Consider the following 56,365-nt stretch of genomic DNA (forward strand, 5'->3'; position numbering starts at 1 on the left):
GCGTTGAGCTAACCGGTACTAATGAACCGTGAGGCTTAACCTTACAACGCCGAAGGTGTTTTGGCGGAATTGAGAGAATTTTCAGCTCTGATACAGATTAATCGATGCGTCCGTGTGACGTGTTGATAAAACAGAATTTGCCTGGCGGCGATAGCGCGGTGGTCCCACCTGACCCCATGCCGAACTCAGAAGTGAAACGCCGTAGCGCCGATGGTAGTGTGGGGTCTCCCCATGTGAGAGTAGGGAACTGCCAGGCATCAAATAAAGCAGAAAGCTCAGTCGAAAGACTGAGCTTTTTGTTTTGTGTTAAAAAAGAACCCCGGGCCGAAAGGTGCGGGGTTTTTTTGCTGTGTGAGTATATCTCCCCGGTGGCGCTGCGCTTACCGGGGCTACAAACCGGGGCTGACAGGTAGCCCGGACAAGGTGCGCAGCACCGCCTCCGGGGAGGCCCCTGTCTGCCGATGCCATTCATTAAAGTCTGTGTTAAGAAGCAATCCCTACCGATAAACTGCTAATGCCTCTCTAACCAACTTGCAATAAATGTCGCGATCTGTGGAACATCATTTAAATCCAACTGCGGAAGTGATGTCGCGATCGGCACATCGCTGGCCACGGCGATGGTATGCTCATCAATCACCAACTCTTCTACACAATGGCCGCTGTTTTGCCGAAAAAGTAAGATCTTCGGCACGGGTTCATGTTTGAACCCCTCCACTAAAACCAGGTCCAGTTTGCTGGCATCCATTCGACTGACAAGCCACGTGAGGTCTAATTCCGGCGTCTCTGGCGTCTCCGTCATCAACGCCCAGCGCTGTTCACTGGCGACAATGGTCTGCGCAGCGCCCGCCTTACGTAATTCATAGCTATCTTTGCCGGGTTTATCGACGTCCATATCATGATGGGTATGTTTTATCAGCCCGGGACGCAGACCTCTGACGCACAGCTCAGGGATAAGACGCTTTAATAATGTTGTTTTTCCGGTACCGCTCCATGCGGCGATCGCCAGTAATGGGATCATGATGGCTCCTGCATCTGCTGCAAATCATCAAGCGTATTTACATTGATGAACGCTGATTTCACCTCGCTGAAGCTGACCGGATGTCCGCCGACCTGACGCATAAAGACCATTACCCGGCGTTCTCCACTGGTAAGGTAGGCCTCGAGGTCCGGGATGATTTGTCGATGCACGAGCGCAACGGCGGGATGATCCCGTTCGCCGTCATGGGCCCAAACGACCGGCGCAGCATCTTTCTGCTGTACAAAGCGCTCCACCAAAAAGGACGGAATGAACGGCGTGTCGCAGGGGCAAAAAACAAACCATGGACTTGTAACCTGCTGCATCACAGCAAGCATTCCGGCCAGTGGTCCCTGATAATCCTCCTGTATATCTCTAAAGACCGGATATCCGCTGGCACGCCACTGTTCAAGATGACGGTTGGCGCTAATGACTAACGCATCAACCTGCGGGGCTAATGCCTCTGCGACGTGACGCCAGAGAGGACGTCCATTGAGCAGCTGTAATCCTTTATCAATGCCGCCCATTCGCGTGGCTCTGCCGCCAGCCAGCACGACGCCGGTTATCGCCTCGCTTTGCATATGAATATCGCCTCTTTCATTGTGGGATTGACCCTGTTAACTTGTCCCTATCAAGAGTAAGGAGCATGACCATGAAATGTAAACGTCTGAATGAAGTAATTGAACTCCTCCAGCCTGCCTGGCAGAAAGAGCCTGAACTGAATCTGATGCAATTTTTGCAGAAACTGGCGAAAGAGGCCGGCTATGATGGCGAACTGAGCGATCTTTCCGACGATATTCTGATCTATCACCTGAAGATGCGTGACTCTTCTAAAGATGCCATCATCCCTGGTATTCAGAAGGATTATGAAGAGGACTTTAAAACCGCACTGCTGCGCGCCCGCGGGGTAATAAAAGAGTAAAAGGTTGTAAGCGCTGCCGCGTAAAGTGCAATGAGATGATATCCTGAACTATTCGTACGATTATCGGATGTCAGGATGCACGGTAAGGCTTTTACTTTTCAGACGCTTCGCCCGGATACCATTATCGATGGGTTATTCGATCTGGGTATGCGGGTGGACTCCGGTCTCACTCCGCTAAACAGCTATGAGAACCGCGTTTATCAGTTCCAGGACGAAGAGCGCCATCGCTATGTGGTAAAGTTCTATCGTCCTGAGCGCTGGTCCGCAGAACAGATCCTTGAAGAACACCTGTTTGCGCTTCAGCTTGTAGAAGATGAAGTGCCCGTTGCTGCGCCGCTCTTATTTAACGACAGTACGCTTCATCAGCATCAGGGATTCTACTTTGCCGTTTTCCCAAGCCTTGGTGGTCGTCAGTTCGAAGCGGATAACCTTGATCAAATGGAATGGGTTGGCCGCTATCTGGGGCGCCTGCACCAGACTGGCCGCAAACAGCGCTTTACTGCCCGCCCGGAAATTGGCGTGCAGGAGTACCTGCTGGAACCGCGCCAGGTGTTTGAACAGGCGACGCTTATCCCCTCTGGCCTGAAGGCCGATTTCCTGAAGGCGACCGATAAACTCATTGCTGCCGTCATGGAGCAATGGCACGGCCGCGGGAACACGTTACGCCTGCACGGTGACTGCCATGCGGGTAATATCCTCTGGCGCGACGGGCCACTGTTTGTCGACTTAGACGATGCGCGAACCGGCCCGGCGATTCAGGATCTGTGGATGCTGCTTAACGGCGATAAGTCTGAACAGCGTATGCAGCTAGAGACCATCGTCGAGGCCTATGAGGAATTCAGCCCCTTTAACAGCGATGAAATCGCGCTAATTGAACCTTTACGCGCTATGCGGCTGGTTTATTATCTGGCGTGGTTGCTCAGACGCTGGGACGATCCCGCTTTCCCGGTCAATTTCCCCTGGTTAACCGGGGAGGATTACTGGCGGGGGCAGACGTCGACTTTTCTTGAGCAGGTGAAGGTTCTACAGGAACCCCCGCTTCAGTTAACGCCAATGTATTAATGTGATATATCCAGGAGAGAGTAAATCATGAAAAAAGTTTGGCTGGCGCTGGCTGGTATGATTCTGGCTTTTAGTGCATCCGCTGCCCAGATCACCGATGGCAAGCAGTACATCACCCTTGATAAGCCGATTGCTGGCGAGCCGCAGGTGCTCGAGTTCTTTTCATTCTACTGCCCGCACTGCTACCAGTTTGAAGAAGTGCTGCATGTTTCTGACAATGTGCGTCAGAAACTGCCGGAAGGCACCAAAATGACCAAATACCACGTTGAGTTCCTGGGCCCTCTGGGCAAGGATCTGACGCAGGCATGGGCGGTGGCCATCGCGCTGGGCGTTGAAGATAAAATTACTGCGCCGATGTTCGAAGCCGTGCAGAAAACCCAGACCGTGCAGAGCGTGGCTGACATTCGTAAGGTGTTCGTCGATGCTGGCGTGAAAGGGGAAGACTACGATGCCGCATGGAATAGCTTCGTGGTGAAATCTCTGGTCGCTCAGCAAGAGAAAGCTGCAGCCGATCTGCAGCTGCAGGGGGTACCGGCTATGTATGTTAATGGTAAATACCAGCTGAACCCGCAGGGGATGGACACCAGCAATATGGATGTCTTCGTCGCTCAGTATGCGGATACCGTGAAGCAACTGGTAGAGAAGAAATAAAAAAAAACGCCGGTCACTGACCGGCGTTACTTTAGCTGTTCTGGCAGTGACTACCTTTCTTTGCCCTGCATGATGTCAGTCAACTGACGGTCTTTCTCTTCCCATAGCCCATTCAGCCAGCGCTGGAAGCCGCGCTTAAAGTTCTTATCGTTAACGTAATCGCCGTGCAGCTCTTCACCAATAGGGACCAGATTGATTCGTACTACAATGCGCGTCAGGCGGCCGCTCAGCATGTCGTAAAATGGCCTTGTATTGTTCTCCGGGTAGCACAGCGTGACATTCAGTAGTTTATCGAACTGCGAACCGAGTACGTTGAGCGCCATGGCGATGCCTGCCGCTTTAGGCGGTAGCAGGTTATCGTAAGGCGAGCGCGTCTCGCGTTTTTTGGCTTCGGTAAAACGCGAGCCTTCCACGAAATTGACGATAGTCGTCGGATGCGCACGGAATTTTTCACACGAACGGCGGGTGGTTTCGACATCTTTACCGCGTCGTTCTGGATGTCTAATAAGGTAACTGCGCGAATAGCGGCGCATAAAGGGCATATCCAGCGCCCAGCAGGCGAGGCCGATGAAGGGTACCCATGCCAGCTGCTGTTTAAGGAAGTACTTATTCATCGGAATATGCTTGCGGAACAGCACGCACAACACCACGATGTCTGCCCAGCTATGGTGGTTACTGATCAGCAGATACCAGTTCTTTTTATTTAAGCCTTCCAGACCCTCGACGTCCCATTTAAGCCAGGGATTGAGATACAACAGCAGCGCCAGCCCTTCGCACCAGCAATACATCATAAAATTGCAAAAAACAGATATAGATCGCCATACCGCTGGAATGGGAACCAGCAGTTTAATCAGCCCGGCGACGATGATCGGTACAGAGCAGATAATGGTGACTAAGATGGTTAAGGCGATACTCAGCGGAAGTGTTATCGCAGCGAGTAATCTCGACATAGTTAGTTTATTCAGAAAGTTAGGCTGACAAAGAGCGCCTTTAAGCTGCGCAAGGGGCTGATTTTACCAGAAAACGCGGTAAATAACGGATCTTACGAGAACAGAAAAAAACAAGGATCTTCTATCCACATGGAACATTGGGTCATCAAATTGATGCCATGTTCACCGATATGTTTTTAATTGGCTGATATATAAAGAGTAATAGTATTTATTCGTTTTTTTTCAGGGGCGGATAAGCTGATGTTGTAAAACTATGCACAAAGTTATCCACAAACAAAGTTGTCCGGCGATCGCGACGATCGTCGAATCTTTTCCACGAAATGTGGGAAAAATTCAGGATTTCATGCCCGTCTGTGGCATCCTTTATCCATAATCTGATAAACAGGCACGGAAATTATGGTTCAGATCCCAGAAAACCCTCTCATCCTCGTTGACGGCTCATCCTATCTTTATCGGGCGTATCATGCGTTTCCGCCGCTGACTAACAGCGCAGGGGAGCCGACCGGGGCCATGTACGGCGTACTGAATATGCTGCGCAGTTTGATCCTGCAGTATCAGCCGTCTCATGCCGTCGTGGTCTTTGATGCGAAAGGGAAAACCTTCCGTGATGAATTGTTCGAACACTACAAGTCCCACCGCCCGCCGATGCCGGACGATCTGCGTGCGCAGATCGAGCCTTTGCATAAGATGGTGAAAGCGATGGGGCTGCCGCTGATGGCGGTTCCGGGCGTCGAAGCCGACGATGTGATAGGCACCCTGGCACGGGAAGCAGAAAGGGCGGGCCGTCCGGTGCTGATCAGCACCGGTGATAAAGACATGGCTCAGCTGGTGACGCCGGGGATCACCCTGATCAATACCATGACTAACACTATCCTCGGACCGGATGAGGTCGTCACCAAGTATGGCGTCCCGCCGGAGCTGATTATCGATTTCCTGGCACTGATGGGCGATTCCTCGGATAACATTCCCGGCGTGCCGGGCGTGGGTGAGAAGACCGCCCAGGCGCTGCTGCAAGGCCTTGGCGGCCTTGATACGCTGTATGCGGAACCGGAGAAAATTGCTGAACTGAGCTTCCGCGGCGCGAAAACGATGGCGGCGAAGCTGGAGCAGAACAAGGACGTGGCTTATCTCTCTTATCAGCTGGCGACCATTAAAACCGACGTCGAGCTGGAGCTCACGTGCGAAGAGCTGGAGGTGCAACCGCCGGCGGCTGACGACCTGCTGGCGCTGTTCAGGCAGTACGAATTTAAGCGCTGGACAACCGACGTTGAGGCCGGGAAATGGCTGCAGGCCAAGGGCGGCAAACCGGCCGCGAAACCTGCAGAGCCTGCGGCAGCGGCACAAGCAGAAGCAGAGGATGAACCGGCCTCCGCCCTTTCAGCAGAGCACTATGTCACTATCCTTGATGAGGCCACGCTGGTCACCTGGATCGATAAGCTGAAGCAGGCGCCGCTCTTTGCCTTTGATACGGAAACCGACAGCCTGGATAACATCTCCGCCAATATGGTCGGTCTTTCATTTGCGGTTGAGCCGGGCGTGGCCGCCTATGTTCCCGTGGCGCATGATTATCTTGATGCACCGGATCAGATCCCCCGCGAGCGCGTACTGGCGTTGCTTAAACCGCTGCTGGAGGATGAGAAGCTGCTCAAGGTCGGGCAAAATCTCAAATACGATCGCGGTATTTTGGCCAACTACGACATTGAGCTACGCGGGATTGCGTTCGATACCATGCTGGAATCCTACATTCTCGACAGCGTGGCGGGCCGTCACGATATGGACAGTCTTTCCGACCGCTGGCTGAAGCATAAAACCATTACCTTTGAAGAGATCGCCGGTAAAGGTAAGAACCAGCTCACCTTTAACCAGATTGCACTGGAGGAGGCTGGCCGCTACGCGGCGGAAGATGCCGACGTCACGCTCCAGCTGCATCTGAAGATGTGGCCGAAGCTGCAGCAGCATGAAGGTCCGCTGAATATCTTTAAGCATATCGAAATGCCGCTGGTGCCGGTGCTGTCTCGGGTTGAGCGCAATGGCGTGAAAATCGACCCTGCCGTGCTGCATGCGCACTCACAGGAGATCGCCCAGCGTCTGGTTGAGCTGGAGCAGCGCGCGCATGAGATTGCCGGGGAAGCGTTTAATCTCTCCTCCACTAAACAGCTGCAAACGATCCTGTTTGAGAAACAGGGTATCAAGCCGCTGAAGAAGACGCCGGGCGGCGCGCCGTCCACGTCTGAAGAGGTCCTGGAAGAGCTGGCGCTGGATTATCCGTTGCCGAAAGTGATTCTGGAATATCGCGGGCTGGCGAAACTGAAATCGACCTATACCGATAAACTGCCGCTGATGATTAACCCCAAAACGGGGCGCGTGCATACCTCCTATCATCAGGCGGTCACTGCTACCGGTCGTTTATCGTCTACCGATCCAAACCTGCAAAATATCCCAGTGCGTAACGAAGAAGGACGGCGTATTCGCCAGGCGTTTATCGCGCCGGAAGATTACGTCATTGTCTCAGCGGACTACTCGCAAATCGAACTGCGTATTATGGCGCACCTGTCGCGGGATAAAGGCCTGCTGACCGCTTTCGCAGAAGGGAAGGATATTCACCGGGCGACGGCGGCTGAAGTGTTTGGCTTACCACTGGACAGCGTCAGCAGCGAACAACGCCGCAGTGCGAAAGCCATCAACTTCGGTCTCATCTATGGCATGAGCGCCTTCGGCCTGGCCCGCCAGCTGAACATCCCGCGTAAAGAAGCACAGAAGTATATGGATCTTTATTTCGAGCGTTATCCGGGCGTCCTGGAGTATATGGAGCGCACCCGCGCTCAGGCGAAAGAGCAAGGGTACGTTGAAACGCTGGATGGCCGTCGACTCTATCTGCCGGATATTAAATCCAGCAATGGTGCCCGTCGCGCCGGCGCGGAACGTGCGGCGATCAACGCCCCGATGCAGGGGACGGCGGCGGACATTATCAAGCGGGCGATGATTGCTGTTGATGAATGGCTGCGGAAGGAGCAACCTCGCGTGCGGATGATCATGCAGGTTCACGATGAACTGGTCTTTGAAGTGCATAAAGATGAGCTCGATGCCGTGTCGAAAAAGATCCATGAACTGATGGAGAACAGCACTACGCTGGCGGTACCGCTGCTGGTGGAAGTCGGTAGTGGTGAAAACTGGGATCAAGCGCACTGAGTATACAAAGCGCAAAGCGATTTTCTGTAAGTAAGCAACATAACTTATAGCGTTTTGTGAGGATCATTTGAATTTGCTATGTAAATAGTGAAAAAAAACTACAAAAAATGCTTTATCCGTGAGCGAAAGAAGAGTAGAGTTAATCGCGTAGGGTACAGAGGTAAGATGTTCTATCTTTCAGACCTTTTACTTCACGTAATCGGATTTGGCTGAATATTTTAGCCGCCCCGGTCATTTATGACCGGGGCGTTTTTTATTGCGCGAAAGAAAAGTTTGATACAGTTAAAACCGCGTAATATGAACGTCCGGATAGGGCGCTACGCGCCGTTATCCGGAAAAAGCGGGGGTTACTCGGCGTCTTCGACGGCTTCTTGCGGCGGGATTTCGTTAAACCAGCTATCCAGCTTCTGTCGCAGCTTATCCACGCCAGATTTTTTCAGCGAAGAGAAAGGTTCAACCTGGACATCGCCATTGAAGGCCAGTACCGCTTCTCGCACCATATTCACTTGCGCTTTACGCGCGCCGCTGGCGAGCTTATCGGCTTTGGTCAGCAGGACCAGAACCTGAATATCACTTTCTACCGCCCATTCGATCATTTGTTGATCGAGATCTTTAAGGGGGTGGCGAATATCCATCAGCACCACCAGGCCTTTCAGGCACAGACGTTTTTCCAGGTACTCTCCCAGCGCACGCTGCCACTTGATCTTCATCTCTTCGGGTACTTGCGCATAACCATAGCCGGGCAGGTCAACCAGGCGTTTGCCATCGGCGACTTCGAACAGGTTAATCAGCTGCGTACGTCCAGGAGTCTTGGAGGTTCGCGCCAGGCTCTTCTGGTTGGTCAGCGTATTCAGCGCGCTGGATTTTCCCGCGTTGGAGCGGCCGGCGAACGCCACTTCAATACCGGTATCGGCAGGAAGATGGCGGATATCTGGCGCGCTAGTGACAAAGTGCGTCAGTTGATAATTCCAGTTGGTCAAGACGGTCGTCTCCGTTAAAACAGGCTATGGCAGGGATTATACCTGAACAGCAGAAAAAGGCTGTTTTTACCGCACACCGTTCCTGTAAGTAAAAACCATATGGTTTGTGAGACATTGACTATTCTTCGTATAGGACATACCTGAGAATAATAAGACGATAAAGATGTAATGCATTGAAAATAAAATGGTTATAAAAATAGAGAAATCTGAAAATGTTTTTTTAACGGCCTGGCTGGTTGTCGATTTTTGTCAACAGGGTAAAGTAATACATAACGGCGGGGATGCTGAAAGGATTAAGACTCAGGACGAGGGGTCAGGAAGCGCCAGGAGGCGAAGACCATAGGATAGTCAGGATGACGCGCGTCTTGGAGACGTTTCAAAGGGAAAAGGAAGAAACAGGGACCGTTGGACGCTAAGGGAAAGACAGGGTAAGTCGTTAGCGAACAGGGAAAGAAGAAGCCCGTTAAGGGTGGTCAGTGAGGAAAAAGGCGACAGAGTAATCTGTCGCCTTTTTTCTTTGCTTGCTTTCTGCTAGATTCCGCCTCAATTCTATACTGAATAATACTGTCTGAAGATTACACACCATGAAAAAACCGACATCCGCCACCCGTGGCAAATCCGGCCGCAAGTCGCGTGAAGAAATAAATCAGGAAGCTCGCGATCGCAAACGGCAGAAGAAACATCGTGGCCACGCGGCGGGAAGTCGCGCGAACGGCGGCGATGCGGCTTCAGCGGGCAAAAAACAGAGCCAGACGCAAGACCCACGCGTCGGTAGTAAAAAACCGATCCCGCTGGGCGTGAGCGAAAGCAGCACCCCAGCCCCCAAGCAGCATAAACCAAAGAGCGAGAAACCTATGCTTTCACCACAGGCTGAGCTGGAGTTGCTGGAGAATGATGAGCGCCTGGATGCGCTGCTGGAACGTCTGGAAGAGGGCGGCACCCTGAATGCTGAAGAGCAGAGCTGGGTGGACGCCAAACTGGATCGCATTGATGAGCTGATGCAGCAGCTCGGCCTCTCTTACGATGACGAAGATGAAGAAGAGGAAGAGCGTCAGGAAGATATGATGCGTCTGCTGAAGGGTGGAAACTAACATTTGCATCCCATCGGATTCCCGGTACTGCTTATAACCCTTCTGGTTATATGTTATCTGCTGTGGTTATTCGTTAAACTACGACGGTTGTCGCGGCGTCAGAAATGGCTGCGCAACCGGCTCATGACCCGCGGTGCGGTGAGGCCGGGACGGCGTACCCGTCGGCGGCACCATCGGAAGGAGTGAGCATGTCTGAGCAGATAATCGACTGGGATCTGGCCCTGATCCAGAAATATAACTATTCCGGGCCGCGCTATACCTCGTATCCCACCGCGCTGGAGTTTTCACCGCAATTCGGCGCGGCGGAATTCGAAGCCGCTGTGGCCCGTTATCCACAGCGGCCCCTGTCGCTGTACGTGCATATCCCTTTTTGCCATAAGCTGTGTTATTTCTGCGGCTGCAATAAGATAGTCACCCGCCAGCAGCATAAGGCCGATCAATATCTCGATGTCCTTGAACAGGAGATCATCCGCCGCGCGCCGCTGTTTGCCAGTCGCCAGGTTAAACAACTGCACTGGGGTGGCGGCACACCAACCTATCTCAATAAGGCGCAAATCAGTCGCCTGATGAATCTGTTGCGCAGCCACTTCCATTTCAGCGCGGAAGCCGAAATCTCCATTGAGGTCGATCCACGTGAGATCGAGCTGGATGTCCTCGATCATTTACGCACCGAGGGTTTCAACCGCCTGAGTATGGGCGTGCAGGACTTCAATAAAGAGGTTCAGCGTCTGGTTAACCGTGAGCAGGACGAAGCGTTCATCTTTGATTTGCTCAACCATGCGCGGGAGATTGGTTTTACCTCGACCAATATCGACCTCATCTACGGCCTGCCGAAGCAAACGCCGGAGAGCTTTGCCTTTACCCTGCAAAAGGTCGCTGAGCTCAATCCTGACCGCCTGAGCGTGTTTAACTATGCGCATCTGCCCACGCTCTTTGCCGCACAGCGGAAAATTAAAGATGCCGATCTGCCCTCCGCTGAACAGAAGCTGGAGATCCTGCAGGAGACCATCGGTTCACTGACGGCGGCAGGCTATCAGTTTATCGGCATGGACCACTTTGCTCGCCCAGACGATGAATTAGCGGTCGCGCAACGTCACGGCATACTGCACCGCAATTTCCAGGGCTACACCACCCAGGGGGATACCGATCTGCTGGGAATGGGCGTTTCGGCGATCAGCATGATTGGCGACAGCTACGCTCAGAACCAAAAAGAGCTGAAGCAATACTACCAGCAGGTGGCAGAGCAAGGGGACGCCCTGTGGCGCGGGATCGCGTTAACCCGTGATGACTGTTTACGTCGTGACGTGATTAAGGCGTTGATCTGTAATTTCCGTCTGGATATTGAGGCAGTAGAGGCGCAGTGGGATGTGGATTTTCAGTCTTATTTTGCGGAAGACCTGAAGCTACTGGCGCCGTTGGCGCATGACGGGCTGGTGGCTGTGGATGATAAGGCCATTCAGGTGACGGCGAAAGGCCGCCTGCTGATCCGCAACATCTGTATGTGCTTTGACGCGTATCTACGGCAAAAGGCTCGGATGCAGCAGTTCTCACGGGTCATTTAATGTTTTTCCCCTCTCCGACGGGAGAGGGGGAACAATTAGCTGAACAGCCCGACCAGCGCAGCGCACAGAACGGCTGCGACTGCCGTCTGTGGCGTGTGACTCGCAGCGGCGCCGCTCGATATCATACTCACCAGTGATTCAAACATGATGCTCTCCCGTAATGCCGGGCACGATCATACTCAACTCATCGGAACAGTAAAGTACAAAATAGCAGCACTTTGCGCTGAACGGCTAATTTTCATCATGCCGTTAATCACTACTCCATTCCCAGCTCTTTTAGCTTACGCGTCAGGGTATTACGACCCCATCCCAGCAGGCGTGCGGCTTCCTGCTTGTGACCTTGCGTGTGGCGCAGGGCGGTTGTCAGCAGCGTGCGTTCCATTTCGGGTTGCGCTTCTGAGAGCAGATTTTGATGACCGGAGCGCAGCGCCCGATCGGCCCACTGACCCAGCAGCGTCGCCCAGCTATCGGGCTGCATCTGCGTCGGGCTGTCCGGAACCGTGGTCTCAAACAGTTCGCTCGGCAGATCCTGCGTCAGCACTTCCTGGCCGGCGGCCATCACGGTGAGCCAGCGACAGGTATTTTCCAGCTGACGGACGTTGCCAGGCCACGCCAGGCGAGTCAGCGCTGTCTCCGTTTCCGGATGCAGCTGTTTGGCTTCAACGCCGAGCTCGCGGGCGGCTATCTGCAGAAAATGGCGAGCCAGACGTGGAATATCTTCCCGGCGCTCGCGCAGCGGCGGTAAATGCACCCGGATCACGTTCAGGCGGTGGAATAAATCTTCACGGAATTTCCCCTCCTGCACGCGCTGTTCCAGGTTCTGGTGGGTGGCGGCGATGATCCGCACATCAACCTTCACCGGCGCGTAGCCGCCCACGCGATAAAACTGGCCATCCGCCAGCACACGCAGCAGACGAGTCTGCACATCAAGCGGCATATCGCCAATTTCATCCAGGAATAGCGTGCCGCCGTCAGCCTGTTCGAAGCGTCCCTGGCGGACGGTATTGGCGCCGGTAAAGGCCCCTTTTTCATGGCCGAACAGCTCGGACTCAATCAGGTCCTTGGGGATTGCTGCCATATTGAGCGCGATAAACGGCGCTTTTGAACGTGGACTATGACGATGCAGGGCGTGAGCGACGAGCTCTTTACCGGTCCCGGATTCGCCATTGATCAGCACGCTGATGGATGAGCGCGACAAGCGGCCAATAATGCGAAAGACATCCTGCATAGCCGGCGCTTCGCCGATGATATCGGCGGTTGGGCTGCTTATCGGCGCATTTCGCGGCTGCTGCTGCTCCTGGTAGTGGCTTATCGCCCGGTCGACCAGGGCGACGGCTTCATCAATATCAAAAGGTTTGGGCAGATAATCAAACGCGCCTTGCTGATAAGCGCTGACCGCAGCGTCCAGATCGGAATGCGCGGTCATTATGATGACCGGAAGCATTGGATGACGTTGCTTAATCTGTTTGAGCAGCGCCAGACCATCCATTCCCGGCATACGGATATCTGACAGCAGTACATCCGGGGTTTTGGTGGTGAGGGCATCTAGCACCTCATTGCCGCTTTCGAACGTTGTGCAGCTCAAGCCGGCTCCGGTGAGCGCGCGTTCAAGCACCCAGCGGATGGAGCTATCGTCATCAACGATCCAGGCTATCCCTCGTTGCATAAACACCTCTACTTCCGAATAGGCAGGTATACCGAAAATTCGGTATGACCCGGCCAGCTGGTGAATTCAATTTTGCCGGAGTGCTGATCGATAAGGCTGCGGGCAATAGATAAGCCCAGGCCGGTACCGCCTTCGCGACCGCTGACCATCGGATAAAACAGCGTATCCTGGAGATGGGGCGGAATACCCGGGCCATTATCTTCAACGTCAATACGTGCGGCGAGGCGATAACGCACCCCGTGCAGCGTCAGCTGGAAAGCGGTGCGGGTGCGGAGAACAATTTCACCCCCTTCCGGCCCCAGCGCCTGCAGCGCATTACGGACGATGTTCAGCAACACCTGTTCAATTTGATCCGGGTCGTGGGGCAGCTCTGGTAGGCTGGGGTCGTAATCACGGATTAACTTCACGTTGTCCGGTAACTCCATGGAGACCAGTTTCACTACCCGCTCGGCGACTTTATGGATACTTTCAGTAACGTGCATGCCCGGATGCTGTGGCCCAAGCAGGCGATCGACCAGATTTCTCAGCCGGTCAGCCTGCTCGATGATCACTTTGGTATATTCCGTGAGCGCCGGGTCGGGCAGGGCTTTGCTGAGCAGCTGTGCCGCGCCGCGCAGGCCACCTAACGGGTTTTTTATCTCATGTGCCAGGCCGCGGACCAGATCGCGGGCGGCGACCTGCTGTGCGTGCTGCAGTTGCTCCTGGCTCAGGCGGCGCTGGTTATCCATCGGCGCCATTTCCAGCAAAATAAAGCCTTCCGGTAGCCGCTGGGCGGTCAGAGACAGGATGTGTGAGCGGCCATCGATAACCAGCGTGACTTCGTTATCGGTAAAACCCTGGCCCGCCTGCAGACTCTCCTGCATCAGCCCAATATTCAATGAGAAATAGCTCAACAGCTCAGGTAACGGGGTGCCAAACAGCTTGCGTGAACTCTGCGCCAGCAGCTGCTGCGCCGCAGGGTTGGCAAAGTGCACCGCCAGGTCATCATCGACCAGTAAGATACTGTTGATTAGAGAGTTAAGGATCTGCCCAGCATCGGGCAGTGTGCCTGTTGCCATTCGACAGTCTCCTGAAAATGAGTGCACCAATTTAGTGCAGTATAGCTTTTTATCGGTAAAAAGCTCGCGAGATCAGCGTGTTGGTGGAGAAAAAAGCCCATCCTGAGATGGGCTGAAAGTTTCCACGGCAACAAAATATCCCGGGCATCCCGCGCCACAACACGACATACCCTGGATTTACAGCAAAATTAGACGCTGTAGTACAGTTCGAACTCAACCGGATGCGGAGTCATGCGTACGCGGTCGTTCTCTTCCAGACGCAGGGCGATGTAAGCATCGATAGCGTCATTGGTGAACACGCCGCCAGCCGTCAGGAACTCGCGGTCAGCATCCAGGGCCTGCAGGGCTTCTTCCAGAGAACCAGCAACCTGCGGGATCTCTTTCGCTTCTTCCGGCGGCAGGTCGTACAGGTTTTTGTCCATTGCTTCGCCCGGATGGATTTTGTTCTTGATACCATCAAGGCCAGCCATCAGCAGCGCTGCAAAGCACAGGTACGGGTTGGCAGCCGGGTCCGGGAAGCGCACTTCGATACGACGCGCTTTCGGAGAGGTCACCACCGGGATACGGATGGAGGCAGAGCGGTTACGCGCAGAGTAAGCCAGCATAACCGGCGCTTCGTAACCCGGGACCAGACGCTTGTAGGAGTTGGTGGTCGGGTTCGCCAGGGCGTTAATCGCTTTAGCGTGTTTGATTACGCCGCCGATGTAGAACAGCGCCTGCTCAGACAGACCTGCGTATTTGTCGCCGGAGAACAGGTTAGTCCCGTTTTTCGCCAGAGACATATGGCAGTGCATGCCGGAGCCGTTGTCGCCGAACATTGGTTTCGGCATGAAGGTCGCGGTTTTACCGAAGCGGTGAGCGACGTTGTGAACAACGTATTTGTAAATCTGAATTTCATCCGCTTTTTTGGTCATGGTGTTGAAGCGAGTTGCCACTTCGTTCTGACCTGCGGTTGCCACTTCGTGGTGGTGAGCTTCAACAACCAGACCCATCTCTTCCATGATCATACACATGGTGGAGCGGATATCCTGTGAAGAGTCTACTGGCGGAACCGGGAAGTAACCCCCTTTCACGCCTGGACGGTGACCTTTGTTACCGCCTTCGTATTTGGTGGAGGAGTTCCACGCACCTTCGATGTCATCGATCGCGACATGGGAGCCAGAGATAGAGGCGCCGAAGCGGACGTCGTCGAACAGGAAGAATTCTGGTTCTGGCCCGAACAGGACGGTATCAGCGATGCCGGTGGCGCGCAGGTACTCTTCAGCGCGTTTCGCGATGGAGCGCGGGTCGCGGTCATAGCCCTGCAGGGTGCCTGGTTCGAGGATATCGCAGCGGATGATCAGCGTCGGTTCTTCGAAGAACGGGTCAATGACCGCGGTGGAGGCGTCTGGCATCAGGACCATGTCAGATTCGTTGATACCTTTCCAGCCACCAATCGAGGAGCCATCAAACATTTTGCCTTCTTCGAAGAATTCGGCATTTACCTGATGAGACGGAATCGTGACGTGCTGTTCTTTACCTTTGGTATCGGTGAAGCGCAGATCGACAAACTTCACTTCGTGCTCGTTCAGCATCGTCAAAACGTGTTCAGCGGACATACTTAAACTCTCCCGGATTGGTCATTGTCGTCGTGGTAACGAAAACTTCATACTGCTTAAAAGTGGCGTTGTTGCCTTAAAAAATATAAAGCGAAATCTGTGCCAACTTTTAAATGCCCTATAAAACGCTGTATCATGCGCACCATAGTGCAAAAGGACTGCACCATGATGGAGATAATGCACCAAAATAGTGCCTCAGTGTGAACATTGAGCACCATTTTGGTGCAATTTTTGTTACGGTGCCCTTTTATCGCTCCGTGAAAGCGGTCACAAAGAAACTCTGCAATACTTGTTTGCGGAGGATGTTTGTGATCCTGTTCAGTCCTTCGCTTAATACGTGTACAATAACGCGCTATTTCTAATGCCTGAGGCAAAGTTGTGATCGAAAATCTGCGTAATATCGCCATCATCGCGCACGTTGACCATGGTAAAACTACCCTGGTTGACAAGCTGCTACAGCAATCCGGTACGTTCGACGCACGTACTGAAGCACAAGAACGTGTGATGGACTCCAACGATTTGGAGAAAGAGCGTGGGATTACCATCCTCGCTAAAAACACCGCAATCAAATGGAATGATTACCGTATCAACATCGTTGATACCCCAGGGCACGCCGACTTCGGAGGTGAGGTTGAGCGTGTTATGTCCATGGTTGACTCTGTGCTGCTGGTGGTCGATGCCTTTGATGGCCCGATGCCGCAAACGCGCTTCGTGACCAAAAAAGCTTTTGCCCACGGCCTGAAGCCGATCGTGGTCATCAACAAAGTTGACCGTCCGGGTGCCCGTCCGGACTGGGTTGTCGATCAGGTGTTCGACCTGTTCGTTAACCTTGATGCGACTGACGAACAGCTGGACTTCCCGATCGTTTACGCGTCCGCGCTGAACGGTATCGCGGGTCTGGACCACGAAGACATGGCTGACGACATGACCCCGCTGTATCAGGCGATTGTTGATCGCGTGCCGGCGCCGGACGTTGACCTTGACGGTCCGCTGCAGATGCAGATTTCCCAGCTGGACTACAACAACTATGTTGGCGTCATCGGTATCGGCCGCATCAAACGCGGTAAAGTGAAGCCGAACCAGCAGGTCACTATCATCGATAGCGAAGGCAAAACCCGTAACGGTAAAGTCGGTAAAGTTCTGACTCACCTGGGTCTGGAGCGTATCGAGAGCGACGTAGCCGAAGCTGGCGACATCATCGCGATCACCGGTCTGGGCGAGCTGAACATCTCCGACACCATCTGCGATCCGCAGAATGTTGAAGCGCTGCCGGCACTGTCCGTTGATGAACCGACCGTAACCATGTTCTTCAACGTCAACACCTCGCCGTTCTGCGGTAAAGAAGGTAAGTTCGTTACCTCTCGCCAGATCCTGGACCGTCTGAACAAAGAGCTGGTGCACAACGTGGCGCTGCGCGTTGAAGAAACCGAAGACGCTGATGCGTTCCGCGTTTCCGGCCGTGGTGAACTGCACCTGTCCGTTCTGATTGAAAACATGCGCCGTGAAGGTTTCGAGATGGCGGTTTCCCGTCCGAAAGTTATCTTCCGCGAAATAGACGGCCGTAAACAAGAGCCGTTCGAAAACGTGACGCTGGACGTCGAAGAGCAGCACCAGGGTTCTGTCATGCAGGCGCTGGGCGAGCGTAAAGGCGACCTGAAAAACATGAATCCAGACGGTAAAGGCCGCGTACGTCTCGACTACGTGATCCCAAGCCGTGGTCTGATCGGCTTCCGTTCAGAGTTCATGACCATGACTTCTGGTACCGGTCTGCTGTACTCCACCTTCAGCCACTACGACGACGTTCGTCCGGGCGAAGTGGGCCAGCGTAACAACGGCGTACTGATCTCTAACGGTCAGGGTAAAGCGGTTGCGTTCGCCCTGTTCGGTCTGCAGGATCGCGGTAAGCTGTTCCTCGGCCACGGCGCTGAAGTTTACGAAGGCCAGATCATCGGTATTCACAGTCGTTCTAACGACCTGACGGTAAACTGCCTGACCGGTAAAAAACTGACCAACATGCGTGCGTCCGGTACTGACGAAGCAACGGTTCTGGTTCCGCCGATTAAGATGACCCTGGAGCAGGCTCTGGAGTTCATCGATGACGACGAACTGGTAGAAGTGACCCCTACGTCTATCCGTATCCGTAAACGTCACCTGACTGAGAACGACCGTAAACGCGCAATGCGCGGTGCAAAAGAAGAGTAATTTTTCTTCTTGTTGTTCGCTAAACCCCGCCTCTTCGGCGGGGTTTTTTTATGGGTGGTCTCTGCCTGTCGTCGCGCTATTTCCGGGTTGCCGAGAGAGATCGGTCACATTTATACCTAAAGTTTGTGTGAGGAATTGCTTTCTTTTTTTGCGGAAGAGTAAGATGAACTATCTGGTTTAAACCAAATGGATTAAACAATGACTGAAAATCTCTCCACTGTTGAAAATGCGAAAGAGAAACTGGATCTGTGGCTTAAGCAAGGGCTGACGGCTGCGGGGGGAAAACTGCCTTCTGAAAGAGAGCTTGGTGAGCTGCTGGGCATCAAACGCATGACGCTGCGTCAGGCGCTGCTCAGCCTGGAAGCGGAATCGAGGATTTTTCGTAAAGACCGTAAAGGATGGTTTGTCGCCCAGCCGCGTTTTAACTATAGCCCTGAGCTCTCAGCGAGCTTTCAGCGAGCCGCCATTGAGCAGGGCAGAGAACCCTCATGGGGCTTTAATGAAAAACAGCGAACCCGAGACTATCCCGACGTTGCTAAACCCCTGATGGATGTTATTCCGTCTGATGATTTATATCTGGTAACCGGCTGGGGAGCGCTGGAAGGGCATAAAGTTTTCTACCACGAGACCTTTATCAACCCTAACGTCGCGCCAGATTTTATTGACCGGTTGAAGAACCAGTCTTTTTCCTCCGTCTGGGAGCGTGAATATCATAAGCCAGTGGTGATTAAAAAACTGGCTTTTAGACCCGTCAGAATGTCGGGCGATGTGAGCAAATTCATCGGCGGCTCTGCAGGTCTGCCGGCTATTCTGATAGAAAAACACCGTGCCGATAGTGCAGGTAATATTGTGCAGATAGATCTCGAATACTGGCGATTTGAGGCTGTGGATCTCTTTATTAACTTGTAGGTATTTTATGGTCACTAAAGATAACGCCGGGAAGATCCTTTCCCGTATTGATAACATACCACTCTACCTTCATGCCTATGCCTATCATTTGAATATGCGGCTTGAACGTATTTTACCTAATGATTTGCTGGCCATCGCAGATAGCCTGCATTTAAAAGGGGTAAAAATACATGTTCTTGATGGCGAGCGCTACTCGCTGAGCAATATGAATGATATCCAGTTAGCCGAGTTTGGAGATAAAGCAAAATCGTTGCAACTGGATATTCATATCGAGACCAGCGCCTCCGATAAACAAACAATCGATCAGGCCGTCACTATCGCTTTAAAAACAGGCGCATCATCCGTTCGCTTTTATCCTCGTTATGAAGGACATTTGCACGACGTTATTGAAAAAATTTCCACCGACATTCAATACATTAAACAAGCATATAGCCATACTGGCCTGACGTTTACCCTTGAGCAACATGAAGATCTGAAAAGCGTTGAACTGGTGAATTTAATTAAACACAGCGAAATGCCAACGTTATCGCTTCTTTTTGACTTCGCCAATATGATCAACGCCAATGAACGACCTCTTGAGGCGTTAGCGTTGATGTCACCTTACATTACGCAGGTTCATATTAAAGACGCCTGTATTATTGCTGAGAACGGTGGACTTGGGCATCGGGCCTGTAACTCAGGCCAGGGCGATATGCCATTTAAGGCGCTGCTGACGAAATTAATTTGTCTCGGCGATGACCAGCCGCAGGTCATGGCGTACGGCCTGGAAGAGGAGGTGGATTACTATGCACCCCCGTTCCGTTTTGCAACGGAAGGTGACAACCCGTGGATCCCGTGGCGGCAAATGAGCGAAACTCCGCTACCTGATGCTGACCAGCTTGAAGAGCGGCTGCTGAAAGAAAAGCAGGATGCAATTGCGCAGCTGAAATATGTCGAAGATACATTGCAAATAATAAAAGACGAAGCGCTTACCGTGCTGGCACACTAAATTTATCGATAATTCGTTATACCGGATCATCATTTTTAATAAATGATGATGGTCTGTTATCTTCCTTAAACCAAATGATGTTAAATCATTAGGGGATCCTATGCTCACAAAAAAGAAATGGGCTATATTCAGTTTATTAACCTTGTGCGGCGGCACCATTTATAAACTGCCCTCACTGAAAGATGCCTTTTATATTCCAATGCAGGACTATTTTCATCTGACTAATGGCCAGATAGGTAATGCCATGTCGGTGAACTCAGTGGTGACCACGATTGGTTTTTTCCTGTCAATTTACTTTGCCGATAAGCTTCCTCGCCGTTACACCATGTCGTTGTCACTGATTGCAACAGGTTTATTAGGGATCTATCTGACGACGATGCCTGGATATTGGGGAATTCTCTTCGTTTGGGCCTTATTTGGCGTTACCTGCGATATGATGAACTGGCCGGTGCTATTAAAGTCGGTAAGTCGGCTGGGCAACAGCGAACAACAGGGGCGGTTATTTGGCTTCTTTGAAACCGGGCGGGGGGTTGTCGACACGATTATTGCCTTCTCTGCTTTAGCTATTTTTACCTGGTTTGGTAGCGGTTTGCTGGGTTTTAAAGCCGGGATCTGGTTCTATGCTCTCATCGTGATTGTTGTCGGGATCATGCTGTTTTTTATGTTGAAAGAAAAGGATGAGGATGCGCCTGAGAAAGCTATCACCGAGAGCGCCACAGAGAAAAGTAGCATCTCTTCGGTATTAAAAGATAAAACCATTTGGCTCATCGCGTTTAACGTCTTCTTCGTTTACGCCGTTTACTGTGGACTCACTTTCTTTATCCCCTTCCTGAAAAATATCTACCTGTTGCCAGTAGCGCTGGTGGGCGCCTACGGCATCATTAATCAGTATTGTTTAAAAATGGTTGGCGGACCGATTGGTGGCCTGATAGCCGATAAAATTCTTAAGTCGCCAAGCAAATATCTCTTTTATACCTTCTGTGTGAGTACCCTGGCCTTAGTGGCGTTAATATTGCTGCCCCATGAAAGTATGCCGGTCTATCTGGGTATGATTTGCACTCTGGGATTTGGTGCAATTGTGTTTACGCAGCGAGCGGTATTCTTTGCCCCGATCGGTGAAGCAAAAATCGCTGAAAACCGGACCGGCGCAGCCATGGCGCTGGGGAGCTTTATCGGTTATGCGCCGGCCATGTTCTGCTACAGCCTGTATGGCTACATTCTTGACCTCAACCCAGGTCTGGCAGGCTACAAGATAGTCTTTGGTATCATGGCGGGCTTTGCGCTCTGTGGCGCGTTCGTCTCGGTCATGTTAGTGAAACGAATTAGCGGTGGCAGGAAAATGCTGCGCGCTGCGACGGAATAACCTCCCGTCTCATTCTGTTTATTCAAAGCCGCGTTATGCGGCTTTGTTCGTCAGTGGCTGGCGGCCCACGCGGTTGTTTCAGGTTTATACATAGTCAAACCTCATCTTTCCCGCTAAAGTTAATTTTCCACGGCGCGGAAGGAGACAAAAATGCTCTATATCTTTGATTTAGGTAATGTGATTGTCGACATTGACTTCAACCGGGTATTGGGAACCTGGAGTGATTTAACCCGCATCCCGCTGGCGACGCTAAAGCAGCATTTCACCATGGGAGAGGCTTTCCACCAGCATGAGCGTGGCGAGATCAGTGATGAAGACTTTGCCGCCGCCATGTGCCATGAAATGAATATGTCCCTCAGTTATGAGCAATTTGCTCACGGCTGGCAGGCGGTATTCGTCGCGCTACGCCCGGAGGTGATTACCATCATGCATAAACTTCGTGCCCAGGGGCATCGGGTGGTGGTGCTCTCCAATACCAACCGTCTTCACACCACGTTCTGGCCTGATGAATACCCGGAAGTGCGCGCTGCCGCCGATCGCATCTATCTGTCACAAGAGATGGGAATGCGTAAGCCTGAAGCGCAAATTTACCAGCGAGTACTGGAAGAAGAGGGATTTTCTGCCGCAGATACGGTCTTTTTTGATGATAACGTCGATAATATAGCAGGGGCTAATCGGTTGGGGATCACCAGTATTCTGGTGACCGGGAAGAAGACCATCCCTGATTATTTCGCGAATCAGCTATGCTAAAAACCGTTCATCAAAAATTACACCACCATACCCGGCCGCTGCTGGCGTGGCTTAAGCTGCTGTGGCGGCGCATTGATGAAGATCATATGACCACCCTGGCGGGAAACCTCGCCTATGTGTCATTACTTTCCCTGGTGCCGCTGATAGCCGTCGTGTTCGCGCTGTTTGCGGCCTTTCCCATGTTTTCCGAAGTCAGTGTGCAGATTCGCCATTTTATCTTCGCCAATTTCATTCCGGCGACGGGCGATGTGATTCAGGGGTATATCGAGCAGTTCGTGGCCAATTCCAGCCGCATGACCGCGGTAGGCGCGTTTGGCCTGATCGTCACTTCGCTGCTGCTGATGTACTCGATCGACAGCGCGCTAAACACCATCTGGCGCAGTACGCGCAGTCGCCCCAAAGTTTACTCCTTTGCCGTTTACTGGATGATCCTGACTCTTGGCCCGCTGCTGGCGGGTGCCAGCCTGGCGATCAGTTCGTATCTGCTGTCGCTGCGCTGGGCGAGCGATCTGGACGGCGTGATTGATAATCTGCTCCGCCTTTTCCCGCTGATCCTTTCCTGGGCGGCATTCTGGCTACTCTACAGTATTGTGCCGACCACCCAGGTGCGTAACCGCGATGCAGTGATCGGAGCGCTGGTGGCGGCGCTGCTGTTCGAGGCTGGTAAGAAAGCCTTTGCCCTCTATATCACCACCTTTCCGTCCTATCAGTTAATTTATGGCGTGATTTCGGTGGTACCGATTTTGTTCGTCTGGGTGTACTGGACCTGGTGTATCGTCTTGCTTGGCGCTGAAATTACTGTCACTCTCGATGAATACCGCAAACTTAAAACAGAAGAAACAGAACAACCATGATTGCATTAATTCAACGCGTATCCCGTGCAAGCGTTACCGTGGAGGATGAAGTGACGGGCGAAATTGGTCCGGGACTTCTGGTGCTGCTGGGGGTCGAAAAAGACGATGATGAACAAAAAGCGAATCGCCTCTGCGAACGCGTGTTGGGCTACCGCATCTTCAGCGATGCGGAGGGGAAAATGAACCTGAATGTTCAGCAGGCGGGCGGCAGCGTGCTGGTGGTTTCGCAATTTACGCTGGCGGCCGATACCGAGCGGGGGATGCGACCGAGTTTCTCGAAAGGCGCTGCCCCTGACCGCGCTGAGGCGCTGTATGAGTATTTCGTCGCCCGCTGTCGCCAGCAGGAAATGAACACCCAGACCGGAAGATTCGCTGCGGATATGCAGGTTTCTTTGGTCAATGATGGTCCCGTGACCTTTTGGTTGCAGGTATGACCCAGCTTCCGGGCAGGCTGCGGGTAACAAAAGAGAGTACGACTATGTATCACCTTCGTGTACCGCAAACAGCAGAAGAGTTAGAGAGCTACTATCAGTTCCGCTGGGAGATGCTGCGTAAGCCGCTGCATCAGCCAAAAGGATCGGAACGTGACGCCTGGGATGCGATGGCGCATCACCAGATGGTGGTGGATGAAGAAGGCAATCTGGTAGCCATCGGCCGGCTATATATCAATGCGGAAAATGAAGCCTCCATTCGCTTTATGGCCGTTCATCCCTCCGTGCAGGATAAAGGGCTGGGGACGCTGATGGCGATGACCCTGGAGTCGGTAGCGCGTCAGGAAGGGGTTAAGCGGGTCACCTGTAGCGCCCGCGAAGATGCGGTGGAGTTTTTCGCCAAGCTGGGCTTTGTGAATCAGGGGGAGATCACTACCCCAACCACCACGCCGATCCGTCATTTTCTGATGATTAAACCGATCGCGTCGCTGGACGATATTTTGCACCGCGGCGACTGGTGCGCACAGCTTCAGCAGGCGTGGTATCAGCATATCCCGCTGAGTGAAAAAATGGGCGTGCGTATTCAGCAGTACACCGGGCAGAAATTTATTACCACCATGCCCGAAGCGGGGAACCAGAATCCGCACCATACGCTGTTTGCCGGTAGCCTGTTTTCGTTAGCGACCCTGACCGGATGGGGGCTTATCTGGCTGATGTTGCGCGAGCGGCATCTGGGAGGCACCATCATTCTGGCGGATGCGCATATTCGTTACAGTCAGCCCATTAGCGGCCGCCCCAGCGCCATCGCCGACCTGGGTTCGCTGAGCGGCGATCTCGACCGTCTGGCGCGTGGGCGTAAGGCCCGCGTGCAAATGCAGGTAGAGCTTTTTGGCGACGAAAAGCAGGGCGCGGTTTTCGAGGGGATCTACATCGTGCTGCCGGCGAAGCCCTTTGGCTCGTATGAAGAGGGCGGCAACGAGGAAGAGTAAGCGCCCTCTGGCCGTTATCGTCCTGGCGATGCCACACGCCAGGCGATATCCCGCATAGCATCACGCGCGGCGTGGCTGACGCCCCCCAGCTGAAAGAAGCCGTGGATCACCCCCAGATAACGCTGACAGGAACTCTCCACCCCTTGCTCCGTCAGCCTTCGGTACAGCACTTCGCCCTCATCGCGTAAAGGATCGAACTCAGCTGTCAGAATATGCACCGGTGGCAGCCCGTTAAAATCTTCTCGCCAGAGTGGACTGGCATCCGGATGGTTTGCCGGCGTCGAGGCGAGGTACATTTCGTAGCCGCTCAGTAGCGTGTCCCGGGTAATCACATAGTCATCGCCATTGCTGAGGTAGCTCGCCATGCTGGCGGTGGGGTCGAGCATTGGATAAATCAGAATCAGTTGTGCAGGATGCCACGCCGCTTTCGCTTTCAGGCGCAGAGCCGTGACCAGGGCGAGATGACCTCCGGCGCTGTCGCCGGCCAGCGTGATGCGCGAGGCATCAACGCCAAGCTGCTTTGCGTGCTGGTGAATAATCGTAGCACCTCGTTCTGCATCATCGTGCGCCGCCGGAAAGGTATGCTCCGGCGCCAGGCGGTACTGCACAGCGATCACCCGGCAACCGCTGAACATGGCTAACTGACGGAGTTGGTTATCGTGGGTGGTAAAGCCGCCGCTGACAAAACAGCCGCCGTGGTAGTAGATAAGTGTGGGTAGCAGGCCGTCGGTAGTGGGCGGTGAAACGACGCGGAAGTGCATACCCTCCAGAGCGATATCCTCCACCCGCACTCGTGCTTCCGTCTCCCCGGCGAGTACCGCACTGGCGATATAGCCGGCCCTCCGATCATCAATATGCTGATCGCGTGATGACGGACGACCTGCCGCAATAAATGCCTCAACCCGCGAAGCAATCCCTTTTTCCAGCGCCATATGAAGTTCCTTGTACTGTTTTAATATCCAGTGTTATAGCCTGGATTATGGCGAAAAGACAGGCCTGTTGAGGTCGCCTGTGCATTATGGAAAGCGGCTCGCAAAAAAGCGTTTACCTGGCAAAATCCTTTTTGTTTCCGATTTCAAAAGCTGTAGATTGCTCATAACTTCATCACTGGTGATATACTTGAGGTATATATGAGCATGATGGCTGAAAGGGATATGGGCAGAATTCTTCTCGATTTATCAGATGATGTCATTCAACGTCTTGATGACCTCAAAGTGCAGCGTAACATTCCGCGAGCGGAACTGTTACGTGAAGCGGTTGAACAATATCTGGAGAAACAAGATCGAGCTAAAGATACCATCTCCAGTGCGCTGGGTCTGTGGCAAGACTGCGAAGAAGACGGCATGGAATATCAACGTCAGCTACGCAAGGAGTGGTAATGACCTCCGGATCTGCGCTTTTTGATACCAATATTCTTATTGATTTATTTAGCGGGCGTCGCGAAGCCAAACAGGCGCTGGAGGCCTGGCCACCGCAGAATGCGATCAGTCTGATTACCTGGATGGAGGTGATGGTTGGCGCTAAAAAATATCACCAGGAGCAGCGCACGCGAATGGCGCTAAGCACCTTTAATATCATTAACATCTCACAGGATATTGCAGAGCGAAGCGTTGCGCTGCGGCAGGAGTATAAGCTTAAGCTGCCGGATGCCATCATTCTGGCGACGGCGCAACTCCATCGTCTGGAACTGATTACGCGGAATACGAAGGATTTTGCCGGTATTCCTGGCGTAGTCACGCCGTACGAAATCCACCCTGAATAATTCGAGTGGCAGGAGGACGACAAGTGAGCGACAAACTCGTCTGAAACGAGTGTGTCCAGCCAAAGGCTGACCTCTGATGACAGTCAGTGGCTCGGGTAGTCATCCTTGCCTACGCTCGTATCGCAAGAAGGAAAACGGGCGACTAGAGCCGCCCGAAATCACACTGCAGAACTTACTCCCCTTCGCCGGGGAACATGAACGGGTTAATTGAGCTTCTGGCGAAGCCTTCCTGTTCCATGCGGGCGTCGAGCACCAGGGACGCCAAATCGTCGGCGACGGCTTCGACTTTCGGATCCTTCTCCTGATACATAATCTTCAGGTAGGTTCCGCAGTCGCCACAGCTTTCGGCTTTCACCGCTGCCTGCTCGTTGTCCAGCGACCAGTAGTGCAGGTCGCGGCTCTGTTCACAGTTGCTGCACTTGACGCGCACCACGTGCCACTCGGTTTCGCACAGGTTGCAGTGCAGATAGCGCAGCCCCTGAGTGGTGCCGATTTGCACGATGCTGGAGACCGGCATCGAGCCGCATACCGGGCAGAACTGACGCTGTTCACCGTATTCGGCGCGCGCTTTACCCGGGATCAGGCTGGCCATCTGCGCCCAGTAGAGTGACAGCGCGGCCCAGATGAACGGCGCTTTATCACTGCTGACGGAGGCGAAGTCGGAAACAAACAGCGCGCTGGCCATCTGCTCCAGCTCCTGCTCAGAGGCTTTTTCCAGATTCTCAATGACCGCCAGCGCCGGGCCGCTCATTTCCGGCTTCAGCTCGGCAATCAGCGAGTGCAGCAGCTTGTGCCAGTGCTTGTCGCGCGGCAGGACGTGGATATCCAGCGGCGGTTTACCCTGTTCGCTGGCCGCTTTAATACGGGCCGTCAGATCCATCTGCAGCGGATGGTCATACAGCACCACTTCCTGGGCATGGGCGATCAGTGCGGCAAAGCGCAGGTAATCACCCAGCGGGTTGTTAGCGGCCAGCTCGCGCAGGCGTTCCGCGCGGCGGTTGTACAGATTTTTCAGCCTGGGGAACAGTAACGGCGGAATTGCTTCCGCCGTGCGTTTCTCGCTCGAACCCAGCTCGTCTTGCGGGATTATGCGAATACTCATTCAGATGACTTTTCCTGTTTCTGGCGGACCTCTCGGTACCAGCGTGGGTGATGTTTCTTCGCCCACGTTTTGGTAACCCAGCCTTCCACCATCGCGGTAATGGTGCCTTTCACCCAGAGGGCGGCGTAGATATGCACCATGATAACCACAATTAACGCCACTGCGGCAAATGAATGCAGCATCAGCGCAAATCGGATCACCGGGATTGAGAAAGCCGGCGCAAAATACGGACGCCAGATGATCACACCGCTCACCAGCAGCAGTACCAGCAAAATAATCGCCGCCCAGAACACGCATTTCTGGCCGAAGTTATAGCGCCCGGTATCGCCTACCTCCTCGTTGACGACGATCTTACGAATATTCTTCGCCCAAAAGATATCATCCCGATTGATTAGGTTGTGGTGCCAGTAACGGAAAAACATGATGATAAACGACGCGAACATCACCACCCCGACGAACGGGTGGAGAATACGCGCCAGCTGCGGCGTACCGAGAATATGCATCAGCCAGTTAAAGGACGGGAAGAAAAAGCCTAACCCGCTTACCGCCGCCAGGATGAAGCAGAAGGCGGTGATCCAGTGGTTGATGCGTTCCGGCGCCGTGTAGCGCACGATGGTGTCACGTCTTTTCATTTGCGCACCTCGTCTTTCTCTTCATGCAGGTTGTCCTCTTCCTCTTCCGCGCGGTTCGGACCGACGCCGACGTAGTGGAAGATACTGGCTGCGAAGGTCGCGGCGAAGCCGACGGCCGCCAGCGGTTTCCAGATGCCTTTCCAGAACTTCACGGTCTGGCTGATCTCCGGGTTTTCCGGCAGGCCATGGTACAGATTCGGCTTGTCGGCATGGTGCAGCACGTACATGACGTGGGTGCCGCCGACGCCGGCCGGATCGTACAGGCCCGCATTGTCATAACCGCGGGTTTTCAGCTCAGCCACGCGTTCGCCGGCCAGCGTTTTCATATCCTCTTTGGAGCCAAAGTGGATTGCGCCGGTCGGGCAGGTTTTCACGCAGGCCGGCTCCTGGCCGACGGTCACGCGGTCTACGCACAGGGTACATTTGTAGACGCGGTTGTCTTCAGGGTTCAGACGCGGTACATCGAACGGACAGCCGGCGATACAGTAGCCGCAGCCGATACACTGCTCGGACTGGAAGTCGACGATACCATTGGCGTACTGAATGATCGCGCCTTCTGACGGGCAGGCCTTCAGGCAGCCCGGATCCGCGCAGTGCATGCAGCCATCTTTACGGATGAGCCATTCCAGCTTGTCGTTTTGCTCCACTTCCGAGAAGCGCATCACCGTCCATGACTTGGCGGTCAGGTCCGCCGGGTTGTCATACACCCCGACGTTGTGACCGACTTCATCACGAATATCGTTCCATTCGGAGCAGGCCACCTGACAGGCTTTGCAGCCGATACAGGTGGTGACGTCGATAAGCTTCGCCACCTCCTGCTGGTGGTCCCGCGCCTGAGGCGCGGGGGTGAAACCGTTAGTCGCGGAACGACGAATAATATCTTGCGATTGATAAGCCATAAGTCGTCTCCGTTACACCTTTTCCACGTTCACGAGGAAAGCTTTGAACTCCGGTGTCTGCGTATTCGCATCACCGACGAACGGCGTCAGGGTATTGGCAATAAAGCCTTTTTTCGCCACGCCCTCATAGCCCCAGTGAATAGGAATGCCGATGGTATCGATGTCCTTACCGTCAACTTTCAGCGTGCGAATACGTTTAGTCACCACCGCCTTGGCTTTGATATAGCCGCGGTTGGAGGAGACCTTGACGGTATCGCCGTGGCCGATGCCAAGCTTATTCGCCAGTTTTTCACCAATCTCCACAAACTGCTCCGGCTGCGCGATGGCGTTAAGCAGCGCGTGTTTAGTCCAGTAGTGGAAGTGCTCGGTCAGGCGGTAAGTGGTGCCGACGTACGGGAACTTATCGGCCTTACCCATCTGCTCGAGATCGCCTTTGAAGACGCGAGCGGCCGGGTTAGAGACCACGTTCGGATGCAGCGGGTTAGTCCCCAGCGGCGTTTCAAACGGCTCGTAGTGTTCCGGGAACGGTCCTTCCGCCATTTTATCAATAGCGAACAGACGGCCCATCCCTTCAGGCTGCATGATAAACGGACCGACGTCACTGCCAGGGGCGGCGGCGCTGTAGTCCGGAATATCCACGCCGCCCCATTTCGCGCCGTCCCACTTCAGCAACTGACGCTTCGCATCCCACGGTTTACCCTGCGGGTCCGCGGAGGCGCGGTTATACAGGATGCGGCGGTTAAGTGGCCATGCCCAGGCCCAGCCCAGCGTGTTGCCGAGGCCTGACGGGTCGGCGTTATCGCGGCGCGCCATCTGGTTGCCGTCCGGCGTCCAGCTACCGGCGAAGATCCAGCAGCCGCTGGAGGTGGTGCCATCATCGCGCAGCTGTGCAAAGGAGCTCAACTGCTGCCCTTTCTTAACGATCACCGCGCCGGTCGCCGGGTCGGTGATATCCGCCAGCGCTTTACCGTTGCTTTCCATCGCCACTTCTTCCGACGCCGGCTCATGCGGCGTGGAGTAGTTCCACGTCATGTTGAGCACCGGCTCCGGCGCTGGTCCGCCCTCTTCGGCATACATCTTACGCAGGCGGGTGAAGATACCGGCGAGTATTTCACCATCGGTAGCCGCGATCCCTGGGGCATCCGCGCCTTTCCAGTGCCACTGCAGCCAGCGGCCGGAGTTGACGATCGACCCGTTTTCTTCGGCGAAGCAGGTGGATGGCAGACGGAACACTTCGGTCTGGATTTTCGACGGGTCAACATCGTTCGACTCACCGTGGTTTTGCCAGAAGGTGGACGTTTCGGTGTTCAACGGGTCGATGGTCACAAGGAATTTCAGCTTCGACAGAGAAGCCACCACCTTGTTTTTGTTCGGGAACGAGGCGACCGGGTTAAAGCCCTGGCAAATATAGCCATTCACTTTGCCCTGATTCATCATCTCGAAATACTGCAGAACGTCGTAGCTCTTATCCCATTTCGGCAGCCAGTCAAAGCCCCAGCTGTTTTCTGCAGTGGCTTTGTCGCCGAAGAAGGCTTTCATCATGGAGACGAAGAACTTCGGATAGTTGCCCCAGTAGTTAACCTGATCTTTCAGCAGCGGCTTCGGCGTGTTAGCCGTCAGGTAGGTCTGCAGGTCGGCCTGTTTTTCATTCGGCAGCGACATGTAGCCCGGCAGGCTGGTGGAGAGCAGGCCGAGGTCGGTCAGACCCTGGATATTGGAGTGACCGCGCAGGGCGTTGACGCCACCGCCTGCCATCCCCATGTTGCCGAGCAGCAGCTGAATCATCGCCATGGTGCGGATGTTCTGCGCGCCGATGGAGTGCTGGGTCCAGCCGAGAGCATACAGGAACGACGCGGTCTTATCCGGCGCGCTGGTTTCGGCAATGTATTCACAGACTTTGAGGAAGTCGGCCTTCGGCGTACCACAGATGTTTTCGACTACATCCGGGGTATAACGAGAAACGTGCTGCTTCAGCAGGTTCCAGACGCAGCGCGGATGTTGCAGCGTGGTATCGCGTTTGGCGAAGCCGTTCTCATCCAGCTCATAGTTCCAGCTGGTTTTGTCGTACTGGCGTTTTTCTGCGTTATAGCCGCTGAACAGACCGTCGTCGAAGCTATAGTCCTCACGCACGATCAGGCTGGCGTTGGTGTAGGCTTCGGTGTATTCGCGGTTGAATTTTTCGTTATTCAGCAGGTACAGGATCACGCCCGACAGGAAGGTAATGTCGGTACCGGAACGAATCGGGGTATAGAAATCTGCCACCGACGCCGTACGCGTAAAGCGCGGATCGATAACGATGAGCTTGGCGCCGTTATGAATTTTGGCTTCCATCGCCCAGCGGAACCCCACCGGATGCGCTTCTGCGGCGTTACCGCCCATCACCACGATCAGGTTGGCGTTCTTAATATCCACCCAGTGGTTGGTCATCGCACCGCGACCAAATGTTGGAGCAAGACTTGCTACCGTTGGTCCGTGTCAGACACGCGCCTGGTTATCCACCGCCAGCATCCCGAGGGCGCGGGTGAATTTTTGCGTTAAATAGCCGGTTTCGTTACTGGAGGCGGAGGCGCACAGCATCCCGGTGGTCAACCAGCGGTTGACGGTGGTGCCTGCGTCGTTTTGCGCGATAAAGTTGGCGTCGCGGTCCTCTTTCATCAGCTTGGCGATGCGATCAAACGCTTCGTCCCAGCTGATTTGCTGCCATTTATCGGAACCTGGCGCGCGATATTCCGGGAATTTCAGGCGGCTTTCAGAATGGATAAAGTCCACCAGACCGGCCCCTTTCGGGCAGAGCGCACCACGGTTAACCGGATGATCCGGATCGCCTTCGATATGGAAAATGGATGCTTTGGCGTTTTTTGCGCCGTCGCCGAGGCTATACATCAACAGCCCACAGCCAACGGAACAGTATGTACAGGTATTACGGGTTTCGCGCGTGCGCAGCAACTTGTACTGCCGTGTCTCCGCGAGCGCAGTTGCCGGGGCAAAGCCCAGCGCTGCTGCCGTGGTTCCCGCCATACCGCCAGCGCAGATCTTAAAGAACTGCCTTCTGCTGACCTGCATGGTTCGCTCCTTGTTTCGACATTGTCACATGTAGTTATTTACTTTGCGGTGAAGGCCGCAAAGGTTCAGAATTAGGGCTAATTTCCCTCATTCCTGAAGGGATAAAAACAGAATACCACATTGTGTGTATGCCTGTTCCAATACGGTTAAAGCAAAGTGAACAAGAAGCCTCTCGAACAAATCAAAAATGTGACGAATGTCACAGGATATCGCCAGGTCTCACTCTGGAAGCGCGAGGATCTGCAACACCCTCAGCCAGACGAGTTAGCCGAAGAAATTCCCGTCGCGCTGGTCTACAACGGTATCTCCCATGTGGTGATGATGGCTACGCCGAAAGACCTGGAGCAATTCGCCGTCGGCTTTTCCTTATCCGAAGGGATTATCGAGCATCGCCGGGAGATTTTCGGCATGGACGTGGTTTCAGTATGCAATGGCCTTGAGGTACAGATTGAGCTCTCCAGCCGACGTTTTATGGGGCTCAAAGCCCGGCGTCGCGCGCTGGCCGGGCGTACCGGCTGCGGTGTGTGTGGCGTCGAGCAGCTCAACGATATTGGTAAGCCGGTACAACCGCTGCCGTTCACCCAGACGTTCGATCTAGCCAACCTCGACCACGCCCTGGCGCATCTTAACGACTTTCAACCGGTTGGCCGGCTCACCGGCTGCACCCATGCAGCCGCCTGGGTCCGGACGGCTGGTGAGCTGGCGGGCGGTTTTGAAGACGTTGGCCGGCATGTCGCCCTGGATAAATTGCTGGGCCAGCGCGCGGAAATTGGCGAGGACTGGCAGCATGGCGCCGCGCTGGTCTCCAGCCGCGCCAGCTATGAAATGGTGCAGAAGGCCGCGATGTGCGGCGTCGAGATCCTGTTCGCAGTCTCGGCGGCCACTACCTTAGCGGTGGAAGTGGCCGAGCGCTGCAATCTGACGTTGGTGGGTTTTTGCAAGCCGGGCAGGGCGACAGTCTACACTCATCCGCAGCGTTTAATTGCGGGCTAAATATCGATCAATAAATTTGAACAATGACAGCAAATCCTTCCGCTTTTTGTTTAGCGATGTGCGGACTACTATTTAACACATCAAGGCACAACGCCTTATCTAAACAACTAAATGAAAGGGTTTATATCATGAAAAGCATCAAAACTTTTGTCGCAGTAATCGCACTGGCCGCTTCTTTTGGTTCCTTCGCTGCTGAAACCGTGACCGCAACCGCCGCAACGATGGATGGTGCGGAAGCGAAAATCGCTGCTCAGGCGCAGGCTGCTGGCGCTTCGTCTTACAAAATTACCGAAGCCTTTACCGGCAACCGCGTGCATATGACTGCAGAACTGAACAAATAAGCATAAAGTTACTGTCGAAAGAGCGCCTTAGGGCGCTTTTTTTTCGCTTCCCGCATCTGCGATATTACCGATATTTCCCTCTGCTACGAAAAAAATGTGGTAGTAATCACGTTTCCGCTCTTTTCTTAAATCCCCATATTTACGGCAAAGGAACGGTCTGCGCGCCTGAATATCTCGATATTTTAACGCTATGAAATATAAAGATATTAAAAACAGAAAGCGATGGAGATCACCTTCTTTAAATGAGATGTTTATCACAAAAATAATCATGTCGCTGCTACTGTCAACTATTCACTGACGTAATTTAATACGCATTATGTGATCTTCATTGCAAATAGAAGGCTTGTACTCAGGGAAAAATGTTGTCAGGCAAATGAGCGAGGAAGCGTCATGAAAATTGGCATCGTTATTAGCGGCGGGGATGTTTCGGGAATGAATAATTTTATATTCCAGATTGCCAGACAGGCTAATGCCGATATCACGCTGTTTAATGGCGGTATTCCAGGACTACTGGAGAAAAGTCATCAGGATATGGCGTGGCGCGATCTGGTTGATTTCTCCATTACCGCAGTGCCAATCATTACCTCGGGGCGAACCAGTCGCAAACTGCAGCGTAGTGAATATGAAAGCATTGCTAAAAAACTTAAATCGCTGCGTATTGATGTGCTCATTATGGCCGGGGGGGATGGCAGCCTGCAGTTTCTGAATACCCTTAGTGAATTTGAGATTAATTGCTTTGGTGTGGGGATGACGATCGATAATGATGTGTATGGCAGTGATTATACGATTGGTTTTTCCACGGCCTGTGAGCAAATTATTAAAGAAGTCTCCCGTTTAAGAAATACCGGAAGAGCGCTGCCGGGTCGGGTTTTTATGGTTGAGATATTAGGAGGCTATTGTGGAGAACTAACGTTACAGTCCGCCATTAAATGTAATGCTGATATTGCTCTGATCCCCGAGGCACAGATGCCGCTTGCCATACTCGCGGAACGGATTACCCGGAAGCTGAGCACGCAAAATAGCGTCGTGATCCTCTGCTCAGAAGGCTATACCAAAGAGTACTCTCCCGGCTTTCAGGGGGCGATTGATACCATGATTAAACAGCTGGAACCACAAATAGGTGTCCGTATCCGTAAAACGATCGTCGGCTATGGCTTACGCAGCGGTGATCCAACCTGTGAAGAGATTTATCAGGGTACCATTATGGCCAGTGAAGTGGTTCGCTGTATTCAGTCAGGTATGAAAAATAAAGCCATAATAATTAATTCCAGTAACAAACCTATTCCGATTGATTTAGTCAGTATGAAAAAACGTCTGGTCGATACTGAAGGACATCATTATAAACTTGCCAAGCAACTCAATATTATTTGAGGAGACCCTCCATGCTGAAAATTTTATGCGTATGTGGCTGCGGCCTCGGTTCAAGCTTTGCCATTGAAATGACGGCGAAGGCAGTTTTAAAGAAGCTGGAAATTCCCGCTCATATTGAACACACCACCGTGTCCGAAGCCGGAGCTTTTAAATCGGATATGATTCTGACGCAAAAAACTTTTGCCGACATCTTAACCGCCGATGCCAGTGAAGAAGATATTAAACGTGTCGTGGTGTTGAATAAGCTTACTGATAAAGAGGAGATTGAAACCAAGATCGTCGCATTCTTAAAAGAACGTCATCTGAAGGTGGCTGATTATGAATAGCTTCGTTGCGTTTATCGTTAAGGATTTACTCGGTCAGGCATCCATCCTTATTGCTTTTATTGCCATGCTTGGCCTGATCCTGCAAAAGAAATCGCCAGGCAAAACCGCGGAAGGAACATTTAAAACGCTACTCGGTTTCTTAATTATGATGGCCGGGATAAACATCATTGTCGCTACGCTGACCTTCCTGAACGATATCTTCACCCAGGGGTTTGGCATGAAAGGCTACATTACCGATGTGGCCGCCATCGCCGGGTTAGCGAACCGTGAATTAGGTTCGGAGGTGGCGCTGACGCTGCTGGTGATCTTTGCCGTCAATATTATTATCGCCCGTCTGACGCCGCTAAAATATATTTTCCTGACCGGCCAGGCGCTGCTGTGGATGGCGACAATTGGGGCTGTGATTGGCTATAAGTCCGGGCTCACCGGCGTACCGCTGATTTTAACCGGGGGCATCTTCGGCGGGGTGATGGCGGTCTTGATGCCGGCCCTGGCGCAGCCGGTGGTCAGGCGCATTACCGGGTCTGACGACGTGGCCCTGGGGCACTTCTGTACCATCGGTTATCTGGTGCAGGCTGCGGTCGCTAAGGTCGTCGGTAAAGGTTCTCGTTCCACGGAAGATCTCGAGCTGCCTGATAACTTTAAGTTTCTGCAGGATACCTATCTGGCCATGGCGGTGGTGATGGTGCCGATGTATCTCATCCCGGCTATCGCGGCGGGGCCGCAGTACATCGCGCAGTTCTCCGGCGGCATTAATTATCTGATGTATGCCTTCATGCAGTCCATTCAGTTTGTCGCCGGGGTCTTTGTCCTCTATAGCGGCGTGCGTTTATTACTCAATGAGCTGGTGCCGGCTTTTCGCGGTATCGCGATGCGTATTGTCCCGGATGCGAAGCCTGCTCTCGATTGCCCGGTGCTGTTTCCCTATGCGCCGAATGCGGTGATTGTCGGATTTCTGGCGACGACTGTCGGCTCGATTATCGGCATGCTGGTTTTCCCGATGTTCGGCCTGGCGATGATCCTCCCCGGGCTGTTAACCAACTTTTTCGCCGGCGGCACGGCAGGGGTATTTGGCAATGCGCTGGGCGGACGTCGCGGGGCGATGATCGGCGGGGTTATCCACGGTCTGTTTATCACTTTTCTGCCGGCCATTCTGGTGCCCATGCTGGAGAGCTACGGCTTTACGGGCGTCACCTTCAGCGATTCTGACGTCATCAGTTCCGGTCTGGTATTAGGCCACGCCTTCCAGAATAACTGGCTCTTTGTCGCCTTGTTTATTGTGTTTGTCGCCGCACTGGCATGGTTTGTAAACGGTAAATCCGCTAAGCCGAAAGGGGAAAATGTTCATGAGTCTGTATAATTTTAATGAGATTTTAAACATCGCTCAGGAAAGAAATTTTAAAGCGATTGGTTCGTTTAACTTGCACTGTATAGAGATGTTACCGGCTTTTTTCAAAGCCGCGCAAAACAGCCACAGTCCGTTAATGATCCAAATTTCAACCGGTACCGCAGAGTATCTGGGGTATCGGTTACTGGTCGATGCCGTGTGTTCATTAGCAGACAGTGAAAATATCCCGACCTGCCTGCATCTCGATCATTGCTCCGATATTAAGGCCATCGAGACGGCAATGAATGCGGGTTTTTCGTCGGTGATGTACGACGGCTCTCACTTAAGCCTCGAGGAAAATATCGGCAATACGCGAATTGTGGTGGAGATGGCCCGCCCGCGCAATATTACGGTAGAAGGCGAGCTGGGGGCGATCGGCGGGTCAGAGGATGGAAAAGCGGTGGCTGCCGAAGATATCTGTTTTACTACCGTCGACGACGCGAAACGTTTTGTGGAGGAGACGCAGGTCGATATGTTGGCCGTCTCCGTGGGCACTGTGCATGGCCTGTACACCGGTAAAGCGCAGATACAGCATGCGCGGCTGAAGGCGATAAGCGAAGCGACGGGCGTGCCGCTGGTGCTGCATGGCGGCACAGGCGTTAGTGACGACGATATGCGGCTGGCCGTCACTGAAGGAATTAATAAAGTGAACGTCGGAACGGAAATGAACGTGCAGTGGGTCGACCGCTGTAAATCAACGTTCGAGAAAGGAAAAGTAAATGACAGCGTACGGAAATTTTTAATTCCTGCCAACCAGGCAGTGACTGCCGTATTAATGGAAAAAATGGCGCTATTTAAATAGCGTTTTTACCGACACATATCTTTTGTTGCCCTGTCTTCCGCCAGGGAGGGAGCTTGCTATGTTTGAATCATTGAAAACGCTGTGGAAAAAAGAGCAGAACCCGCTGCAGGATTATGATCAACAGTCCCGTCAGCTGGCGGAAGAGATCGCCAGACTGGAAGGCGAATTACAGCGCCAGCCCGATAATAGCGACGTGCAAAAAACATTGATGTTGACTTACAACCGGGCACTATCGGTATATGCCAAAAGTAAGAGCCACCGGCAGGATATCGATGCGCTGTTTCTGCAGATTGATAATTTACGCAATATTATTCGCCGCAATATTTAGGAACAGAGAATGACCATAAAAGAACTGCTTATTGAGGCCGATGCTATTCAGGTTGGCGTAGTGGAGTCCGACTGGCAGCGGGTAATAAAGTTGGCTGCCCGCCCGCTGGAGGCGAAAGGGTTTATTTCGGCGGAATATAGCCAGGCGGTGATCGACAATACCTTGAATCATGGCGCTTATTACGTTTTTGATGAAGGGATTGCCATCCCCCATGCCCGCCCCGAGTGCGGCGTCAGGCGAAACTGCTTTAGCCTGGTGGTGCTGGAAAAGCCCATCCCGTTTGCGGACAGTGAAAAGGCGGATATTGTCATTATGTTTGGCGCCCGGGACAGCAATGCGCATATCGAGGAGGGCATCCGTTCCATCGTCGCGCTGCTGGATAACAATGACACCATGGCCAAACTGCGGACGGCCCGCAGCCGGGAGGAGGTCGTCGCATTACTATGAACAGACATCTGACCCCCGGCTGCAAAACGGCCATTTTAATCAACGGCATTCCGGCGTCGGGGAAGAGCACCATCACCCGTTTGCTGGCGGAGACCTTTAGCCTGCCGGTGTTGACGATCGACGGCATCAAAGAGCCGTTTATGGCGCGCCTGGCCCCCGTCGACCGGCCACTGAATCGCGAGCTGGGCTGTGCGGCGTATGAGGTGATCTGGTCGATTGTCGGCGCGTCGCCTGCCAGTATGGTCTGGTTGATCGACGCCTGGTTCGGTTTTCAGCCCCGTGAAACTTTGCAGCAACTGTTACAGCTGGCGGGCGTGGAGCAGGTGCTTGAGATCTGGAACCATATCTCCCCGGAGATGGCCGTCGAGCGCTATGCCTCGCGGCTGGCGATGCGGCCGCCGGGCCACCCCGGAGAAGAGTATCTGCCGGAGCTGGCCCAGCTGGCCGGGCGTGCGCAGCCCATGGCGTTAGGGCCCGTACTGACGATAGACCAGCGGTACCCGCTGGAGATAAAACCGGTTATTCACTGGCTTGAAGGCGCGATCGCTGGAAAGCACGCCGGTTTGGCGGATTACGCTTACCCGTCCTAGGACATACCCGCCAGACGCAGCAGCGCCGTCACCACGGCGGCGGCGATAATCACGCCGATCAGCGGGACCTTGCGCCAGGCGAGGAACACGGCGAAAGCAACGCCCAGAACGCGCGCCATGCCGGCGAAATGCGCGCCTTCATAGAAGGTGGTGGCCAGGGCGACGGAAAAAAGCAGCACCGTCGCCGCATCGGAAAGCAGCGCCTGCGAGCGCTCGGAAAACGCCAGCCGATTGCCGAGCTTCGTGCCGCCGAGACGCATCAGATAGGTTCCCAGCGACAGGATGGCGATACCGGCGATAAACAGCGTCATATTGCCCATTATTTTTTCCTCGACAGTAAACCAAACAGCGAAAGCAGCACCGGCAGCCCGGTGGGCACAAACGGCACGGCGGCAAGCGCCAGCGCGGCGCCGCTGGCGGCGCGGATCAGCGTAGTGCGGTTTTTAAAGGCCGGGATCACCAGCGCCAGCAGGATCGCCGGGAAGACCGCATCAAGCCCGATGGTTTCCGGCGCCGGCAGCAGTTTTCCGACGGCCGCACCGGTTAGCGTGCCGAGGGGCCAGATCAGCGCGACGCCGGCGCCGCACAGCCAATAGGCCGCTTTGCGCTGCGCGGGGGTGGGCTGTGACAAGCCAAAGACCACGCTCTCGTCGTTCATAATGTGGCACCCGATAAAGCTTAAGGCGCGCCGACCAACCAGTTCGCGTACGGTCACCCCGAACGGGATATGGCGCGCGTTGACTAACAGGCCGGCGGCAGCGGCGGCCAGTGGGCTACCGCCGCTGGCGACAATGCCGATAAACATGAATTCAGAAGCGCCTGCCAGCACGGACATCGAAAGCAAGAGCGGCACCCATAAGGGGAAGCCGTAAGCCACCGCCAGTGACCCATAGGACATGCCCACCACCCCGACGGCAAGGCAGACCAAAACGATCGCTTTTATCGTGTCTCCGCTGAGACTGGAGAGAGTTTGTTTCATATCACTTAGCCATATCGAACGAATTTCCATTATAATGAACACATAATGATCGTTTTTCAAGGCGAACGAATCGTTCGATATAAAAAACAAAGGGGCGGGTATGACACAGCCAATCAGCGTTATCGCCAAAAGCCTGGTGCGGGAGCGGGCGCGGACCGGTCTCTCGCTGGCGGAAGTCGCGCGTCGGGCGGGTATTGCAAAATCCACGCTATCGCAACTGGAGTCCGGCAACGGCAATCCGAGTCTGGAAACGCTGTGGTCGCTCTGTGTGGCGCTGGATATCCCGTTTGCCCGCCTGCTTGAGCCGCAGGTGAACAAAACGCAGGTGATCCGCCGCGGAGAGGGGACAAAAGTGGTGGCGGAGCAGGCGAACTATCAGGCCATTTTGCTGGCCGCTTGTCCACCCGGCGCGCGTCGGGACATCTATTTACTGTTAACCCAGCCCGGCGCCGATCGTATTTCGCATCCGCATCCGCCAGGCTCGGTGGAACATATTATCGTTACCCAGGGGCGGGCGCGGGTAGGGCTGACGTCGGCGCCGGAAGAACTGGGCGAGGGCGACTATATCTGTTACCCGGCGGATCAGGAGCATGTTTTTCAGGCGCTGGAGCCGGATACGCAGGCCCTGCTGATCGCTGAGCAAAACTGACATCGCGTCGGCGGGGGACGCGCGCTCGCTGGACGTCATAGCCATATTGCGGGAAACTAGCTTTCCTATGCGAAAACAGGGATTTTTATGTCGCTGAAAGCCATTGCCAAACAACTTGGGATCTCCGTCACGACCGTCAGCCGGGCGTTGAACGGCTATGACGATGTGTCACAGGAGACCCGCGCCCGGGTTGAGGCTGAAGCGCAGCGCCGGGGCTATCGCCCCAACACTTTCGCCCGCCGTCTGAAAATGGGCACCATTGATGCCGTTGGTCTTGTCTTTCCTGTCCGCCCCGTGCCGCTCAACAATAACGTTTTTCTTGAGATGGTTGGGGAGATCAGCCATGAGCTGGCGCGCCATGACATTGATTTGTTGCTGATCGCCGATGATGAACAGGCGGATAAACATGGCTATATGCGCATGGTGCAGGGCCGTCGCGTCGACGCTTTAATCGTGGCCCATACCCTGGATGACGATCCGCGGCTGGCGCAGCTGCAGGCCTCTGGCTTTCCGTTTCTGGCGCTCGGCCGTAGCCGCCTGGCGCAGCCCTACGCCTGGTTTGATTTCGATAACTATGCCGGCACCTGCCGCGCCACCCGCCATCTGATTCAACAGGGCCACCAGCGTATCGCTCTGCTGGGTGAGAACAACAATCAGGCGTTTATTTTGCAACGGCGTAACGGCTATCTCGATGCTCTGCGCGAGGCGGGGTTATCCGATGCATGGCTGCGTAGCGTGCCGGCGACGCGCCGAGGCGGCTATCAGGCCACGCTGGAGTTGCTGCGCCTGCCGGAGCCGCCCACCGCGATTATTACCGACTGCAATACTCATGGCGATGGCGCCGCCATGGCGCTCGCCCATCTGGGCCGTTTAACCGGCGACAACCGCATCGCCCTGGTGGTGTATGACGGACTGCCGCAGGACAGCATCATAGAGACCGATGTCGCCGCGGTGATCCAGTCCACGCGCCAGGGCGTGGGGCGGCAGATTGCCGATATGGTGCGCCGCTTAATCGCCGGGGAAGATCTCGCCACGCTGCAGGTACTATGGCAGCCGGAATTTTTCCCGGGTGAAACTGCCTGACCTGACCCTTTTTCATCCGTAATTCTGAAGCCGATCACGGATCCGAAACGTTTTGGTTGGCATCCGAAACGTTTCGGATCAACAGTAAGACATTCCTTGTTATGGAGATGTCTGATGTCTGATTCGCTGATACACCTGCAAAGCGCCGGTGCCGATGTTGTCATTAAAACTCGCCCTTTCGCCGAAATTGTCTACTGGGGGCCGCATTTAAGCCACTTTTCGCCGCAGGATGCCGACAGCCTGACGCGCCCGGTCGCCAACGGCAGACTGGATGTCGATTCGCCAGTGACCTTAATGGCGGAGCTGGGCCATGGCCTGTTTGGCGCGCCGGGCATTGAAGGCCATCGTCAGGGGCTGGATGCCTCTCCGCTGTTCACCACCAGCGAAGTGCGGCGCGAGGGCCAGACGCTGACCCTGGTCAGCGAAGATCCACAGGCCGGCCTGCGTCTGCACAGCGAGATCGCGCTGGATGCCAGCGGCGTGCTCAGCGTGCGCCATGGCGTGACCAATCTGCGCGCCAGCCCATGGCAGGTGGATCGCCTGGCGGTCACATTGCCGGTCGCCGAACGCGCTCGCGAGGTGATGGCTTTCCATGGCCGCTGGATCCGCGAGTTTCAGCCCCATCGTCTGGTCCTGGAACACGACAGCTTTGTGCTGGAGAACCGCCGCGGGCGCACCTCTCACGAACATTTCCCGGCCCTGATCACCGGCAGCCGCGCCTTTAGCGAGATGCAGGGTGAAGTCTGGGGCATACATCTGGCCTGGAGCGGTAACCATCGCCTGCGGGCAGAGGTGAAAACCGATGGCCGCCGCTATCTGCAGGCCGAGGCGCTCTATCTGCCGGGTGAAATGGCGCTGGCGGAAGGGGAAACCTTGTGGACGCCGTACCTGTATGCCAGCTACTCGGCGAACGGGCTGAACGGTATGAGCCAGCAGTTCCATCGTTATCTGCGCGAACGGATTATTCGCTTCCCGGGCAATAAGCCGCGCCCGGTGCATCTCAACACCTGGGAAGGGATCTATTTCGACCACGATCCGGACTACATCATGCGTATGGCGGATGAAGCGGCGGCGCTGGGCGTCGAGCGCTTTATTATCGATGACGGCTGGTTTAAAGGGCGCAACGACGACTGGGCGGCGCTGGGGGACTGGTATCTCGATGAGAAAAAATACCCCCACGGCCTGACGCCGGTTATCGATCATGTGAAATCGCTGGGGATGGAATTCGGTATCTGGGTGGAGCCGGAAATGATTAACCCGGATTCCGATCTGTACCGGGCGCACCCGGACTGGGTGCTGGCGCTGCCGGGCTATACCCCGCTGACCGGCCGCCATCAGTTTGTCCTGAACCTCAACATTCCGGAAGCGTTTGATTATCTGCTGGAGCGAATGAGCTGGCTGCTGGGCGAGCATGCGGTGGACTACGTGAAGTGGGATATGAACCGCGAGCTGGTGCAGCCTGGGCATCAGGGACGCGCCGCCGCGGACGCGCAAACGCGCCAGTTCTACCGCCTGCTGGATACGCTGGTGGCCCGTTTCCCGCACATTGAATTTGAATCCTGCTCCTCCGGGGGCGGACGGATCGATTATGAAGTCCTCAAGCGCAGCCATCGCTTCTGGGCATCTGACAATAATGACGCCCTTGAGCGCAACACCATACAGCGTGGCATGAGCTACTTCTTCCCGCCGGAGGTGATGGGCGCGCATATTGGCAATCGCCACTGTCATGCCACCTTCCGCCAGCACAGTATCGCCTTCCGCGGCCTGACGGCGCTGTTTGGTCATATGGGACTTGAGCTGGATCCGGTGAGCGCTGATGAAGAAGAGCGCGCCGGATACCGGAAATATGCGGCCTTACATAAACAGTGGCGCGACGTGATCCATCACGGCGTGCAGTGGCGGATGGATATGCCGGACGCTACCACCCTTGCCCATGGCGTCATCAGCCCGGATAAAGCGCAGGCGATTTTCCTCGTCAGCCAGCTGGCGATGCCGGACTACACCCTGATGGCGCCGCTGCGCCTGGCGGGGCTGGAGGCGAACGCCCGCTATCAGGTGACGCTCCTCGATCATCCGAACATTCAGATCACCGGCGAGGGTGGCCACACCATGCGGAAGCTGCCGGCATGGATGACGACGCCGCAGACGGTGAGCGGTGAGTGGCTACAGCAGGCGGGGCTGGCGCTGCCCATCCTCGACCCGGAAAGCGCCATTCTGATTGGCCTGCAACGCGTGTGATGGTATCGGGCCGCGTCGCGGCCCTTCTTGAGGAAAATATAATGAACCCGACCGTCTGTACCCACAAAAACAACCCCAACTTCTGGATTTTCGGGCTGTTCTTCTTTCTCTACTTCTTCATCATGGCCACCTGCTTTCCGTTTCTGCCGATCTGGCTGTCGGACGTCATCGGCCTGAATAAAACCGAAACCGGCCTCGTTTTCTCCAGCCTGTCGCTGTTCGCCATCTGTTTCCAGCCGGTCCTCGGGGTGATCTCTGACAAGCTGGGGCTGAAAAAACACCTGATGTGGATCGTGACCGTTCTGCTGGTGCTGATTGCTCCCTTCTTCCTCTATGTTTTCGCTCCGCTGCTGAAGACCAACATCTGGCTCGGGGCGCTGAGCGGCGGCGCCTATATCGGCTTTGTATTCTCCGCAGGCGCCGGCGCGATGGAGGCCTATATCGAACGGGTAAGCCGCAACAGCGGTTTTGAATACGGCAAGGCGCGCACCTTTGGCTGTCTGGGATGGGCGCTGTGCGCGACTACTGCCGGAATGCTGTTCAGCATTAATCCCGAATGGGTGTTCTGGATGGGGTCAGCCGCCGCGCTGCTGTTGGTGGTGCTGGTGGCCATCGCCAAACCGCAGGCCAGTCAGTCCGCGCAGGTAATGGACTCGCTCGGCGCCAATCGCCCGGCGATCGATTTAAAAACGGCGGTGCGCATGTTCCGCCAGCGTAAGATGTGGATGTTTATTCTGTATGTCATCGGCGTGGCCTGTGTGTATGACGTCTTCGATCAGCAGTTCGCCACCTTCTTTAAATCGTTCTTCGCGACCCCGGAAGCGGGCACCCGCGCCTTTGGTTTCGCCACCACCGCGGGAGAAATATGTAACGCCATCATTATGTTCAGCTCGCCGTGGATTATTAACCGTATCGGGGCGAAGAATACCCTGCTGATCGCCGGGATGGTGATGGCGGCAAGGATGATTGGCTCTTCCTTCGCCACCACCGCCGCGGAAGTGGTGGCGTTGAAAATGCTCCATGCGCTGGAGGTGCCGTTCCTGCTGGTGGGCGCCTTTAAATACATTACCGGCGTGTTTGATATCCGGCTGTCGGCGACGATTTATCTGGTGGGATTCCAGTTCGCCAAGCAGGTGGCGGCGATCTTCCTCTCTGCCTTCGCCGGCAATATGTATGATCGGATCGGCTTCCAGGAAACCTATATGATCCTCGGCGGTATTGCTCTGACCGTCACCTTAATCTCCGCGTTTACGTTAGCGGGCAAGGCGAAAAGTGAGCCGCTGCGCGATAATGCGATGACCGTTTAATTATCAACATTCCGTGGCACAGGGAGGTGCCTGACAGAGAAGGAAGATGGCATGATGGATATGAAAAAACGTATGAACAGCGGCGAGCTTTACCTGGATGCAGGATATGGTTTGCCGGAGCAACGACTGATGGGTAAAGCGCGGGCCTATGAATATAATCATTCGCATCCGTTTAATCAGGAATTGCGCAACGATATTATTCAGCGCATGTTCGCTAAAGTCGGCGAACAATGTTGGATAGAGCCGCCGATCAATATTGCCTATGGGATCCATACGACGATTGGTGACAATTTTTACGCCAATTTTAACCTCACGTTGGTCGACGATGCGGACATTATCATCGGCAATAACGTCATGTTTGCACCAAATGTCACCATCTCCACCGCCGGGCATCCCATCCACCCCGCGCTGCGCCATACGCATCAACAATTTTCTTTACCGGTGGTGATTGAAGATGGGGTCTGGTTAGGCACGGGGGTGATTATTAATCCAGGGGTAACGATTGGTGAGAATTCGGTCATTGGCGCGGGCAGTGTGGTGAATCGTTCCATACCGGCGAATGTGGTTGCCGCAGGCGTACCTTGCCGGGTATTAAGAGAAATTACCGATGCGGATAAAGACAAATACGCTCTTTTCCCCGGATGGGGTGGAGGCCGGGGAAGGTACTACCCGGCATCGCGGTGTTTCACGCCAGATAAAACACTTCTTTGAGCTCCGCGCTCAGCGGGCTGTTATCCGGGTTGCTGGGCATCACCTCGCGCATGTATTTCCACCAGCGCTGGCACACTTCCGTGCTGGCGACCGCCTCCCAGCGGGCTTCCGACTCAATCTCCACCGTCGCGAACAGTAGATGGCGTTCTTTATCGAGATAAATGGCGTAATGGTGCGCGCCGTGGTCCTTCAGCACTGCCTCCAGCTCCGGCCAGATGGGGTTATGGCGGCGCTGGTACTCCTCGTGCGCATCGGGGTTCACCTGCATGACGAAGGCTTTACGGATCATAAGGCCTCCAGATAGAGCTCGCGAACCTCATCGCGGCTGGCGGGGCGCGGGTTGCATGGCGCGCATGGGTCGGCCAGCGCTTTATCCAGCCAGCCTTCGATATCGGCTTTGCTGATGCCAAGCTTGCTGAAACCCTGGGGGATCCCTACTCGTTTGCTCAGCGCGCGGATGGCGTTGATGGCCTCCATGCTGGCGGCCTCATCGCTCATGCCGCGGGTATCGACGCCCATCGCCTGCGCCACGCGGGCGAAGCGCGCCACCGCGTTCGGGCGGTTAAAGTTTTCGATGATCGGCAGCAGGATGGCGTTGCACACTCCGTGTGGCAGGTTGTGGGTGGCGCCAGGCTGATGGGCCAGGGCGTGTACCAGCCCGAGGCCGGCGCTGTTGAACGCCATGCCCGCCAGATACTGGCCAAACGCCATCTGCTCGCGGGCCTGCAGATCGTGTCCATCCTCTACCGCTTTCGGCAGCCACAGGTTGATCAGGCGAATGGCCTCGAGGGCGTTGGCGTCGGTCAGCGGATGGGCGCCAACGGAGACAAAGGCCTCGATGGCGTGGGTCAGGGCGTCCATGCCGGTGGCGGCGGTAACGGCTGGCGGGATGTCGAGCATCACGCTGGCGTCGTCGACGGCGATATCCGGGATCAGGTTGGGGTCGATAATCACCTCTTTTACCTGCCGCTCGCTATCGATAATCACTGCGTTGCTGGTCATCTCCGCCGCCGTGCCGGCGGTGGTGTTGATGGCCACCAGCGGCACGCCAGCGTTTTTCACTTTGCCGACGCCGGAGTAGGCTGTGGAGGGGCCAGGGTTGGCGGTGAGGATTTTTATCGCCTTGGCGGTATCAATCGGGCTGCCGCCGCCGAAGGCGATCAGGTAATCGCAGTGTGCCGCCTGGTACGCCGCGTAGCCTTGCTGCACCAGCGCTTCGGTGGGGTTGGGAAACACGTCGTCAAACAGCTGGTAAGCCATCTGCTGTTCATCCAGCGCGGAAAACAGGCTGTCCAGCAGGCCCAGCTTCACCAGCTGACCGTCGGTAACGATCAGCGCTTTGCCCCACTGTTTACCGGCCACCAGCTTGACCATATCACCGATAGCGCCTGCCCCGTGGAGGCTGATTTTTGGTAATGCCAACATAAAACTCATGATAATTCTCCTTAATGTTGATTTTGGGAAATCCGTTTCCCCTCACCCCGCTCTTCTCCCTTGGGGAGAGGGCCAGGGTGAGGGGGAAATTAACATCGTCTTCGCTGCATCATCCGCCGGGTAATAATCGGCAGGGAGATCACCACGATCAGCATGGCGCCGATAATTACCGACATCACGATACCGGGGACGTTTAGCAGGCTCAGGCCGAAGGTCACCAGCCCCATCAGAAAGGCGGCAATGATCACCCCGGGCATGCTGCCGGAGCCGCCGAGAATATTGACGCCGCCGAGCACCGCCATGGTGACAACCGCCAGCTCCCAGCCCATCGCCAGGGTAGGGCGGGTACTACCGAGCCGTGAGGTCAGCAGGACCGCCGCCAGCCCGGCCATCAGCCCGACCAGCGCGAACAGCACCAGGTTATGACGCTTAACATTGATCCCGGAGAACCAGGCGCCAGTCGGGTTATTGCCGATGGCGTAGGTCCGGCGGCCAAAGTTGGTTTTATGCAGCAGGAAGGTGAAGGCGGCGGCGAGGAGGATAAACAGCGCAAACTCAAAAGAGAGCGCCCCCCATACGTACCCCTGGCCGAACCAGGCAAAGCTCTCCGGGTAGTGGTTGAGCGCCTGATCGCCCAGCAGGATATAGGTGATGCCGCGATACAGGCTCATAGTGCCGATGGTGATCACAATGGACGACAGGTTAAAGCGAGTCACCAGCAAGCCGTTGAACAGGCCGCACAGCAGCCCTACGCCCAGGCCGATGATCACCAGCAGCGGCGTATCCATCCCCGCCGCCGCGCAGAAGCCCATCACCGTTGAGCTGAGCGCCATCGTCGAGGCCACCGACAGATCGATTTCCCGGGCGATAATCAGCATCGCCATCGGCAGGACGACGATCGCCTTCTCGGTAAAGGTAAAGGTTGCGTCCGACAGGTTCCAGATATTGAGGAAGTACGGGGAAGCCATCGCGTTGCCGATAAATACCGCCAGGGTCACCGCCAGTAAAAACCCTTCCCAGCACAGCAGGCGGCGCAGCGGCGACGGCGCGACCGGAGTGTTTTTCATCTCTTCAGATACCATCATCTTGCTCATGATTTCACCGCCTGTTTCTGCCGGGCTAACGCCGCGTTGCGCAGGATTAACCGCCCGTGACTGCGATTGCCGCGCTCGTTGAGCAGCACCGCCATGACGATCACCGCCCCGGAAATCGCCATTTGCCAGAAGGGCGAGATGCCGATCACCGGCAGGGCGTTATTGATGACCCCGAGGAACAGCGCGCCGCACAGGCAGCCCAGCACCCGTCCGCTTCCGCCCATGGTGCTGATACCGCCGATCACGCAGGCCGCTACCACCTGTAGCTCAAAGCCGTTCGCCACGTCGACATAGGCGACAGCGAAGCGCGAGATCCAGAGATAGCCGCAGAAGCCGGCCAGCGCGCCGGAGAGGCAGAAGCTGACGAACTGCATTTTTCCGGCGTTAATGCCGGTGTAGTACGCCGCCGTCGCGTTGCCGCCTGCGGTGTACAAGGCCCGGCCAGTGCGGCTGTAGCGCAGGAAATAACCCACCAGCAGCAGCGCGGCGATGGCGCACCAGCTCAGCAGCGGCAGCCCCAGGAGCGTGCTGCGCGGCAGACTGAGAAAATCAGCGCTCATCTGATGTGAGTTAACCCAGCCGCCGTCAGTCAGCAGGAAGATAATGCCGCGATAAATGCTCATGGTGCCCAGGGTCACCACGATGGCGGGAATGCCGAGGCGCCAGACCAGCAGGCCGTTAATCATCCCCATCAGCAGGCCCAGCAGAGTTGCCAGCGCCAGCAGCGCGACCACCGGAATACCCGGATAGTGGGCGTTAAGCAGGGCGACGATCATCCCGGTCAGCGCCAGGTTGGCGGCCATCGACAGATCGATGCCTTTGGTGAGCAACACCATCATCTGGCCGAGGGCGAGGATGATAAGGATGGCGGTATCGTTAAACATCTCCACCAGATTGCCCGGTGAAATGAACGACGGCGCCCGGCTGCCGATGGCGCCGATCATCAAAATGATGACCACCGCCAGCAGCGCTTCGCGATGTTTAAGCCATGCGTGTCCCATCATGCCGCCTCCTGGCCGATGCCGCTGGCGGCGCTAACGATGGTTTCCGCTGTCGCTTCACCGGCCTGGTATTCGGCGACCATCAGCCCTTCGTGCATCACGATAATCCGGTCGGCCATGCCCATGACTTCCGGCAGCTCTGACGACACCATAATCACCGCCAGTCCCTGGCTGACCAGCTCGGACATAAACTGATGCACGGCGGCTTTTGAGCCGATATCGATGCCTTTGGTCGGCTCATCGAGGATGATCACCTCGGGCTGGGTCGCCAGCCATTTGCCGATCACCACTTTCTGCTGGTTGCCGCCGGAGAGGGTCTCCACCGGCTGCCGCCAGCTGAAGGCTTTAACCTGCAGGCGCGAGGCATACTCGTCCGCCAGCCGCCATTCCCGGGCGTCGTTCAGGACGCCGTTAGGATTGAGCTTGCTGAGCTGCGGCAGACTGATGTTCTGGGCGATGGGCAGGGCGATGATCGCCCCCTGTTTCTGCCGCTCTTCCGGCACGCAGACGATGCCTGCGCGGATGGCGTCGGCGGGCTGGCGAAAGCGCATGGGGCTGCCGTTCAGGCGGATCTCGCCGGAGGAGGGACGCGAGACACCGGAGAGCGCCTGCATCAGCTCGGTGCGTCCGGCGCCCACCAGGCCGTAAAAGCCGAGAATCTCTCCCTTGCGCAGGCGGAAGCTGATATGAGCAAACTCGGTAGGATGACAGAGATCAGTCACCTCCAGCACCGTTTTCCCGGGTGTGCAGTCGACTTTCGGGTAGGTTTGGGTGATCGCCCGGCCCACCATCATCGACACCATTCGCTCTTCGGTGATGTCGCTTATCGCCCCGGAGCTGACGTACACCCCATCACGCAGGATGGTGTAATAATCGGCCAGCTCGAAAATTTCATCGAACTTATGCGAGATAAACAGGATCGCTTTGCCGTCCTGCTTCAGACGCTCGACGATGTGATAAAACTCCAGGATTTCATGCTGGGAGAGGGCGGCGGTCGGCTCATCGAGGATCACCACCTGGGCGTCGAAAGCCAGCGCCCGGGCAATCGCCACCATGTGCCGCTGGGCGATGCTGAGGGTTTTCAGCGTGGCCCGCGGGTCGATCTGGACTTCCAGCCGGGCGAGGATCTCGCTGGCTCTGCGGTGCATCGCTGGCCAGTCGAGTGTTTTTAACAGTCCCTTATACAGATACTGGCCGACGAAAATATTTTCACTGACCGAGAGTTCGTCAAACAGCACGGTTTCCTGGTGAATGGCGGTGATCCCTACCTTATGCGCCGACTCCGGCGTTGGCAGATGAATAGGGATCGCTTTATAGAGGATCTCGCCCTCTTCGGGCTGATAAATACCGGTCATCACTTTGACCAGTGTGGATTTCCCCGCGCCGTTTTCGCCGATTAAGGCGGTCACTTTGCCGGGCCAGAGATCAAGCTGCACGTTCTCAAGGGCGCGCACACCGGGAAAAATCTTGGTGATCCCCTTCAGCGACAGCAGTGGCGTTGATGCTGACATGATAGTTCTCCGTAAAATTCCCCTCACCCTAACCCTCTCCCCAGAGGGGCGAGGGAACGGTCCGGTGTCCGCTGGCGGCCTCGTGCAGAGGACCAGCCTTTCCCCCTCTCCCTCCGGGAGAGGGCCGGGGTGAGGGAATAAGGGTTAGAAAATTTTCGAGAACTTATCGATGTTGCTCGCATCGTAGACAAACGGCTCTGCCATCGCGCCATTCCCCTCAGCATCCAGCTTCACTTTGCCCAGCTTGCCCATACTGGCTTCGGTTTTGGTCGCCGTGCCTTTGACTAAATCGTCGGCCAGATAGGTGGCGGCGTAGCCCAGGTCAATCGGGTTCCAGATGGCGAAGCTTTTGCTGGCGCCGGACTTGATGGCGCCGGCCATTTCCGACGGCAGCCCCAGCCCGGTGACATAGACTTTGCCGATTTTGCCCTGATCCTTCACCGCCTGTGCGGCGGCAACAATGCCCACCGATGACGGCGAAACAATGACTTTCAGGTCCGGATATGATTTCAGCAGGCCCACCGCTTCGCGGTAGCTTTTATCCGACAGATCGTCACCGTAGGCGACAGTGACCAGCTGCACGGACGGATACTGCGGCAGCACCTTTTTCATCTCCTCAATCCAGATGTTCTGGTTAGTGGAGGTTGGGGTGGCACTTAACACGGCCACTTCGCCTTTCTCAACGTTCAGCGCCTTCAGCGCATCGGCGGCGAGCTTGACGTTGGTTTCGCCAATTAAGGCGTTATTCGAGGGGTTAAGATGGATCTGGCGGCCTGCCGGCGCCACGCCGGAGTCCCACGAGACCACCTTGATGCCGCGCTGCATCGCTTTTTTCAGCACCGGTACCACGGCGTCCGGATCGTTGGCGGAAATGGCGATCGCATCCACCCCCTGGGCGATCAACCCGTTCAGCACGTCGATCTGCGCTTCGGCGGTGGTAGTGGTCGGGCCGGTGTAGATCACTTTGACATCACCTAACTCTTTGGCTGCCTGTTGGGCGCCAACGTTGGCGGCTTCGAAGAAGCCATTTCCCAGCGATTTCGCCACAAGGGCGATTTTAACTTCTGCTAAGGCGGAACCGGACAACGCCAGGGCGGCAACGGTGAGGATCAAGCTTGTCTTTGTTTTCATTGCTTTTACTCCACATGAGTTAGTTTTGTAGGGTTTGCAGGTGATGTTTCGCCCCGTCTCGGTGAGCGGGGCGCGATGTTGTTATGGATAAAGATCTAAAGCGGACTGCAGCGGCTGCACATTGAAGCGTTTGCCAAGGGCGATAAGCTCTTCGCGGGTGATGGTCTGCTTCATCCCGCCCATGGACAAGACTTTCACCAGCACTTCGGCGGACTTCTCGGCGGTGTCGATCAGGCCGAAGGTCTCATCCAGCGTGGGGCCGCTGCCGAAGACGCCGTGGAACGGCCACAGCACCAGCGAGTGCTTTTGCATGGTTTCGGCGGTCGCCTGGCCGATTTCATCGGTGCCCGGCACCATCCACGGCAGAATGCCGACGCCGTCCGGGAAGACCACCAGACATTCGGTGCTACCTTCCCACAGCTTGCGGGTGAACAGATCGCTGTGGTTCTCCAGAACATAGGTCAGGGCGATCAGGTTGGTGGCATGGCAGTGCATGATCACCCGGTCTTTGCCGCCGGTCAGTTTGATGCGCTCGCTGTGCGACAGGAAGTGTGCCGGCAGCTCGGAGGTCGGTACGGCATCCTCGGTGAGGCCCCACAGGATATGGTATCCCGCGCCATCGCTGTCGACCTTTACCACGCCGAGGTTAGCGGCCGGGTCGAGCTGGACGTTACGGAAGAATTTGCCGGAGCCGGTGACGATAAATGGCTGGTTGGCCAGGGTTGGCATCGGCTGGCTGAGGGCGATATAACGCGGTTTGGCGTGGAAATCCGCCGCGTAAGGTTCGATATCCGCTTCATCCAGACGCAGCGTCAGGTTGCCGCCGTTGCGTTCGTCCCAGCCTTTCAGCCAGGCGTCGGAGGTGGCTTTGATCATGCCCTGGACGAACCAGGCGTCGATAATGGTCTGCATAGTCTTGTCTTTCCTGTTGATTCGGTGCGGGGTTGACCCCTCACCCTAAATATGTGCGTGCCCCCGGATTGCGCCGTAAACGGCTTATCCGGGCTACCGGTTCGTAGCCCGGGTAAGGCGTCAGCCGCGACCCGGGTAAGCCCGTGCATTACCCGCGCTGGCTCAGAACCGCATTCTCATAAGCCCGCACGTTGTCCAGCCACTGACTGCCCGCCGGCGTGTCATGACGCTGACAGTACATCTCCCAGATGGCCTGCCATGGCAGCGATTTTTGCTCTTCGAGCAGCGCCAGGCGGGCGGTGTAATCGCCGTCGTTCTCCAGCTGACGAAGCTGAGCGGTCGGTTCCAGCAGGGCACGCAGCAGCGCTTTTTTCATATTGCGGGTACCAATCACCCAGGCCGCGATGCGGTTGATGGAGGCATCGAAGAAGTCGAGCCCGATGTGCACGCGGTCAAACAGGTTATGGCGAATGATTTCGCTGGCGATGGCCTGGGTCTCATCATCCAGCAGCACCACGTGGTCGCTGTCCCAGCGCACCGGGCGGCTGACGTGCAGCAGCAGGCGCGGGATGTAGAGCATGGCGGCAGAGATTTTGTCGGAGATCACTTCCGTCGGGTGGAAGTGGCCGGCATCCAGGCACAGCGCGGTCTGGCGGCTGGTGGCGTAGCCCATATAGAACTCGTTGGAGCCGACGGTGTAGCTTTCGGCGCCGATGCCGAACAGCTTGCTCTCCACGGCGTCGATATGATGCGCCGGATCGAATTTCTCGCTGATCACCTCATCAAGGGCATTCAGCAACCGCTGGCGCGGCGCGAAGCGGTCAACGGTAATATCTTTCATGCCGTCCGGCACCCAGATATTCATTACCGATGGGGTACCCAGCTGTTCGCCAAAATAAGCGGATACGCGACGGCTGGCTTTGCAGTGGTCGATCCAGAACTGGCGGATCTCATCGTTGGCGTGCGACAGGGTAAAGCCGTCGGCGCTCAGCGGATGCGAGAAGCAGGAGGGGTTGAAATCCAGACCCAGTTTGTTGGCTTTCGCCCACGTAACCCAGTTTTTAAAGTGCTCCGGCTTAATCTCATTGCGCGCTACCGGCGCGTCGGATTCCAGGTAAATAGCGTGCAGGTTGAGACGCTTTGGTCCCGGGATCAGGCTCAGCGCCTGCTCAAGGTCGGCGCGTAGCTCTTCAGCATTGCGCGCTTTGCCCGGGTAGTTGCCGGTCGCCTGGATGCCGCCGGTCAGGCTTCCCGCCGGGTTTTCGAAACCGGCGACGTCGTCACCTTGCCAGCAGTGCATGGAGACGGGCAGACGGTCCAGCTGGCGCAGGGCCTCCTCGACATCCACGCCGACGGCGGCGTAGCGCTGCTTAGCAATTTCCCAGGCTTGTTCAAGTTGAGTGGTCATGCGCAAAGCTCCTTGGTCTGTTGTGGCTGAAACTGCGCCACGAAACGGGCAATTTCACTATCAGGATTGGGGGTAAAAGCGGTGAGCGCCGCGTTGTCGCGCACCACTTGACGAAACTCATCGACATTGGCCAGCTCGTCGAGGGTCATTAACTGGATGCCGATATTGCCGAGGGTGGAGGCTTCTATCGGGCCGGCCACGACGGCGATCCCGCAGGCGTCAGCGCACAGCTGGTTGAGCAGCGCGTTCTGGCAGCCGCCGCCGACGATATGCAGCTGGCTGAAGGGCTGGCCGCGCAGCGCCGCCAGCTCGTTAAGCACCCGGGCGTAGAGCAGCGCCAGGCTGTCGAAAATACAGCGCGCCAGCTCGGCATCGCTTTCAGGAACCGGCTGCCCGGCGTCGCGACAGGCGGCCTGGATCTCGGCGCTCATACTGGCCGGATTGATAAAGCGATCATCGTTGCAGTCAATCATGAAGCGGCACGCCGGTAGCGCGGCGGTGCGGGCGATCAGCCCCTGCAGGTCGCTGACGTGTTGTTCTTTCAGCACCCGCTGCAGCAGCCACAGGCCCATGATATTTTTCAGCACCCGATAGCGGCCTTCGGCTCCGCCTTCGTTGGTGATATTGGCCTGCAGCGCCGCGTCGCAGGTGTATGGGGTCAGGCTTTCAAACCCCATCAGCGACCAGGTGCCGGAGGAGAGATAGGCGGCATGGCGGTCGGCCAGCGGGGAGGCGATCACCGCGCTGGCGGTGTCGTGGCTGGCGACAGCGACCACCGGAATACGGTTGCCCTGCGGGCAGATCCAGTGACCAATCACATTGCCGGGGTGGGTCGGCTTTCCGAACCACGCCAACGGCGCGCCGGTCCAGTTCAGCAGCGTCTCATCCCAACTATCGCTATTGATGTTAACCAGCTGGGTGGTCGTGGCGTTGGTATATTCCCAGTTCAGATTGCCTGTCAGGCGGAAGCTGAAATAGTCGGGGATCAGCAGGGCATGCGCGGCCTGACTGACCAGCTCCGGCTGCTGCTCAACCAGGGCGCGCAGCTGGTAAAGGGTGTTAAACGGCAGAAACTGAATACCACTGCGGCGATAGATCTCCGCCCGGCCCAGTTGTTCTTCAGCGTGACGTAGCAGGCCCTGGGTGCGGTCGTCACGATAGGAGATCGGCAGTCCGACGCGCTGGCCCTGCTTATCCAGCAGGACATAATCCACCCCCCAGGTATCGATGCCGATACTGTCGATCAGGATGTCCTGCTCACACACTTTCTCCAGCCCGCGACGGATCTCGCCTTCCAGGCTATCCACATCCCAGCAGTCGAAGCCATCCACCTTCTGCAGGCTGTTGGTGAAGCGATGAATTTCCCGCAGGGTCAGGGCGCGTGGCCCGGACTGATAGCTGGCGAGCATCACCCGCCCGCTGGAGGCGCCTAAATCGACGGCGACACAATGACGAATACTCATGGAAAGACCCTTCTTAAAATCATTGTCCGCAGTCTAAAAAAGGCCGCTTACTGACACCTTCTCACTACGGACAGCCAAAACTGGCCGCTGGCAAGAAAGCAAAGGTGACCGTGAGGGAAATCACAATTTGCGGTTTTAGGGGGTGGCGAGGGGGATGTGATGGCGTCCGCAGTTCCGTATCTTTCCGGCTGATTCTTGAAAAAGCAGCAGGATTTACGAATTTCGCGGTCAAAAATTGAAGGCCGGATAGCCAACCCTTCATTACTATCAGCCGGTGACTGATAATTTTTCTCATTACGAGGGTGGCATCATGACCATATTGCACAGTACGGATTTCTTTAAGGCCGGGATCTCGACGGTGGCTATTGAACCCCGCCTCCCTCAGTCGGCCTTTCCGGAACATCACCATGATTTCCATGAAATTGTCGTCGTGGAGCAGGGCACGGGTATTCATGTCTTCAATGGCCAGCCCTATACCATCGGTGGCGGCTCAGTCTGCTTTATCCGCGATCATGACCGGCATCTTTACGAGCATACGGACAATCTGTGTCTGACCAATGTGCTCTATCGCGCGCCGGATGCGTTTCGTTTTCTCGCCGGGGTCAACCAGCTGCTGCCCCAGGAGCAGGAGGGGAACTACCCGTCGCACTGGCGGGTGAACCAGACGGTCCTGCAGCAGGTTCGGCATATCGTGGCGCAGATGGAGGCCATGGGGAGCGAAACGGATACCCATGCCGTCGCCAGCCGTGAGATCCTGTTTATGCAGCTGCTGGTGCTGTTGCGTAAAAGCAGTCTTGCGGAAGAGGCCACCAACAATGATGCGCGGCTGAATCAGCTGCTGGCCTGGCTGGAAGACCATTTTGCCCAGGAGATCTGTTGGGAGGAGGTGGCAGCGCAGTTTTCGCTGTCGCTGCGTACCCTGCACCGCCAGCTGAAGCAGCAGACCGGCCTGACGCCGCAGCGCTATCTTAATCGGGTGCGCCTGATGAAGGCCCGACACCTGCTGCGCCACAGCGATGAAAGCGTGACTGATATCGCTTTTCGCTGCGGCTTCGGCGACAGTAACCACTTTTCGACGCTTTTTCGCCGCGAATTTGACTGGTCGCCGCGCGATATCCGCCAGGGCCGCGACGCCATTCTTCAGTAACGCGAGAAGAGTCAACGTATTGCG

General features: G+C 55.4%; 56 protein-coding genes and 1 rRNA gene. 32 read left to right on the forward strand and 25 right to left on the reverse strand.

Features of this window, described 5'->3' with window-relative positions:
• Positions 1–140 precede the first annotated feature (140 nt).
• Positions 141–256: ribosomal RNA gene (gene rrf, locus CWM61_RS24535) — 5S ribosomal RNA — on the forward strand.
• A gap of 255 nt (positions 257–511) precedes the next feature.
• Here the strand turns inward: rrf and mobB are convergent.
• Positions 512–1,018 carry a molybdopterin-guanine dinucleotide biosynthesis protein MobB gene (gene mobB, locus CWM61_RS24545; protein ID WP_100632108.1) on the reverse strand — a complete coding sequence of 169 codons (507 nt, stop codon included), beginning with the start codon at positions 1,016–1,018 and terminating at the stop codon, positions 512–514.
• The gene (gene mobA / locus CWM61_RS24550; RefSeq protein WP_074387472.1) at positions 1,015–1,596 is read right to left on the reverse strand and encodes a molybdenum cofactor guanylyltransferase MobA; all 582 of its coding nucleotides are present in this window, start codon (positions 1,594–1,596) and stop codon (positions 1,015–1,017) included. Before mobA ends, mobB begins: the two co-directional genes overlap by 4 nt.
• Before the next feature lie 71 nt (positions 1,597–1,667).
• On the opposite strand from mobA, the gene CWM61_RS24555 reads away from it, so the two are divergent.
• The 3 genes from CWM61_RS24555 (at position 1,668) to dsbA (ending at position 3,650) form a co-directional block, all read left to right on the forward strand.
• A complete protein-coding gene (locus CWM61_RS24555; RefSeq protein WP_061156277.1) occupies positions 1,668–1,937 on the forward strand; it encodes a YihD family protein in 270 nt (89 codons plus the stop codon).
• A gap of 75 nt (positions 1,938–2,012) precedes the next feature.
• Positions 2,013–2,999, forward strand: coding sequence for a serine/threonine protein kinase (locus CWM61_RS24560; RefSeq protein WP_074387471.1), 987 nt, complete (start codon positions 2,013–2,015; stop codon positions 2,997–2,999).
• 27 nt (positions 3,000–3,026) lie between these two features.
• The gene (dsbA, locus tag CWM61_RS24565; protein ID WP_008807917.1) at positions 3,027–3,650 is read left to right on the forward strand and encodes a thiol:disulfide interchange protein DsbA; all 624 of its coding nucleotides are present in this window, start codon (positions 3,027–3,029) and stop codon (positions 3,648–3,650) included.
• A gap of 50 nt (positions 3,651–3,700) precedes the next feature.
• On the opposite strand, the gene CWM61_RS24570 is transcribed toward dsbA, so the two are convergent.
• Positions 3,701–4,600: an acyltransferase gene (locus tag CWM61_RS24570; protein ID WP_100632109.1), complete on the reverse strand. Its 900-nt coding sequence runs from the start codon at positions 4,598–4,600 to the stop codon at positions 3,701–3,703.
• Between the two features lie 396 nt (positions 4,601–4,996).
• On the opposite strand from CWM61_RS24570, the gene polA reads away from it, so the two are divergent.
• Positions 4,997–7,789, forward strand: a complete 2,793-nt coding sequence (gene polA / locus CWM61_RS24575) for a DNA polymerase I (protein WP_100632110.1) — start codon at positions 4,997–4,999, stop codon at positions 7,787–7,789.
• Between the two features lie 347 nt (positions 7,790–8,136).
• Here the strand turns inward: polA and yihA are convergent, their stop codons facing one another.
• Positions 8,137–8,769, reverse strand: a complete 633-nt coding sequence (yihA, locus tag CWM61_RS24580) for a ribosome biogenesis GTP-binding protein YihA/YsxC (RefSeq protein WP_074387468.1) — start codon at positions 8,767–8,769, stop codon at positions 8,137–8,139.
• A 584-nt stretch (positions 8,770–9,353) separates the two neighbouring features.
• Here yihA and yihI point away from each other — a divergent pair.
• Together yihI and hemN are read left to right on the forward strand one after the other, a co-directional pair.
• A complete protein-coding gene (gene yihI, locus CWM61_RS24585; protein WP_061156272.1) occupies positions 9,354–9,860 on the forward strand; it encodes a Der GTPase-activating protein YihI in 507 nt (168 codons plus the stop codon).
• Between the two features lie 188 nt (positions 9,861–10,048).
• Complete coding sequence (gene hemN / locus CWM61_RS24595; RefSeq protein WP_061156271.1) at positions 10,049–11,422, forward strand: oxygen-independent coproporphyrinogen III oxidase; 1,374 nt, start codon at positions 10,049–10,051, stop codon at positions 11,420–11,422.
• Between the two features lie 35 nt (positions 11,423–11,457).
• Here hemN and CWM61_RS29545 read toward each other — a convergent pair whose 3' ends face one another.
• From CWM61_RS29545 to glnA, 4 genes are all read right to left on the reverse strand, one after another.
• Entirely contained in the window at positions 11,458–11,568 is a 111-nt protein-coding gene (locus CWM61_RS29545; RefSeq protein WP_004152951.1) for a YshB family small membrane protein, read from the reverse strand.
• 110 nt (positions 11,569–11,678) lie between these two features.
• Positions 11,679–13,088: a nitrogen regulation protein NR(I) gene (gene glnG / locus CWM61_RS24600; protein WP_008807911.1), complete on the reverse strand. Its 1,410-nt coding sequence runs from the start codon at positions 13,086–13,088 to the stop codon at positions 11,679–11,681.
• Positions 13,089–13,096: 8 nt separating this feature from the next.
• Entirely contained in the window at positions 13,097–14,146 is a 1,050-nt protein-coding gene (gene glnL, locus CWM61_RS24605) for a nitrogen regulation protein NR(II) (protein ID WP_008807910.1), read from the reverse strand.
• Positions 14,147–14,334: 188 nt separating this feature from the next.
• Positions 14,335–15,744, reverse strand: coding sequence for a glutamate--ammonia ligase (gene glnA, locus CWM61_RS24615; protein WP_061156270.1), 1,410 nt, complete (start codon positions 15,742–15,744; stop codon positions 14,335–14,337).
• A gap of 378 nt (positions 15,745–16,122) precedes the next feature.
• On the opposite strand from glnA, the gene typA reads away from it, so the two are divergent.
• The 8 genes from typA to fabY all read left to right on the forward strand — a co-directional run bounded on the left by typA (position 16,123) and on the right by fabY (position 24,230).
• A complete protein-coding gene (gene typA / locus CWM61_RS24625) occupies positions 16,123–17,946 on the forward strand; it encodes a ribosome-dependent GTPase TypA (RefSeq protein ID WP_008807909.1) in 1,824 nt (607 codons plus the stop codon).
• A gap of 198 nt (positions 17,947–18,144) precedes the next feature.
• Positions 18,145–18,855 (forward strand): GntR family transcriptional regulator, encoded by a 711-nt coding sequence (locus CWM61_RS24630; protein ID WP_100632111.1) that lies wholly within the window; start codon positions 18,145–18,147, stop codon positions 18,853–18,855.
• A 7-nt stretch (positions 18,856–18,862) separates the two neighbouring features.
• Entirely contained in the window at positions 18,863–19,843 is a 981-nt protein-coding gene (locus CWM61_RS24635; protein WP_100632112.1) for a sugar phosphate isomerase/epimerase family protein, read from the forward strand.
• A gap of 100 nt (positions 19,844–19,943) precedes the next feature.
• Entirely contained in the window at positions 19,944–21,206 is a 1,263-nt protein-coding gene (locus CWM61_RS24640) for an MFS transporter (RefSeq protein ID WP_061156266.1), read from the forward strand.
• A 150-nt stretch (positions 21,207–21,356) separates the two neighbouring features.
• Positions 21,357–21,956, forward strand: coding sequence for a glucose-1-phosphatase (gene yihX, locus CWM61_RS24645; protein WP_100632113.1), 600 nt, complete (start codon positions 21,357–21,359; stop codon positions 21,954–21,956).
• Positions 21,950–22,810, forward strand: coding sequence for a virulence factor BrkB family protein (locus CWM61_RS24650; RefSeq protein ID WP_074387464.1), 861 nt, complete (start codon positions 21,950–21,952; stop codon positions 22,808–22,810). Before yihX ends, CWM61_RS24650 begins: the two co-directional genes overlap by 7 nt.
• Complete coding sequence (gene dtd / locus CWM61_RS24655; protein ID WP_012543288.1) at positions 22,807–23,244, forward strand: D-aminoacyl-tRNA deacylase; 438 nt, start codon at positions 22,807–22,809, stop codon at positions 23,242–23,244. The genes CWM61_RS24650 and dtd overlap by 4 nt, the downstream gene beginning before the upstream one ends.
• Before the next feature lie 44 nt (positions 23,245–23,288).
• Positions 23,289–24,230, forward strand: a complete 942-nt coding sequence (gene fabY, locus CWM61_RS24660) for a fatty acid biosynthesis protein FabY (protein WP_165784254.1) — start codon at positions 23,289–23,291, stop codon at positions 24,228–24,230.
• Between the two features lie 14 nt (positions 24,231–24,244).
• Here the strand turns inward: fabY and CWM61_RS24665 are convergent, their stop codons facing one another.
• Positions 24,245–25,162, reverse strand: coding sequence for an alpha/beta hydrolase (locus tag CWM61_RS24665; protein WP_074387461.1), 918 nt, complete (start codon positions 25,160–25,162; stop codon positions 24,245–24,247).
• Between the two features lie 204 nt (positions 25,163–25,366).
• Here CWM61_RS24665 and CWM61_RS24670 point away from each other — a divergent pair, with 204 nt between their 5' ends.
• Both CWM61_RS24670 and CWM61_RS24675 read left to right on the forward strand, forming a co-directional pair.
• Entirely contained in the window at positions 25,367–25,609 is a 243-nt protein-coding gene (locus CWM61_RS24670; RefSeq protein ID WP_004150355.1) for a CopG family transcriptional regulator, read from the forward strand.
• The gene (locus CWM61_RS24675; RefSeq protein ID WP_002882817.1) at positions 25,609–25,992 is read left to right on the forward strand and encodes a type II toxin-antitoxin system VapC family toxin; all 384 of its coding nucleotides are present in this window, start codon (positions 25,609–25,611) and stop codon (positions 25,990–25,992) included. Before CWM61_RS24670 ends, CWM61_RS24675 begins: the two co-directional genes overlap by 1 nt.
• Before the next feature lie 172 nt (positions 25,993–26,164).
• Here the strand turns inward: CWM61_RS24675 and fdhE are convergent, their stop codons facing one another.
• From fdhE to fdnG, 4 genes are read right to left on the reverse strand one after another with little or no spacing between them, the layout of a single operon-like run.
• Complete coding sequence (gene fdhE / locus CWM61_RS24680; protein WP_004150358.1) at positions 26,165–27,094, reverse strand: formate dehydrogenase accessory protein FdhE; 930 nt, start codon at positions 27,092–27,094, stop codon at positions 26,165–26,167.
• A complete protein-coding gene (fdoI, locus tag CWM61_RS24685; protein ID WP_100632114.1) occupies positions 27,091–27,726 on the reverse strand; it encodes a formate dehydrogenase cytochrome b556 subunit in 636 nt (211 codons plus the stop codon). Before fdoI ends, fdhE begins: the two co-directional genes overlap by 4 nt.
• Entirely contained in the window at positions 27,723–28,625 is a 903-nt protein-coding gene (gene fdxH, locus CWM61_RS24690) for a formate dehydrogenase subunit beta (RefSeq protein WP_002882822.1), read from the reverse strand. The genes fdoI and fdxH overlap by 4 nt, the downstream gene beginning before the upstream one ends.
• Before the next feature lie 12 nt (positions 28,626–28,637).
• Complete coding sequence (gene fdnG / locus CWM61_RS24695; protein WP_100632115.1) at positions 28,638–31,688, reverse strand: formate dehydrogenase-N subunit alpha; 3,051 nt, start codon at positions 31,686–31,688, stop codon at positions 28,638–28,640.
• Positions 31,689–31,844: 156 nt separating this feature from the next.
• On the opposite strand from fdnG, the gene fdhD reads away from it, so the two are divergent.
• Entirely contained in the window at positions 31,845–32,681 is an 837-nt protein-coding gene (fdhD, locus tag CWM61_RS24705; RefSeq protein ID WP_100632116.1) for a formate dehydrogenase accessory sulfurtransferase FdhD, read from the forward strand.
• Positions 32,682–32,809: 128 nt separating this feature from the next.
• Positions 32,810–33,022 (forward strand): YdgH/BhsA/McbA-like domain containing protein, encoded by a 213-nt coding sequence (locus CWM61_RS24710; RefSeq protein WP_004127125.1) that lies wholly within the window; start codon positions 32,810–32,812, stop codon positions 33,020–33,022.
• A 27-nt stretch (positions 33,023–33,049) separates the two neighbouring features.
• On the opposite strand, the gene CWM61_RS29550 is transcribed toward CWM61_RS24710, so the two are convergent.
• Positions 33,050–33,292, reverse strand: a complete 243-nt coding sequence (locus CWM61_RS29550) for a hypothetical protein (protein ID WP_165785312.1) — start codon at positions 33,290–33,292, stop codon at positions 33,050–33,052.
• A 120-nt stretch (positions 33,293–33,412) separates the two neighbouring features.
• Here CWM61_RS29550 and CWM61_RS24715 point away from each other — a divergent pair, with 120 nt between their 5' ends.
• From CWM61_RS24715 to CWM61_RS24745, 7 genes are read left to right on the forward strand one after another with little or no spacing between them, the layout of a single operon-like run.
• The gene (locus CWM61_RS24715; protein WP_061156258.1) at positions 33,413–34,393 is read left to right on the forward strand and encodes a 6-phosphofructokinase; all 981 of its coding nucleotides are present in this window, start codon (positions 33,413–33,415) and stop codon (positions 34,391–34,393) included.
• Between the two features lie 11 nt (positions 34,394–34,404).
• Complete coding sequence (locus CWM61_RS24720; RefSeq protein ID WP_061156257.1) at positions 34,405–34,719, forward strand: PTS sugar transporter subunit IIB; 315 nt, start codon at positions 34,405–34,407, stop codon at positions 34,717–34,719.
• Entirely contained in the window at positions 34,712–36,079 is a 1,368-nt protein-coding gene (locus CWM61_RS24725) for a PTS sugar transporter subunit IIC (protein WP_004203642.1), read from the forward strand. Before CWM61_RS24720 ends, CWM61_RS24725 begins: the two co-directional genes overlap by 8 nt.
• On the forward strand, positions 36,066–36,908 hold the full coding sequence (locus tag CWM61_RS24730) for a class II fructose-bisphosphate aldolase (RefSeq protein ID WP_100632117.1): 843 nt from the start codon (positions 36,066–36,068) through the stop codon (positions 36,906–36,908). Before CWM61_RS24725 ends, CWM61_RS24730 begins: the two co-directional genes overlap by 14 nt.
• 58 nt (positions 36,909–36,966) lie before the next feature.
• A complete protein-coding gene (locus CWM61_RS24735; RefSeq protein WP_002882858.1) occupies positions 36,967–37,236 on the forward strand; it encodes a hypothetical protein in 270 nt (89 codons plus the stop codon).
• 9 nt (positions 37,237–37,245) lie between these two features.
• Positions 37,246–37,683, forward strand: coding sequence for a PTS sugar transporter subunit IIA (locus CWM61_RS24740; RefSeq protein ID WP_012543282.1), 438 nt, complete (start codon positions 37,246–37,248; stop codon positions 37,681–37,683).
• Positions 37,680–38,273 (forward strand): AAA family ATPase, encoded by a 594-nt coding sequence (locus tag CWM61_RS24745; RefSeq protein ID WP_074387455.1) that lies wholly within the window; start codon positions 37,680–37,682, stop codon positions 38,271–38,273. The genes CWM61_RS24740 and CWM61_RS24745 overlap by 4 nt, the downstream gene beginning before the upstream one ends.
• Here the strand turns inward: CWM61_RS24745 and CWM61_RS24750 are convergent.
• Both CWM61_RS24750 and CWM61_RS24755 read right to left on the reverse strand, forming a co-directional pair.
• On the reverse strand, positions 38,270–38,593 hold the full coding sequence (locus CWM61_RS24750) for an AzlD domain-containing protein (RefSeq protein WP_100632118.1): 324 nt from the start codon (positions 38,591–38,593) through the stop codon (positions 38,270–38,272). The genes CWM61_RS24745 and CWM61_RS24750 overlap by 4 nt on opposite strands.
• Positions 38,593–39,252, reverse strand: a complete 660-nt coding sequence (locus CWM61_RS24755) for an AzlC family ABC transporter permease (RefSeq protein ID WP_100632119.1) — start codon at positions 39,250–39,252, stop codon at positions 38,593–38,595. The genes CWM61_RS24750 and CWM61_RS24755 overlap by 1 nt, the downstream gene beginning before the upstream one ends.
• Before the next feature lie 100 nt (positions 39,253–39,352).
• Between CWM61_RS24755 and CWM61_RS24760 the strand changes: the two genes are divergently transcribed.
• The 5 genes from CWM61_RS24760 to CWM61_RS24780 all read left to right on the forward strand — a co-directional run bounded on the left by CWM61_RS24760 (position 39,353) and on the right by CWM61_RS24780 (position 45,240).
• Positions 39,353–39,901 (forward strand): helix-turn-helix domain-containing protein, encoded by a 549-nt coding sequence (locus tag CWM61_RS24760; protein WP_002882865.1) that lies wholly within the window; start codon positions 39,353–39,355, stop codon positions 39,899–39,901.
• An 87-nt stretch (positions 39,902–39,988) separates the two neighbouring features.
• Positions 39,989–40,984, forward strand: a complete 996-nt coding sequence (locus CWM61_RS24765) for a substrate-binding domain-containing protein (RefSeq protein WP_100632120.1) — start codon at positions 39,989–39,991, stop codon at positions 40,982–40,984.
• 114 nt (positions 40,985–41,098) lie between these two features.
• Positions 41,099–43,222: an alpha-galactosidase gene (locus tag CWM61_RS24770; RefSeq protein WP_100632121.1), complete on the forward strand. Its 2,124-nt coding sequence runs from the start codon at positions 41,099–41,101 to the stop codon at positions 43,220–43,222.
• 41 nt (positions 43,223–43,263) lie between these two features.
• A complete protein-coding gene (locus CWM61_RS24775; protein ID WP_100632122.1) occupies positions 43,264–44,529 on the forward strand; it encodes an MFS transporter in 1,266 nt (421 codons plus the stop codon).
• Between the two features lie 51 nt (positions 44,530–44,580).
• Positions 44,581–45,240, forward strand: a complete 660-nt coding sequence (locus CWM61_RS24780) for a maltose acetyltransferase domain-containing protein (protein WP_227521402.1) — start codon at positions 44,581–44,583, stop codon at positions 45,238–45,240.
• Here CWM61_RS24780 and rhaM read toward each other — a convergent pair.
• The 9 genes from rhaM to rhaB form a co-directional block, all read right to left on the reverse strand.
• A complete protein-coding gene (gene rhaM / locus CWM61_RS24785; RefSeq protein ID WP_002882870.1) occupies positions 45,215–45,529 on the reverse strand; it encodes an L-rhamnose mutarotase in 315 nt (104 codons plus the stop codon). The genes CWM61_RS24780 and rhaM overlap by 26 nt on opposite strands.
• Positions 45,526–46,674 carry a lactaldehyde reductase gene (fucO, locus tag CWM61_RS24790; protein ID WP_100632123.1) on the reverse strand — a complete coding sequence of 383 codons (1,149 nt, stop codon included), beginning with the start codon at positions 46,672–46,674 and terminating at the stop codon, positions 45,526–45,528. Before fucO ends, rhaM begins: the two co-directional genes overlap by 4 nt.
• An 89-nt stretch (positions 46,675–46,763) precedes the next feature.
• Positions 46,764–47,768: an ABC transporter permease gene (locus CWM61_RS24795; RefSeq protein WP_074387448.1), complete on the reverse strand. Its 1,005-nt coding sequence runs from the start codon at positions 47,766–47,768 to the stop codon at positions 46,764–46,766.
• Positions 47,765–48,772, reverse strand: a complete 1,008-nt coding sequence (locus tag CWM61_RS24800; protein ID WP_165784255.1) for an ABC transporter permease — start codon at positions 48,770–48,772, stop codon at positions 47,765–47,767. The genes CWM61_RS24795 and CWM61_RS24800 overlap by 4 nt, the downstream gene beginning before the upstream one ends.
• Entirely contained in the window at positions 48,769–50,280 is a 1,512-nt protein-coding gene (locus CWM61_RS24805; protein ID WP_100632124.1) for a sugar ABC transporter ATP-binding protein, read from the reverse strand. The genes CWM61_RS24800 and CWM61_RS24805 overlap by 4 nt, the downstream gene beginning before the upstream one ends.
• Positions 50,281–50,424: 144 nt before the next feature.
• Positions 50,425–51,411, reverse strand: coding sequence for a rhamnose ABC transporter substrate-binding protein (gene rhaS / locus CWM61_RS24810; protein ID WP_008807884.1), 987 nt, complete (start codon positions 51,409–51,411; stop codon positions 50,425–50,427).
• Positions 51,412–51,492: 81 nt separating this feature from the next.
• On the reverse strand, positions 51,493–52,323 hold the full coding sequence (gene rhaD / locus CWM61_RS24815; protein ID WP_025710942.1) for a rhamnulose-1-phosphate aldolase: 831 nt from the start codon (positions 52,321–52,323) through the stop codon (positions 51,493–51,495).
• Positions 52,324–52,471: 148 nt separating this feature from the next.
• Positions 52,472–53,731, reverse strand: a complete 1,260-nt coding sequence (rhaA, locus tag CWM61_RS24820) for an L-rhamnose isomerase (RefSeq protein ID WP_032741520.1) — start codon at positions 53,729–53,731, stop codon at positions 52,472–52,474.
• Positions 53,728–55,194 (reverse strand): rhamnulokinase, encoded by a 1,467-nt coding sequence (gene rhaB / locus CWM61_RS24825; RefSeq protein WP_100632125.1) that lies wholly within the window; start codon positions 55,192–55,194, stop codon positions 53,728–53,730. Before rhaB ends, rhaA begins: the two co-directional genes overlap by 4 nt.
• A 310-nt stretch (positions 55,195–55,504) precedes the next feature.
• Between rhaB and rhaS (CWM61_RS24835) the strand changes: the two genes are divergently transcribed.
• Positions 55,505–56,341 (forward strand): HTH-type transcriptional activator RhaS, encoded by an 837-nt coding sequence (gene rhaS / locus CWM61_RS24835; protein ID WP_074387445.1) that lies wholly within the window; start codon positions 55,505–55,507, stop codon positions 56,339–56,341.
• The last annotated feature ends 24 nt before the right edge of the window (positions 56,342–56,365 follow it).

This window comes from Klebsiella sp. K-Nf6 (assembly GCF_002806655.1).
Classification (GTDB): domain Bacteria; phylum Pseudomonadota; class Gammaproteobacteria; order Enterobacterales; family Enterobacteriaceae; genus Klebsiella; species Klebsiella variicola.

Bases quoted from the DNA above. Each gene is read 5' to 3' on its own strand.
- mobB (WP_100632108.1), bottom strand. From the start codon at position 1,018: ATGATCCCATTACTGGCGATCGCCGCATGGAGCGGTACCGGAAAAACA.
- mobA (WP_074387472.1), bottom strand. From the start codon at position 1,596: ATGCAAAGCGAGGCGATAACCGGCGTCGTGCTGGCTGGCGGCAGAGCC.
- CWM61_RS24555 (WP_061156277.1), top strand. From the start codon at position 1,668: ATGAAATGTAAACGTCTGAATGAAGTAATTGAACTCCTCCAGCCTGCC.
- CWM61_RS24560 (WP_074387471.1), top strand. From the start codon at position 2,013: ATGCACGGTAAGGCTTTTACTTTTCAGACGCTTCGCCCGGATACCATT.
- dsbA (WP_008807917.1), top strand. From the start codon at position 3,027: ATGAAAAAAGTTTGGCTGGCGCTGGCTGGTATGATTCTGGCTTTTAGT.
- CWM61_RS24570 (WP_100632109.1), bottom strand. From the start codon at position 4,600: ATGTCGAGATTACTCGCTGCGATAACACTTCCGCTGAGTATCGCCTTA.
- polA (WP_100632110.1), top strand. From the start codon at position 4,997: ATGGTTCAGATCCCAGAAAACCCTCTCATCCTCGTTGACGGCTCATCC.
- yihI (WP_061156272.1), top strand. From the start codon at position 9,354: ATGAAAAAACCGACATCCGCCACCCGTGGCAAATCCGGCCGCAAGTCG.
- hemN (WP_061156271.1), top strand. From the start codon at position 10,049: ATGTCTGAGCAGATAATCGACTGGGATCTGGCCCTGATCCAGAAATAT.
- CWM61_RS29545 (WP_004152951.1), bottom strand. From the start codon at position 11,568: ATGTTTGAATCACTGGTGAGTATGATATCGAGCGGCGCCGCTGCGAGT.
- glnG (WP_008807911.1), bottom strand. From the start codon at position 13,088: ATGCAACGAGGGATAGCCTGGATCGTTGATGACGATAGCTCCATCCGC.
- glnL (WP_008807910.1), bottom strand. From the start codon at position 14,146: ATGGCAACAGGCACACTGCCCGATGCTGGGCAGATCCTTAACTCTCTA.
- glnA (WP_061156270.1), bottom strand. From the start codon at position 15,744: ATGTCCGCTGAACACGTTTTGACGATGCTGAACGAGCACGAAGTGAAG.
- CWM61_RS24630 (WP_100632111.1), top strand. From the start codon at position 18,145: ATGACTGAAAATCTCTCCACTGTTGAAAATGCGAAAGAGAAACTGGAT.
- CWM61_RS24635 (WP_100632112.1), top strand. From the start codon at position 18,863: ATGGTCACTAAAGATAACGCCGGGAAGATCCTTTCCCGTATTGATAAC.
- CWM61_RS24640 (WP_061156266.1), top strand. From the start codon at position 19,944: ATGCTCACAAAAAAGAAATGGGCTATATTCAGTTTATTAACCTTGTGC.
- yihX (WP_100632113.1), top strand. From the start codon at position 21,357: ATGCTCTATATCTTTGATTTAGGTAATGTGATTGTCGACATTGACTTC.
- CWM61_RS24650 (WP_074387464.1), top strand. From the start codon at position 21,950: ATGCTAAAAACCGTTCATCAAAAATTACACCACCATACCCGGCCGCTG.
- dtd (WP_012543288.1), top strand. From the start codon at position 22,807: ATGATTGCATTAATTCAACGCGTATCCCGTGCAAGCGTTACCGTGGAG.
- fabY (WP_165784254.1), top strand. From the start codon at position 23,289: ATGTATCACCTTCGTGTACCGCAAACAGCAGAAGAGTTAGAGAGCTAC.
- CWM61_RS24665 (WP_074387461.1), bottom strand. From the start codon at position 25,162: ATGGCGCTGGAAAAAGGGATTGCTTCGCGGGTTGAGGCATTTATTGCG.
- CWM61_RS24670 (WP_004150355.1), top strand. From the start codon at position 25,367: ATGATGGCTGAAAGGGATATGGGCAGAATTCTTCTCGATTTATCAGAT.
- CWM61_RS24675 (WP_002882817.1), top strand. From the start codon at position 25,609: ATGACCTCCGGATCTGCGCTTTTTGATACCAATATTCTTATTGATTTA.
- fdhE (WP_004150358.1), bottom strand. From the start codon at position 27,094: ATGAGTATTCGCATAATCCCGCAAGACGAGCTGGGTTCGAGCGAGAAA.
- fdoI (WP_100632114.1), bottom strand. From the start codon at position 27,726: ATGAAAAGACGTGACACCATCGTGCGCTACACGGCGCCGGAACGCATC.
- fdxH (WP_002882822.1), bottom strand. From the start codon at position 28,625: ATGGCTTATCAATCGCAAGATATTATTCGTCGTTCCGCGACTAACGGT.
- CWM61_RS24710 (WP_004127125.1), top strand. From the start codon at position 32,810: ATGAAAAGCATCAAAACTTTTGTCGCAGTAATCGCACTGGCCGCTTCT.
- CWM61_RS29550 (WP_165785312.1), bottom strand. From the start codon at position 33,292: ATGATTATTTTTGTGATAAACATCTCATTTAAAGAAGGTGATCTCCAT.
- CWM61_RS24715 (WP_061156258.1), top strand. From the start codon at position 33,413: ATGAAAATTGGCATCGTTATTAGCGGCGGGGATGTTTCGGGAATGAAT.
- CWM61_RS24720 (WP_061156257.1), top strand. From the start codon at position 34,405: ATGCTGAAAATTTTATGCGTATGTGGCTGCGGCCTCGGTTCAAGCTTT.
- CWM61_RS24725 (WP_004203642.1), top strand. From the start codon at position 34,712: ATGAATAGCTTCGTTGCGTTTATCGTTAAGGATTTACTCGGTCAGGCA.
- CWM61_RS24730 (WP_100632117.1), top strand. From the start codon at position 36,066: ATGAGTCTGTATAATTTTAATGAGATTTTAAACATCGCTCAGGAAAGA.
- CWM61_RS24735 (WP_002882858.1), top strand. From the start codon at position 36,967: ATGTTTGAATCATTGAAAACGCTGTGGAAAAAAGAGCAGAACCCGCTG.
- CWM61_RS24740 (WP_012543282.1), top strand. From the start codon at position 37,246: ATGACCATAAAAGAACTGCTTATTGAGGCCGATGCTATTCAGGTTGGC.
- CWM61_RS24745 (WP_074387455.1), top strand. From the start codon at position 37,680: ATGAACAGACATCTGACCCCCGGCTGCAAAACGGCCATTTTAATCAAC.
- CWM61_RS24750 (WP_100632118.1), bottom strand. From the start codon at position 38,593: ATGGGCAATATGACGCTGTTTATCGCCGGTATCGCCATCCTGTCGCTG.
- CWM61_RS24755 (WP_100632119.1), bottom strand. From the start codon at position 39,252: ATGAAACAAACTCTCTCCAGTCTCAGCGGAGACACGATAAAAGCGATC.
- CWM61_RS24760 (WP_002882865.1), top strand. From the start codon at position 39,353: ATGACACAGCCAATCAGCGTTATCGCCAAAAGCCTGGTGCGGGAGCGG.
- CWM61_RS24765 (WP_100632120.1), top strand. From the start codon at position 39,989: ATGTCGCTGAAAGCCATTGCCAAACAACTTGGGATCTCCGTCACGACC.
- CWM61_RS24770 (WP_100632121.1), top strand. From the start codon at position 41,099: ATGTCTGATTCGCTGATACACCTGCAAAGCGCCGGTGCCGATGTTGTC.
- CWM61_RS24775 (WP_100632122.1), top strand. From the start codon at position 43,264: ATGAACCCGACCGTCTGTACCCACAAAAACAACCCCAACTTCTGGATT.
- CWM61_RS24780 (WP_227521402.1), top strand. From the start codon at position 44,581: ATGATGGATATGAAAAAACGTATGAACAGCGGCGAGCTTTACCTGGAT.
- rhaM (WP_002882870.1), bottom strand. From the start codon at position 45,529: ATGATCCGTAAAGCCTTCGTCATGCAGGTGAACCCCGATGCGCACGAG.
- fucO (WP_100632123.1), bottom strand. From the start codon at position 46,674: ATGAGTTTTATGTTGGCATTACCAAAAATCAGCCTCCACGGGGCAGGC.
- CWM61_RS24795 (WP_074387448.1), bottom strand. From the start codon at position 47,768: ATGAGCAAGATGATGGTATCTGAAGAGATGAAAAACACTCCGGTCGCG.
- CWM61_RS24800 (WP_165784255.1), bottom strand. From the start codon at position 48,772: ATGATGGGACACGCATGGCTTAAACATCGCGAAGCGCTGCTGGCGGTG.
- CWM61_RS24805 (WP_100632124.1), bottom strand. From the start codon at position 50,280: ATGTCAGCATCAACGCCACTGCTGTCGCTGAAGGGGATCACCAAGATT.
- rhaS (WP_008807884.1), bottom strand. From the start codon at position 51,411: ATGAAAACAAAGACAAGCTTGATCCTCACCGTTGCCGCCCTGGCGTTG.
- rhaD (WP_025710942.1), bottom strand. From the start codon at position 52,323: ATGCAGACCATTATCGACGCCTGGTTCGTCCAGGGCATGATCAAAGCC.
- rhaA (WP_032741520.1), bottom strand. From the start codon at position 53,731: ATGACCACTCAACTTGAACAAGCCTGGGAAATTGCTAAGCAGCGCTAC.
- rhaB (WP_100632125.1), bottom strand. From the start codon at position 55,194: ATGAGTATTCGTCATTGTGTCGCCGTCGATTTAGGCGCCTCCAGCGGG.
- rhaS (WP_074387445.1), top strand. From the start codon at position 55,505: ATGACCATATTGCACAGTACGGATTTCTTTAAGGCCGGGATCTCGACG.